The organism is Neisseria sp. P0014.S009 (assembly GCF_051958155.1).
Lineage (GTDB): Bacteria > Pseudomonadota > Gammaproteobacteria > Burkholderiales > Neisseriaceae > Neisseria > Neisseria flavescens_C.
Genome location: NZ_JBQCVS010000008.1, coordinates 50289 through 107959 on the forward strand (window position 1 = coordinate 50289; position 57671 = coordinate 107959).

General features: G+C 49.4%; 51 protein-coding genes (1 of these 51 only partly in view). 29 read left to right on the forward strand and 22 right to left on the reverse strand.

Annotated features, from left to right (window positions below):
* From ACTHS4_RS07495 to ftsZ, 10 genes are all read left to right on the forward strand, one after another.
* On the forward strand, positions 1–449 hold a 449-nt coding region (locus ACTHS4_RS07495), incomplete at its 5' end, for a tetratricopeptide repeat protein (RefSeq protein WP_440365663.1).
* Between the two features lie 85 nt (positions 450–534).
* Positions 535–1872 (forward strand): UDP-N-acetylmuramoyl-L-alanine--D-glutamate ligase, encoded by a 1338-nt coding sequence (gene murD, locus ACTHS4_RS07500; RefSeq protein WP_440365664.1) that lies wholly within the window; start codon positions 535–537, stop codon positions 1870–1872.
* 13 nt (positions 1873–1885) lie between these two features.
* The gene (locus ACTHS4_RS07505) at positions 1886–2446 is read left to right on the forward strand and encodes a L,D-transpeptidase family protein (protein WP_440365665.1); all 561 of its coding nucleotides are present in this window, start codon (positions 1886–1888) and stop codon (positions 2444–2446) included.
* A gap of 291 nt (positions 2447–2737) precedes the next feature.
* Positions 2738–4000, forward strand: coding sequence for an FtsW/RodA/SpoVE family cell cycle protein (locus ACTHS4_RS07510; RefSeq protein WP_440365666.1), 1263 nt, complete (start codon positions 2738–2740; stop codon positions 3998–4000).
* 4 nt (positions 4001–4004) lie between these two features.
* Positions 4005–5072: an undecaprenyldiphospho-muramoylpentapeptide beta-N-acetylglucosaminyltransferase gene (gene murG, locus ACTHS4_RS07515; RefSeq protein WP_063076124.1), complete on the forward strand. Its 1068-nt coding sequence runs from the start codon at positions 4005–4007 to the stop codon at positions 5070–5072.
* Positions 5073–5238: 166 nt separating this feature from the next.
* Positions 5239–6648 (forward strand): UDP-N-acetylmuramate--L-alanine ligase, encoded by a 1410-nt coding sequence (gene murC / locus ACTHS4_RS07520; protein WP_070826291.1) that lies wholly within the window; start codon positions 5239–5241, stop codon positions 6646–6648.
* An 88-nt stretch (positions 6649–6736) separates the two neighbouring features.
* Positions 6737–7651, forward strand: a complete 915-nt coding sequence (locus ACTHS4_RS07525) for a D-alanine--D-alanine ligase (protein ID WP_314574385.1) — start codon at positions 6737–6739, stop codon at positions 7649–7651.
* Positions 7641–8360, forward strand: a complete 720-nt coding sequence (locus ACTHS4_RS07530; RefSeq protein ID WP_070826290.1) for a cell division protein FtsQ/DivIB — start codon at positions 7641–7643, stop codon at positions 8358–8360. The genes ACTHS4_RS07525 and ACTHS4_RS07530 overlap by 11 nt, the downstream gene beginning before the upstream one ends.
* Before the next feature lie 74 nt (positions 8361–8434).
* Complete coding sequence (gene ftsA, locus ACTHS4_RS07535; RefSeq protein ID WP_003682483.1) at positions 8435–9688, forward strand: cell division protein FtsA; 1254 nt, start codon at positions 8435–8437, stop codon at positions 9686–9688.
* A 252-nt stretch (positions 9689–9940) separates the two neighbouring features.
* Positions 9941–11140, forward strand: a complete 1200-nt coding sequence (ftsZ, locus tag ACTHS4_RS07540) for a cell division protein FtsZ (RefSeq protein WP_003682480.1) — start codon at positions 9941–9943, stop codon at positions 11138–11140.
* 121 nt (positions 11141–11261) lie between these two features.
* Here ftsZ and ispH read toward each other — a convergent pair whose 3' ends face one another.
* From ispH to ACTHS4_RS07600, 12 genes are all read right to left on the reverse strand, one after another.
* A complete protein-coding gene (ispH, locus tag ACTHS4_RS07545; RefSeq protein WP_070825614.1) occupies positions 11262–12230 on the reverse strand; it encodes a 4-hydroxy-3-methylbut-2-enyl diphosphate reductase in 969 nt (322 codons plus the stop codon).
* Positions 12231–12243: 13 nt separating this feature from the next.
* Positions 12244–12750 (reverse strand): signal peptidase II, encoded by a 507-nt coding sequence (gene lspA / locus ACTHS4_RS07550; protein WP_063069310.1) that lies wholly within the window; start codon positions 12748–12750, stop codon positions 12244–12246.
* Between the two features lie 147 nt (positions 12751–12897).
* Positions 12898–13797, reverse strand: a complete 900-nt coding sequence (gene glyQ, locus ACTHS4_RS07555; protein WP_003685919.1) for a glycine--tRNA ligase subunit alpha — start codon at positions 13795–13797, stop codon at positions 12898–12900.
* An 81-nt stretch (positions 13798–13878) separates the two neighbouring features.
* Positions 13879–14061, reverse strand: coding sequence for a DNA gyrase inhibitor YacG (yacG, locus tag ACTHS4_RS07560; RefSeq protein WP_003682475.1), 183 nt, complete (start codon positions 14059–14061; stop codon positions 13879–13881).
* Positions 14058–14678: a dephospho-CoA kinase gene (coaE, locus tag ACTHS4_RS07565; RefSeq protein ID WP_440365667.1), complete on the reverse strand. Its 621-nt coding sequence runs from the start codon at positions 14676–14678 to the stop codon at positions 14058–14060. Before coaE ends, yacG begins: the two co-directional genes overlap by 4 nt.
* Complete coding sequence (locus ACTHS4_RS07570; protein WP_070825612.1) at positions 14678–15565, reverse strand: prepilin peptidase; 888 nt, start codon at positions 15563–15565, stop codon at positions 14678–14680. The genes coaE and ACTHS4_RS07570 overlap by 1 nt, the downstream gene beginning before the upstream one ends.
* 1 nt (position 15566) lies before the next feature.
* Positions 15567–16808 carry a type II secretion system F family protein gene (locus tag ACTHS4_RS07575; protein ID WP_070825611.1) on the reverse strand — a complete coding sequence of 414 codons (1242 nt, stop codon included), beginning with the start codon at positions 16806–16808 and terminating at the stop codon, positions 15567–15569.
* A 78-nt stretch (positions 16809–16886) separates the two neighbouring features.
* Positions 16887–18566: a type IV-A pilus assembly ATPase PilB gene (gene pilB, locus ACTHS4_RS07580; protein WP_440365668.1), complete on the reverse strand. Its 1680-nt coding sequence runs from the start codon at positions 18564–18566 to the stop codon at positions 16887–16889.
* A gap of 392 nt (positions 18567–18958) precedes the next feature.
* A complete protein-coding gene (locus ACTHS4_RS07585; RefSeq protein WP_070825609.1) occupies positions 18959–20020 on the reverse strand; it encodes a DNA polymerase beta superfamily protein in 1062 nt (353 codons plus the stop codon).
* A 14-nt stretch (positions 20021–20034) separates the two neighbouring features.
* Positions 20035–20793 (reverse strand): nucleotidyltransferase domain-containing protein, encoded by a 759-nt coding sequence (locus tag ACTHS4_RS07590; RefSeq protein WP_070825608.1) that lies wholly within the window; start codon positions 20791–20793, stop codon positions 20035–20037.
* A gap of 89 nt (positions 20794–20882) precedes the next feature.
* The gene (gene carB, locus ACTHS4_RS07595; protein ID WP_440365669.1) at positions 20883–24098 is read right to left on the reverse strand and encodes a carbamoyl-phosphate synthase large subunit; all 3216 of its coding nucleotides are present in this window, start codon (positions 24096–24098) and stop codon (positions 20883–20885) included.
* 29 nt (positions 24099–24127) lie between these two features.
* Positions 24128–24757, reverse strand: coding sequence for a DUF6037 family protein (locus tag ACTHS4_RS07600; protein ID WP_070825606.1), 630 nt, complete (start codon positions 24755–24757; stop codon positions 24128–24130).
* A gap of 55 nt (positions 24758–24812) precedes the next feature.
* Between ACTHS4_RS07600 and ACTHS4_RS07605 the strand changes: the two genes are divergently transcribed.
* Positions 24813–24962, forward strand: coding sequence for a hypothetical protein (locus ACTHS4_RS07605; RefSeq protein ID WP_168167204.1), 150 nt, complete (start codon positions 24813–24815; stop codon positions 24960–24962).
* A gap of 365 nt (positions 24963–25327) precedes the next feature.
* Here the strand turns inward: ACTHS4_RS07605 and ACTHS4_RS07610 are convergent, their stop codons facing one another.
* From ACTHS4_RS07610 to carA, 3 genes are all read right to left on the reverse strand, one after another.
* On the reverse strand, positions 25328–25717 hold the full coding sequence (locus tag ACTHS4_RS07610) for an endonuclease domain-containing protein (protein WP_070825605.1): 390 nt from the start codon (positions 25715–25717) through the stop codon (positions 25328–25330).
* 171 nt (positions 25718–25888) lie between these two features.
* On the reverse strand, positions 25889–26146 hold the full coding sequence (locus ACTHS4_RS07615) for a SemiSWEET family transporter (RefSeq protein WP_049331825.1): 258 nt from the start codon (positions 26144–26146) through the stop codon (positions 25889–25891).
* A gap of 136 nt (positions 26147–26282) precedes the next feature.
* On the reverse strand, positions 26283–27413 hold the full coding sequence (gene carA, locus ACTHS4_RS07620) for a glutamine-hydrolyzing carbamoyl-phosphate synthase small subunit (protein ID WP_070825604.1): 1131 nt from the start codon (positions 27411–27413) through the stop codon (positions 26283–26285).
* Positions 27414–27893: 480 nt separating this feature from the next.
* Between carA and pilC the strand changes: the two genes are divergently transcribed.
* Positions 27894–31388, forward strand: a complete 3495-nt coding sequence (gene pilC, locus ACTHS4_RS07625; RefSeq protein WP_070825603.1) for a PilC family type IV pilus tip adhesin — start codon at positions 27894–27896, stop codon at positions 31386–31388.
* Between the two features lie 276 nt (positions 31389–31664).
* On the opposite strand, the gene ACTHS4_RS07630 is transcribed toward pilC, so the two are convergent.
* The 3 genes from ACTHS4_RS07630 to tal all read right to left on the reverse strand — a co-directional run bounded on the left by ACTHS4_RS07630 (position 31665) and on the right by tal (position 34734).
* Positions 31665–32399, reverse strand: coding sequence for a LytR/AlgR family response regulator transcription factor (locus tag ACTHS4_RS07630; protein ID WP_036493381.1), 735 nt, complete (start codon positions 32397–32399; stop codon positions 31665–31667).
* A 239-nt stretch (positions 32400–32638) separates the two neighbouring features.
* The gene (gene gluQRS, locus ACTHS4_RS07635) at positions 32639–33526 is read right to left on the reverse strand and encodes a tRNA glutamyl-Q(34) synthetase GluQRS (protein ID WP_070825602.1); all 888 of its coding nucleotides are present in this window, start codon (positions 33524–33526) and stop codon (positions 32639–32641) included.
* Between the two features lie 152 nt (positions 33527–33678).
* Entirely contained in the window at positions 33679–34734 is a 1056-nt protein-coding gene (gene tal, locus ACTHS4_RS07640; RefSeq protein ID WP_070825601.1) for a transaldolase, read from the reverse strand.
* Positions 34735–34869: 135 nt separating this feature from the next.
* Here tal and ACTHS4_RS07645 point away from each other — a divergent pair, with 135 nt between their 5' ends.
* The 7 genes from ACTHS4_RS07645 (at position 34870) to hpf (ending at position 40226) form a co-directional block, all read left to right on the forward strand.
* The gene (locus ACTHS4_RS07645; protein ID WP_070825600.1) at positions 34870–35844 is read left to right on the forward strand and encodes a KpsF/GutQ family sugar-phosphate isomerase; all 975 of its coding nucleotides are present in this window, start codon (positions 34870–34872) and stop codon (positions 35842–35844) included.
* Positions 35845–35910: 66 nt separating this feature from the next.
* Complete coding sequence (locus ACTHS4_RS07650; RefSeq protein WP_070825599.1) at positions 35911–36447, forward strand: KdsC family phosphatase; 537 nt, start codon at positions 35911–35913, stop codon at positions 36445–36447.
* Positions 36444–37025: an LPS export ABC transporter periplasmic protein LptC gene (gene lptC / locus ACTHS4_RS07655; RefSeq protein ID WP_003686789.1), complete on the forward strand. Its 582-nt coding sequence runs from the start codon at positions 36444–36446 to the stop codon at positions 37023–37025. The genes ACTHS4_RS07650 and lptC overlap by 4 nt, the downstream gene beginning before the upstream one ends.
* On the forward strand, positions 37006–37536 hold the full coding sequence (gene lptA / locus ACTHS4_RS07660) for a lipopolysaccharide transport periplasmic protein LptA (RefSeq protein WP_049328829.1): 531 nt from the start codon (positions 37006–37008) through the stop codon (positions 37534–37536). Before lptC ends, lptA begins: the two co-directional genes overlap by 20 nt.
* Positions 37537–37606: 70 nt before the next feature.
* Positions 37607–38341 (forward strand): LPS export ABC transporter ATP-binding protein, encoded by a 735-nt coding sequence (lptB, locus tag ACTHS4_RS07665; RefSeq protein ID WP_063069323.1) that lies wholly within the window; start codon positions 37607–37609, stop codon positions 38339–38341.
* A gap of 165 nt (positions 38342–38506) precedes the next feature.
* Positions 38507–39862, forward strand: a complete 1356-nt coding sequence (gene rpoN / locus ACTHS4_RS07670) for an RNA polymerase factor sigma-54 (protein WP_070825598.1) — start codon at positions 38507–38509, stop codon at positions 39860–39862.
* Between the two features lie 49 nt (positions 39863–39911).
* Positions 39912–40226, forward strand: a complete 315-nt coding sequence (gene hpf, locus ACTHS4_RS07675; protein ID WP_003748344.1) for a ribosome hibernation-promoting factor, HPF/YfiA family — start codon at positions 39912–39914, stop codon at positions 40224–40226.
* A gap of 73 nt (positions 40227–40299) precedes the next feature.
* Here the strand turns inward: hpf and ACTHS4_RS07680 are convergent, their stop codons facing one another.
* Both ACTHS4_RS07680 and ACTHS4_RS07685 read right to left on the reverse strand, forming a co-directional pair.
* Positions 40300–41550 carry an AmpG family muropeptide MFS transporter gene (locus tag ACTHS4_RS07680; RefSeq protein ID WP_440365676.1) on the reverse strand — a complete coding sequence of 417 codons (1251 nt, stop codon included), beginning with the start codon at positions 41548–41550 and terminating at the stop codon, positions 40300–40302.
* A gap of 284 nt (positions 41551–41834) precedes the next feature.
* Positions 41835–42008 (reverse strand): hypothetical protein, encoded by a 174-nt coding sequence (locus ACTHS4_RS07685; RefSeq protein WP_224783520.1) that lies wholly within the window; start codon positions 42006–42008, stop codon positions 41835–41837.
* Positions 42009–42918: 910 nt separating this feature from the next.
* Here ACTHS4_RS07685 and ftnA (ACTHS4_RS07690) point away from each other — a divergent pair.
* Positions 42919–43404, forward strand: a complete 486-nt coding sequence (gene ftnA, locus ACTHS4_RS07690; protein ID WP_003686837.1) for a non-heme ferritin — start codon at positions 42919–42921, stop codon at positions 43402–43404.
* 16 nt (positions 43405–43420) lie between these two features.
* The gene (ftnA, locus tag ACTHS4_RS07695; RefSeq protein ID WP_371460331.1) at positions 43421–43918 is read left to right on the forward strand and encodes a non-heme ferritin; all 498 of its coding nucleotides are present in this window, start codon (positions 43421–43423) and stop codon (positions 43916–43918) included.
* Between the two features lie 172 nt (positions 43919–44090).
* Here ftnA (ACTHS4_RS07695) and pgi read toward each other — a convergent pair whose 3' ends face one another.
* Positions 44091–45731 carry a glucose-6-phosphate isomerase gene (gene pgi, locus ACTHS4_RS07700; RefSeq protein WP_440365670.1) on the reverse strand — a complete coding sequence of 547 codons (1641 nt, stop codon included), beginning with the start codon at positions 45729–45731 and terminating at the stop codon, positions 44091–44093.
* A 257-nt stretch (positions 45732–45988) separates the two neighbouring features.
* Here pgi and ACTHS4_RS07705 point away from each other — a divergent pair, with 257 nt between their 5' ends.
* From ACTHS4_RS07705 to ACTHS4_RS07735, 7 genes are all read left to right on the forward strand, one after another.
* Positions 45989–47032: a LacI family DNA-binding transcriptional regulator gene (locus ACTHS4_RS07705; RefSeq protein ID WP_314598084.1), complete on the forward strand. Its 1044-nt coding sequence runs from the start codon at positions 45989–45991 to the stop codon at positions 47030–47032.
* A 197-nt stretch (positions 47033–47229) separates the two neighbouring features.
* Entirely contained in the window at positions 47230–48552 is a 1323-nt protein-coding gene (locus ACTHS4_RS07710; RefSeq protein WP_049344509.1) for an MFS transporter, read from the forward strand.
* A gap of 208 nt (positions 48553–48760) precedes the next feature.
* On the forward strand, positions 48761–51064 hold the full coding sequence (parC, locus tag ACTHS4_RS07715; RefSeq protein ID WP_004518843.1) for a DNA topoisomerase IV subunit A: 2304 nt from the start codon (positions 48761–48763) through the stop codon (positions 51062–51064).
* A gap of 69 nt (positions 51065–51133) precedes the next feature.
* A complete protein-coding gene (locus tag ACTHS4_RS07720) occupies positions 51134–52720 on the forward strand; it encodes a two-component system sensor histidine kinase NtrB (protein ID WP_004518842.1) in 1587 nt (528 codons plus the stop codon).
* The gene (locus ACTHS4_RS07725) at positions 52713–54341 is read left to right on the forward strand and encodes a sigma-54-dependent transcriptional regulator (RefSeq protein WP_371460336.1); all 1629 of its coding nucleotides are present in this window, start codon (positions 52713–52715) and stop codon (positions 54339–54341) included. The genes ACTHS4_RS07720 and ACTHS4_RS07725 overlap by 8 nt, the downstream gene beginning before the upstream one ends.
* A 48-nt stretch (positions 54342–54389) precedes the next feature.
* The gene (locus ACTHS4_RS07730; RefSeq protein WP_371460337.1) at positions 54390–55142 is read left to right on the forward strand and encodes a class I SAM-dependent methyltransferase; all 753 of its coding nucleotides are present in this window, start codon (positions 54390–54392) and stop codon (positions 55140–55142) included.
* A 102-nt stretch (positions 55143–55244) separates the two neighbouring features.
* Entirely contained in the window at positions 55245–55928 is a 684-nt protein-coding gene (locus ACTHS4_RS07735) for a 2,3-diphosphoglycerate-dependent phosphoglycerate mutase (RefSeq protein WP_003679823.1), read from the forward strand.
* A 136-nt stretch (positions 55929–56064) separates the two neighbouring features.
* Here ACTHS4_RS07735 and ACTHS4_RS07740 read toward each other — a convergent pair whose 3' ends face one another.
* Positions 56065–56856, reverse strand: a complete 792-nt coding sequence (locus tag ACTHS4_RS07740; protein ID WP_371460338.1) for a DsbC family protein — start codon at positions 56854–56856, stop codon at positions 56065–56067.
* Positions 56857–56990: 134 nt separating this feature from the next.
* On the opposite strand from ACTHS4_RS07740, the gene ACTHS4_RS07745 reads away from it, so the two are divergent.
* Positions 56991–57671: the 5' end (the start) of a primosomal protein N' gene (locus ACTHS4_RS07745; protein WP_440365671.1), read on the forward strand. 1509 nt of this gene lie beyond the right edge of the window; only the first 681 of its 2190 coding nucleotides appear in the window; it begins with the start codon at positions 56991–56993; its stop codon lies off the right edge, out of view.

Sequence of the window (57671 nt, forward strand, 5' to 3'; positions counted from 1 at the left end):
TGTATGAACAAGGGCAAGGCGTCCGTCAAGACTATGCACAGGCAGTGCAGTGGTATCGTAGGGCTGCAGAACAAGGGTATGCTGGTGCCCAAGTTAATTTGGGCCTGATGTATGAACAAGGGCAAGGCGTCCGTCAAGACTATGCACAGGCAGTGCAGTGGTATCGTAGGGCTGCAGAACAAGGGAATGCCGATGCCCAAGTTAATTTGGGTCTGATGTATGCCAACGGGCAAGGAGTCCGTCAAGACTATACACAGGCGGTGCAGTGGTGTCGTAGGGCTGCAGAACAAGGGCATGCTGGTGCCCAATTCAATTTGGGTGTGATGTATGCCGAAGGACGCGGTGTGCGCCAAGACCTTGCGCTCGCTCAAGAATGGTTTGGTAAGGCTTGTCAAAACGGAGACCAAGACGGCTGCGACATTTACCAACGCCTGAAGGCAGGTTATTGAACAGCCCGCGATGCCGTCTGAAAGCGGCTTGAGCAGGAGCGGACATCTTCCTGCTCAATATGATTTGTTTTAGGACAAAACCAAAATGACTTTTCAAAATAAAAAAATCCTCGTCGCCGGACTTGGCGGCACGGGTATTTCCATGATTGCCTATCTGCGCAAAAACGGTGCGGAGGTGGCTGCGTATGATGCGGATCTGAAAGCCGAGCGCGTGTCGCAAATTGGTAAGATGTTTGATGGGCTGGTGTTTTACACAGGCCGTCTGAAAGATGCGCTGGACAACGGTTTCGATATTCTGGCGCTCAGTCCCGGCATCAGCGAGCGGCAGCCGGATATCGAGGCGTTCAAACAAAACGGCGGGCGCGTGTTGGGTGATATCGAATTGCTGGCGGACATTGTGAACCGCCGCGGCGACAAGGTGATTGCGATTACGGGCAGCAACGGCAAAACCACGGTAACGAGCCTGGTCGGCTATCTCTGCATCAAGTGCGGGCTGGATACCGTTATCGCGGGCAATATCGGCACGCCGGTTTTGGAGGCGGAATTGCAGCGTGAAGGCAAAAAGGCGGACGTGTGGGTGTTGGAGCTTTCTAGCTTCCAACTGGAAAACACTGAAAGCCTGCGCCCGACTGCGGCGACAGTGCTGAACATTTCCGAAGACCATCTCGACCGCTACGACGACTTGCTTGACTATGCGCATACCAAGGATAAGATTTTCCGTGGCGATGGCGTGCAGGTTTTGAATTCAGACGACGTGTTCTGCCGCGCCATGAAGCGTGCCGGGCGCGAGGTGAAATGGTTTTCGTTGGAACACGAAGCCAATTTTTGGTTGGAACGCGAGACAGGCCATTTGAAACAAGGCAATGAAGATTTGATTGCCACGCAAGACATTCCGCTGCAAGGCTTGCATAACGCCGCCAACGTCATGGCTGCCGTGGCTTTGTGTGAGGCCATCGGTTTGCCGCGCGAAGCATTGCTCGAACACGTCAAAACCTTCCAAGGCCTGCCGCACCGCGTGGAAAAAATCGGCGAGAAAAACGGCGTGGTGTTTATCGACGACAGCAAAGGCACGAATGTCGGCGCAACTGCCGCCGCGATTGCTGGTTTGCAAAATCCGCTCTTCGTGATTTTGGGCGGCATGGGCAAAGGACAGAACTTCACGCCCCTGCGCGACGCACTTGTCGGCAAGGCAAAAGGTGTGTTCTTGATTGGTGTCGATGCGCCGCAAATCCGCCGCGATTTGGACGGCTGCGGTTTGAATATGACCGACTGCGCCACTTTGGAAGAAGCGGTTCAGACGGCATACGCCCAAGCCGGAGCGGGCGATATTGTGTTGCTCAGCCCTGCTTGTGCGAGCTTTGATATGTTCAAAGGCTATGCGCACCGTTCGGAAGTGTTTGTCGAGGCGTTCAAAGCTTTGTAAGGCCGTCTGAAAGATGAAAAGAGGGTTGAAAATCGGCTCGGCGGCAGTCTTGCTTCTGGCTGTCGCCGCTTCGGTGTTTTGGTTTGTCGCACCGATTCGTTCCACGACAACCGGTACTATGCCAAGCGAAGCGCCGTTGCCTGAAGATGCGGTTATCGACAGATTGGTAGTGCATAAAAGTAAGCGCACCATGTCGGCCTACTCGCAAGGCAGGCTGCTGAAAATCTATCCCATTTCGTTGGGCAAGCAACCGGTCGGGCATAAACAGTTTGAAGGCGACGGCAAAACGCCCGAAGGAAAATACCGCATCAATGAGCGCAATCCCAACAGCGGATACCACAAAAACCTCGGCGTTTCCTATCCCAACGAAGCCGATAAAACCTACGCAGCGGCACAAGGCAAAAGCCCGGGCGGGTTGATTAAAATCCACGGCATGAAAAACGGCTGGGGTTTTATCGGCAAAAAACACCTGCAAAAAGACTGGACCAACGGCTGCATTGCGGTAACGGACGAGGAAGTCGACGAACTCTACCGCAGTGTGAAACACAATGCGGAAATTGAGATTCTGCCGTAGGTTTTATGTCTGTTGAAGTGATGGGGCAGGTTGGAACGGGTAGTCGATTGCTTGTCAGGCCGTCTGAAAAGCTCGGTAGGGCAGGGGACTTGATACTGAGATTTTTATCTAAAATAAGCCGCCAATCCTTCCTAAGGATAGGTCAACACGTTTTCTCTTTTCTAACCGTAGATTCTGAATTGTTGGTTTGGAAATAAACCTTTAAAATAACGTTAATTCATTTTTTCAGACGGCCTCTTGCCCATTAGCAGGCCGTCTGAATATTTTATTCAAGCCGTTACGGATGTTTTCATGATTAGTCTTTCCAAAATGCTTGACCGGCCGATTGCGCGCGATGGTCGGAAGTTTGATGTTTCTCTCTTGTGGATGGTCGTCTTAATGACGGTCTTCAGCCTAGTAATGATTTATTCAGCTTCTATTGTGTATGCGGCATCGGAAGGGGACAGCCAGTTTTCTTTTGTGTCTAAGCAGGCAATGTTTATCCTGTTTACGGTGGCCATATGCTTGCCGCTTTTCCTGCTGAAGATGAGCTTCTGGCGGCGGATTGTTCCGTTTTATTTTGCTGTTTCGTGCTTGCTGTTGGCGGTGGTGCTGGTTGTCGGCCGTGAGATTAACGGCGCGACGCGCTGGATTCATATCGGACCGCTCAACCTGCAACCGACTGAATTTTTCAAATTGGCGACGGTCTTGTATTTGTCCAGCCTGTTTACGCGCCGTGAAGAAATGTTGCGTGGCTTGGATTCTTTAGGCTGGTCATCCCTATTTTCGGGTATCGGTGATTTGCTGTCCTGCCCGTTTAAGGCGGAGGCCAGGGTGCGGGTCAAGGAACGCGCCATCAAGTTCAAAACTCTGTTGTGGCCGATTGTGTCGATTGCCATCAGCTTGATTTTAATTATGTTGCAACCGGATTTTGGTTCGTTTGTCGTGATTGTCGTGATTACTATGGGCATGCTGTTTCTGGCAGGCTTCCCGTGGAAATATTTCGCCGTGCTGGTGTTGACGGTATTGAGCGGAATGGGGTTGCTGATTTGGGCTGCACCTTACCGTATGGCGCGTGTGGCGGCATTTTTGAACCCATGGAGCGATCCTTTGGGCAAGGGTTATCAGTTGACGCAGTCTTTGATGGCTATTGTGCGCGGCGGCTGGTTTGGCGAGGGTTTGGGTGCGAGCCTGGGTAAACGCTTTTACCTGCCCGAGCCGCATACGGACTTTATTTTTGCCGTTATCGGTGAAGAATTTGGCTTTTTAGGAATGCTGGTTTTGGTGTTCTGCTACGGCTGGCTGGTATGGCGCGCGTTTTCCATCGGCAAGCAGGCGCGTGATTCGGGCTTGATGTTCAGCGCGTACATCGCCAACGGCATCGGCATTTGGATTGGTATTCAAAGTTTCTTCAATATCGGTGTAAACATCGGTATCCTGCCCACTAAAGGCCTGACTTTGCCGTTTATGTCTTACGGCGGTTCGGCTGTCTTTATCATGCTGGTGTGCATTACTTTGTTATTGCGCATTGATTATGAAAACCGCCAAAAAATGCGCGGTTATTCGGTGGAGTAAAACCATGAGCGGTAAAACTTTTATGCTGATGGCCGGCGGTACGGGCGGTCATATTTTCCCTGCATTGGCGGTTGCCGAGTCGCTGCAAAAGCGCGGCCATCATGTGATTTGGCTGGGCAGTCAGGATTCGATGGAAGAGCGCATTGTGCCGCAATACGGCATACGCTTGGAAACGCTGGCGATTAAAGGCATCCGCGGCAACGGCATCAAGCGCAAGCTGATGTTGCCGTTTACACTGTATAAAACCGTCCGTGCGGCTCAGCAGATTATTAAGAAACACCGTGTCGAGTGTGTTATCGGTTTTGGCGGTTTCGTTACTTTCCCCGGCGGCTTAGCGGCAAAAATTTCCGGTGTGCCGATTGTGATTCACGAGCAAAACGCCGTAGCCGGTTTGTCCAACCGCCAATTGTCGCGTTGGGCAAAACGTGTCTTGTACGCTTTCCCCAAAGCCTTTCAACATGAAGGCGGCTTGGTGGGTAATCCTGTCCGTGCCGATATTGCGGCATTGCCTGTTCCCGAAGAACGCTTTGAAAACCGTCAAGGCCGTCTGAAAGTTTTGGTGGTGGGCGGCAGTTTGGGTGCGGATGTGTTGAACAAAACCGTTCCGCAAGCTTTGGCATTGTTGCCTGAAGCGGCTCGTCCGCAAATGTATCATCAATCCGGCCGCAATAAATTGGGCAACCTGCAGGCGGATTACGATGCGTTGGGTGTGCAAGCCGAGTGCGTCGAATTTATTACCGATATGGTATCCGCTTACCGTGATGCCGATTTGGTGATTTGCCGTGCCGGTGCGCTGACGATTGCCGAGCTGACGGCTGCCGGTTTGGGTGCATTGCTGGTGCCGTATCCGCACGCAGTGGACGACCATCAAACAGCCAATGCGCGCTTTATGGTGCAGGCTGAAGCTGGTTTGCTGCTGCCGCAAACTCAACTGACGGCAGAAAAACTGGCCGAAATCCTCGGCGGATTAAACCGTGAAAAATGCCTGAAATGGGCGAAAAATGCCCGTACCTTGGCGTTGCCGCACAGTGCGGACGATGTGGCGGAAATTGCCATCTCTTGTACCGAATAAGCAGGCAGACTTCGATTCAAGGCCGTCTGAAAAGTTGATTAACGGCGTTTCAGACGGCCTTTATTGCTTTTGTTAAAATTCCTTTACAATAAAAGCATAGCGCAGAAGCGGATAGCCCTTTAAAATAACGCCTTTACGCACTAAAAACCAACCGGAACGCAACGTTATGATGAAAAATCGAGTGACCAACATCCATTTTGTCGGAATCGGCGGCGTCGGCATGAGCGGTATTGCCGAAGTTTTACACAATTTGGGCTTTAAAGTTTCCGGTTCGGATCAGGCGCGTAATGCCGTTACTGAGCATTTGAGCGCTCTCGGCATCCAAGTTTACCCAGGTCATACTGCCGAACACGTCAATGGCGCCGACGTGGTTGTTACCTCTACTGCCGTTAAAAAAGACAATCCTGAAGTTGTTGCCGCGTTGGAACAGCAGATTCCCGTCATTCCGCGCGCGTTGATGTTGGCAGAATTGATGCGCTTCCGCGATGGTATCGCCATTGCCGGTACGCACGGCAAAACCACAACCACCAGCCTGACCGCTTCTATTCTCGGCGCGGCAGGTCTTGACCCGACTTTCGTTATCGGCGGCAAACTCAACGCCGCAGGGACCAACGCCCGTTTGGGTAAAGGCGAATACATCGTCGCAGAAGCCGACGAATCCGATGCTTCTTTTCTGTATCTGACGCCGATTATGTCCGTCGTGACCAATATCGATGAAGACCATATGGACACTTACGGCCACAGCGTTGAGAAGTTGCATCAGGCGTTTGTGGATTTCATCCACCGTATGCCGTTTTACGGCAAAGCCTTTTTGTGTATCGACAGCGAACACGTCCGCGCGATTTTGCCCAAAGTGAGCAAGCCTTACGCCACTTACGGCTTGGATGATACTGCCGATATCTACGCGACCGATATTGAAAACGTTGGCGCGCAAATGAAATTTACCGTTCATGTTCAAATGAAAGGACATGAGCAAGAACCGTTTGAAGTTGTTTTGAATATGCCCGGTCGCCACAACGTCCTCAATGCGTTGGCGGCTATCGGCGTTGCGCTGGAAGTTGGCGCATCGGTTGAAGCCATTCAAAAAGGTTTGCTCGGCTTTGAAGGTGTCGGCCGCCGTTTCCAAAAATATGGCGACATCAAATTGCCAAACGGCGGAACCGCGCTGCTGGTGGACGATTATGGCCACCATCCTGTCGAAATGGCGGCAACTCTGGCCGCCGCACGCGGCGCATATCCTGAAAAACGCTTGGTCTTGGCTTTCCAACCGCACCGCTATACCCGTACACGCGATTTGTTTGAAGACTTTACCAAAGTCCTCAATACCGTTGATGCTTTGGTGTTGACCGAAGTTTATGCAGCAGGCGAAGAGCCGATTGCCGCGGCCGACTCCCGCGCCTTAGCGCGCGCCATACGCGTATTGGGCAAACTTGAGCCGATTTACTGCGAAAACGTTGCCGACCTGCCGCAAATGCTGCTGAACGTTTTGCAAGACGGCGATGTTGTGTTGAATATGGGTGCCGGCAGCATCAACCGCGTTCCGTCTGCATTGGTGGAATTGTCGAAACAATCATAATAAACAGGCATATTTGCCTTTGAGGACACATAGGTCGTCTGAACAATATTTCAGACGGCCTGTATCAGTATTTAAGAAAGTAGAAATTATGCAGAATTTTGGCAAAGTGGCCGTGTTGATGGGTGGCTTCTCCAGCGAGCGTGAAGTTTCGCTGGACAGCGGTGCTGCTATTTTGGCTGCCTTGAAAAGCAAAGGTATCGATGCTCATGCGTTCGATCCCAAAGAAACCCCGTTGTCTGAATTGAAAACCCAAGGGTTCCAGACGGCCTTCAATATTTTGCACGGCACTTTCGGCGAAGACGGCGCGATTCAAGGCGCGTTGGAACTGATGGGTATTCCTTATACCGGCAGCGGGGTGGCAGCTTCAGCGCTGGGTATGGACAAATACCGCTGCAAACTGATTTGGCAGGCTGTGGGCTTGCCTGTTCCTGAGTTTGCCGTATTGCATGACGACAGCGACTTTGATGCCGTTGAAGAAAAATTGGGCCTGCCGATGTTTGTGAAACCCGCCGCGGAAGGCAGCAGCGTCGGTGTGGTAAAAGTCAAAGAAAAAGGCCGTCTGAAAAGCGTTTACGAAGAATTGAAACATTTGCAGGGCGAAATTATTGCCGAACGCTTTATCGGCGGCGGCGAGTATTCTTGCCCGGTATTGAACGGCAAAGGCCTGCCGAGCATTCATATTATTCCGGCTACCGAGTTTTACGATTACGAAGCCAAATACAACCGCGACGATACAGTTTATCAATGCCCGTCGGAAGATTTGAGCGAGGCGGAGGAAAACCTGATGCGCGAACTGGCCGTGCGTGGCGCTCAGGCGATTGGTGCGGACGGCTGTTCGCGCGTGGACTTCCTGAAAGATACGGACGGTAAGCTGTATCTTTTGGAAATCAATACCTTGCCCGGTATGACCAGCCACAGTTTGGTGCCAAAATCTGCAGCCCATACCGGCGTAGATTTTGCTGATTTATGTATTGAGATTTTGAAGACCGCTCATGTGGGATGATGCAGGCGCACTGGGTCGGCTGACCCGCCGGCTATTGTTGCTGATGGCCTTTCTGCTGATAGGTTCTGGCATAGCTTGGCTTTACAATTCCAAATATTTCCCTGTGAAACAGATTGCCATTCAGGGTAAGCTGAAATATGCTTCCGGCAAAGAATTGCAAACCGTTGCACGAGAGCATATCAGGGGTAATATGTTCCGCGCCGATATTGATTCGGCGCAGGCCGCTTTTCAGGAATTGCCTTGGATTGACTCGGCAATGGTACGCCGCCGTTTTCCGGAAACCGTGGAAATTATCCTGACCGAGCGTGTGCCGGTTGCACACTGGCGCGCTGGCGGCTTGGTGGACAGTAAGGGCAATGTGTTTGTCGCAAGCCTGAAACAGGACCTGCCTATATTTGAAGGGCAGCAGGGGACAGGCAAAGACATGGTCAAACATTATGCGGACTTTTCCGGTATTTTGAGTCCGTTGAAACTGACCATCAAAGAATTGATCTACACGCCGCGATCGGCATGGTTGCTTGTATTGAACAACGGCATTAGCGTGCGCTTGGGGCGTGAAAACGAAATCAAACGTTTGCAGCAGTTTGCCCAGATTTGGCCGTCGCTGCTGCGTAAAAAACAAAGTCGTATCGAGTATGTCGATATGCGTTATAAGGATGGTTTTTCAGTCCGTTACAGGCCGTCTGAAAACCCTTCCGACAGTGAATAGCCGATTAGACGTGAAGCAATCTTGTTTCAAAAATAATCAAACCGTCAGTCAGACAACATAGCGAACGAGCAATTATGGAACAACAACAAAATAAATATATCAGTGCCTTAGACATTGGTACGTCCAAGGTCATCGCCTTAATCGGCGAGATTCGGGAAGATAATGAAATCCACATTGTCGGCTTGGGCCAAAGCCCTTCACGCGGCCTGCGTGCAGGTATGGTGACCAATATCGACGCTACCGCGCAAGCCATTCGTCAGGCGGTAGAAGATGCCGAGTTGATGGCAGATACCAAAATTTCCCACGTTGTTACCGGTATTGCCGGTAACCATATCCGCAGCCTGAATTCACAAGGCGTGGTCAAAATTAAAGATGGTGAAGTATCGCAAGCCGATATCGATCGTGCCATCGAAACTGCCAAAGCCATCAATATTCCGCCTGATCACAACATCTTGCATACTGTGGTTCAAGAGTACATCATCGACAACCAACCCGGTGTGAAAGAGCCTATCGGCATGAGCGGCGTGCGTTTGGATACACGTGTACACATCATCACCGGTGCGAACACTGCTTTGCAAAATATCCAAAAATGTATCCAACGTTGCGGTCTGCAAATGGATCAAATCATGCTTCAGCCTTTGGCAAGCGGTCACGCCGTTTTGACTGAAGACGAAAAAGATTTGGGCGTGTGCGTCATCGATATCGGTGGCGGTACAACCGACATCGCGGTTTATACTAATGGTGCAATCCGCCATACTGCGGTTATTCCCGTTGCCGGCGATTTGATTACCAAAGACTTGGCACAAGCTTTGCGTACGCCGCACAGTGCAGCCGAGTACATCAAAATCCATTACGGCGCTGCGATTCCGACTATGGACGGCTTGGATGAAATGATTGAAGTTCCTAGCGTAGGCGACCGTCAATCACGTCAAATTTCGCGCCGTGTATTGGCTGAAATCATCGGCCCGCGTGTAGAAGAAATTTTGGAATTGACGCTGAACGAATTGCGCCGCTCTGGTTTCCCTGAAGAAGTGCTGACTTCAGGTATCGTTTTGACCGGTGGTGCTTCTATGTTGACCGGTATTGTTGAGTTGGCGGAAGAAGTCTTCAACCTGCCGGCGCGTATCGGTGTTCCACAAGAAATGGGCGGCGTATCCGAGCGTATCCGCAATCCACGCTATTCAACAGCGATTGGCCTGCTTCAGACGGCCTATGCTGCCGAAGAGGGTGAGCAAACCAGCCGAACCGGTGCGATTGCCCTGAATGATTCAGGCAAAAAAATGGGTCTGTGGGAAAAAATCCAAAGATTCTTCAGAGATAATTTCTGATAAAAGCGTTCAGGACAGGCGGTGTAAAATCTGTTTGTCCTGAATATTTAAGTGGGATTAAACGGTTTTAAATAATTGCCAAGTGGATAATTTAAAACTTGTATATTTTCTGTTAAAAAATGTAGTAAAAATATAACGCCGACAGCCGAATGGTAAGAAGATTTTTGCCAGTATCTGGATACTTCTTATATAATACGGATAATGAGTTATTTTTGAACCGTCCTTATAAAGCGGGGCGCGGAGGATTATTGAATGGAATTTGTTTACGACGTAGCAGAATCAGCAACGAGCCCTGCTGTTATTAAAGTTATCGGTTTGGGTGGCGGCGGCTGTAATGCCATCAACAACATGGTTGCCAACACTATTCATGGTGTTGAGTTCATCAGTGCCAATACCGATGCGCAATCATTGGCTAAAAACAATGCGGCTAAACGCATTCAATTGGGTACAAACCTGACTCGCGGTTTAGGTGCCGGTGCAAATCCTGAAATTGGCCGCGCCGCCGCTCAGGAAGATCGCGAAGCCATCGAAGATGCCATCCGTGGTGCAAACATGCTGTTCATCACTACCGGCATGGGTGGCGGTACAGGTACCGGCTCTGCTCCTGTTGTGGCTGAAATCGCTAAAGAAATGGGTATCCTGACCGTTGCGGTTGTAACCCGTCCGTTTGCTTACGAAGGCAAACGCGTACACATCGCTCAAGCAGGTTTGGATCAACTCAAAGAGCGCGTCGATTCCCTGATTATTATCCCGAACGACAAATTGATGACTGCCTTGGGCGAAGACGTGACCATGCGTGAAGCCTTCCGCGCGGCCGACAATGTGCTGCGTGATGCGGTTGCCGGTATTTCCGAAGTGGTGACTTGCCCTAGCGACATGATCAACTTGGACTTCGCCGACGTGAAAACCGTGATGAGCAATCGTGGTATCGCCATGATGGGTTCAGGTTTCGCACAAGGTATCGACCGTGCCCGTTTGGCTACCGATCAAGCTATCTCCAGCCCGCTCTTGGATAACGTTACTTTGGATGGCGCACGCGGTGTATTGGTAAACATTACAACTGCTCCTGGTTGCCTGAAAATGTCTGAGTTCAACGAGATTATGCGTATCGTCAACCAAAATGCACACCCTGAAGTGGAATGCAAATTTGGTGCTGCCGAAGATGAGAGCATGAGCGAAGATGCTATCCGTATTACCATCATTGCTACCGGCTTGAAAGAAAACGGTACTGACAACCAACTGCGTGCTGCTGCCCGTACCCAACAATTGGTACGCGGTGCGGAAGAAGCGCCTCAAGCTCAAAGCCAAAGCAGTGCTGAAAGCTTGGTTCGTACCAACCGCAATATCCGTTCTATGAATCTGACTGCGGCTGATTTCAGCAACCAGTCTGTACTGGATGACTTTGAAATTCCTGCTATCTTGCGCCGTCAGCAACATACTTCTGAGAAATAATCAGGATCATGTATGAAAAGACCTGCCTTAAAGGTGGGTCTTTTTTATTAGCAGAATAAACTTAAGGCCGTCTGAAAGTTTTCAGACGGCCTTAAGTTTTCAAATAAAGCAAATAACAAACTTACCCTTTATTTAGGATTTGCTTGTTTTCGCCCTCGCGACGTAACTCTTTGGGCAAGACAAATACAATGCTTTCTTCTGCGCCTTCTCCTTCGCGTATGGTCTCATGTCCCCAATCTTGAATGGTTTGTAAGACTTCTCGAACTAAGACTTCGGGCGCAGATGCACCGGCAGTTACACCGACCTTGGTTTTGTTTTCAAACCATTCTTTTTTCAGATAGGAAGCATTATCGACCATATAAGCATCAACTCCGCGCAATGCGGCTACTTCACGCAAGCGGTTGCTGTTGGAAGAGTTGGGCGAGCCGACAACAATTACGAGATCGCATTCTTCGGCCAATTCTTTAACAGCGGTTTGGCGGTTGGTTGTGGCGTAGCAAATGTCTTCTTTATGCGGATTGCGGATATTGGGGAAGCGTTGATTCAAAGCCGCAATAATGTCTTTGGTTTCGTCTACCGATAAAGTGGTTTGGCTGACGTAGGCAAGTTTGTCAGGATTTTTGACGTTCAGTCTGGCTACATCTTCCACTGTCTCAACCAGAAACATTTTACCTGGAGGCAATTGTCCCATTGTACCTTCTACTTCGACGTGGCCTTTGTGGCCGATCATGACGATTTCGTAATCTTGCTCATCAAGGCGGGCTACTTCTTTATGGACTTTGGTTACCAAAGGGCAGGTGGCATCAAAAACGCGGAAACCACGTTGCACCGCTTCTTCCTGTACGGCTTTGGATACGCCGTGAGCAGAGTAAATCAGTGTGGCACCCTTTGGGACATCCGCCAAGTCATCGACAAAGACGGCACCTTTTGCCCGCAGATTGTCCACGACGAATTTGTTGTGAACGACTTCATGGCGGACGTAAATGGGCGCGCCGAATTCTTCGAGTGCACGTTCAACAATGCTGATGGCGCGGTCAACACCGGCACAGAAGCCGCGGGGATTGGCAAGGATAATGGTTTTTTGAGTCATGTGTGTTCCGTTTTCAGACGGCCTTTGTGTCGTTTGAAGGTGTTTTTTTGTGCAGCAAACCATCTAATACCAAGCAAACTGCGCCAACGCAGATAAAGCTGTCGGCAATGTTAAATGCGGGGTAGAACCAGTTTTGCCAATAGAAAAGCAGAAAATCGACAACATGGCCGTGAATCAGACGGTCAACCACATTGCCAATCGCGCCACCGATAATCATGGCCGCTCCTAATTTGCCCCAGCGGCCAAACTCATCGCGCCAGATGGCACGGGCCAAATACAGGCTGATGACGACGGCCAGACCTAAAAAGAAGAATTTTTGCCAGCCGCCTTGGTCGGCCAAAAAGCTGAATGCCGCGCCTGGATTATAGGCAAGCGTCAGGTCAAAAAAGTCTGGAATGATATTGAGGCGTTCGCCTTCGGTAAAGTGTTTCAAGATTTCCCATTTGCTCAGTTGGTCAAGAATGATGGCAACGAGGGAAAGTAAGAAAAAGGGAATTTTTGCAGTAGAGGATGAACTCATGTTTTCAGACGGGTTATGTAATAAAGGGCTTATTTTACCTGAAAGCAGGCAGGAAGTGTTTGCGATGGCATCGACGTTAGGCCGTCTGAAAATAGAAACGCCGCCACTTGAATGTATCAAAGGGCGGCGTGGTAAGCATGTGCGGGCTTATTGGTTTTTAAGTAACGGGAAGCCCAGTTTCTCGCGGCTTTCAACGAATTTTTGAGCAACGATACGGCTCAGTGCGCGAATACGGCCGATGTAGGTTGCGCGTTCGGTAACAGAAATGGCACCGCGTGCATCCAAGAGGTTGAACGTATGACCGGCTTTGAGTACAAGCTCGTAAGCAGGCAGGGCAAGACTGGTGTCTTCAACTGCAAGCAGGCGTTTGGCTTGTTCTTCATAGTCGTTGAATTGGCGCAAGAGCCAATCGGCATCGCTGTATTCGAAGTTGTAGGTGGATTGTTCGACTTCGTTTTGATGATAAACGTCGCCGTAAGTGACGATGTTGCCATCAAGGGTTTTTGCCCAAACGAGGTCGTACACGTTTTCCACGCCTTGCAGATACATGGCGAGACGCTCGATACCGTAGGTAATTTCACCAAGTACAGGGGAGCAGTCGATACCGCCGACTTGTTGGAAATAGGTGAATTGGGTTACTTCCATGCCGTTGAGCCAAACTTCCCAACCCAAGCCCCAAGCTCCGAGAGTAGGGTTTTCCCAGTCATCTTCGACAAAACGGATGTCGTGTACTTTAGGGTCGATACCCAATTCGCGCAGGGAGTCGAGGTAGAGGTCTTGAATATTGGCCGGTGCAGGTTTGAGCGCAACTTGGAATTGATAGTAGTGTTGCAGGCGGTTAGGGTTGTCGCCATAGCGGCCGTCTTTAGGGCGGCGGCTGGGTTGAACGTAAGCGGCAAACCAAGGCTCCGGGCCTAATGCACGCAGGCAGGTGGCTGGATGCGAAGTACCGGCACCGACTTCCATATCGAAAGGTTGGATCACGGTGCAGCCTTTGTCTGCCCAGTAGTTTTGTAATTTGAAAATAATTTGTTGGAAGGTGAGCATGGTGGATGGAATAGGTTGGAATAAAGAGGGTATTTTACTGTTTTGAGCCTGTTTTGGATAGGCTGAAGAAGGCTGCGCAGTTTATTTGCCGTCCAACAGGTCTGAAAAGGGGTCGTCTTCCGAAGAAACGGTGTATTTTTCTTGTGCCCATTCGCCTAAATCAATGAGTTTGCACCGTTTGCTGCAGAAAGGGCGGTAGGGGCTGTCGGTGTTCCAAACGACTTCTTTGTGGCAGGTTGGGCATTTTACAACAGGAGCGGTCATGCAGTTTCTTTCAGAGTTTGTGCAATGGATTGATAGTATTGATGCAAGTGGACAACCTTGATTTTTGCTTCTTCCATGCTATGGGTATTGTCCAATACATCGTCGGCATGCAGCAGTCTGTCAGATCGGGAAGCTTGGGTGGCCATGATTTGTCGCGTTTGTTCGTCTGAAAAACCATTGCGTTGGTGTACGCGTTCGATTTGGACGGACTCTGGAACATCTACAACCAAAATGTGGTCGGTCTCCGCTTTAAATGCCAGATTCTCAACTAAAAGCGGGACATCGATAATGCCGTAAGTAGAGGAAGCAAGTTGTTGTTTCTGCTGTTGGATTTTGTTTAAGATTAACGGTAGAAGCAGGTTTTCCAGTTGTTTTTTGGATTGAGGCCGTCTGAAAACTTTTTCCCGTAAAGTCATACGATTCAGACGGCCTTCGCTGTCAAAAACCTCATCGCCGAAAAGTTGGTGGATGGCAGGAAGGGCTTCGCCGTTTTCAGCGGTCAGTGAGCGGCTGATGGCATCGGCATCGATAATGGGTACGCCAAGTTCGGCAAACATTTGGGCAATAGATGATTTGCCGCTGCCGATACCGCCGGTCAAGCCTATCCATAATGTCATTATCGGAATCCTGATTGTACGAGCCACCATTGTACCAGTTGGGTAATAGGTGCATTGGCAACTAAAATAATCCATCCTGCCACAGCAAGGCTGGGACCAAAAGCAAAATATTGGCCTTTGCCGACGCGGGCAATGAGTGCGCCCACCAGTCCGACCAAGGCAGCCATGAAGATCAGAACAGGCAAGATACCTACGCCCAGCCATGCACCGAGCGCGGCCAAAAGTTTGAAGTCGCCATTGCCCATGCCGATTTTACCGGTCAGAAGTTTATAGACGGCGCATAAAGTATAAAGGCTCATATAGCCTGCGATTGCGCCTAAAACGGCTGGATGCAGGGGCACGAATGTGTCATTCAGATTAAACAGCAGGCCGATCCAAATTAGGGGCTGAGTCAGGCTGTCGGGCAAATATTGCGTATCGGCATCGATAAAGGTCAGTGCAATCAGTATGGCAGTTAGAATTAATCCGCCAATAGTTGCCCATGACCAGCCGTATTGCCACGCGACAATACCGAATAAGACGCCTGTCAGCAGCTCAATCAGTGGATAGCGTATGCCGATAGCGGTTTTGCAGGAGTGGCATTTCCCACCCAGTAAAACATAGCTGAGGATGGGGATGTTTTGCCAAAGTTTGACTGGGCTTTTACATTTTGGGCAGCGTGAATCTGGTTTGTGCAGATTAAATGGCTGTTTTTCTTCGTCTGTCAGTTCGATACCCAAATGCTCTTTAGAAAATTGTGTCCATTCGCGTTCCATCATTATCGGCGTGCGATAAATGACAACGTTCAGAAAGCTGCCAATCAGCAATCCTAAAATAACGGCTAAAGGAATAGCGAATGGTGCAAGAACGGAGAGGGTGTCAATGGCAGAGTAAATACTATTAAGCATATCAACCTACGACATTACCCAAGTTAAACAACGGCAGATACATGGCAATCAGCAAGATACCGATGAGCGAACCCAATACCACCATGATGATAGGTTCCATCAAGTGAGACAATCGGGAGACGGAGTTGTCTACTTCATCTTCGTAGAATTCGGCTGTTTTGTTCAGCATATCGTCCAAAGAGCCTGACTCTTCGCCGATGGCCACCATTTGGATCACCATATTGGGGAACATATCAGTACTTTGCATACTGGATGTCAGTGACAGACCTTGGGTTACCTTGGCTCGAATGTCTTGAGTGGCTTCTTCATAGAGAATATTGCCAGATGCGCCTGCAACTGAATCTAATACTTCCACTAAAGGAACACCGGCTGCGAAGAGGGTGGAGGTCGTACGCGCCCAACGGGCGATGGTTGCTTTTCGGACGATGGTGCCAAAAACAGGCAGTCTCAAAATCAAAGCATCGATTCGTTTTTGGAAAGTAGGCGATTTTTCATGGAGTTTGTACAGACCGAAGGCGGAAACAATCAAAAGGATGATCATAATCCAGCCATAGTCGACGAATAAATCGGATAAGCTCATGACGAGTTGGGTAAGGCTTGGCAGCTCTGCACCCATATTGGCATAAACTTCTTTAAAGGCAGGCAGTACAAACATCATCATGATGAAGATAAGCGCAATCGCCACCACGATAATGGCAATTGGGTAGGTCAGTGCGGTTTTAACCTTTTTCTTAATGGCCTGGGTTTTTTCTTTATAGACAGCCAGTTTGTCCAATAGGCTTTCCAGTACGCCGCCGGATTCGCCTGCGCTGACCAGATTGCAATAGAAACGGTCGAAATATTTTGGATATTTGGAGAACGATTTGCCTAATGCGCTACCTTGTTCGACATCGGAGCGAACCTGCATCAGCATTTCGGTCATGCTCGGATTGGAGTGGCCACGCGCAACGATTTCAAAAGCCTGCATCAGCGGCAAGCCTGCCTTCATCATCGTTGCCAGTTGGCGGGTGAACACTGTAATGTCTTCTTGGGTAATACGGCGTTTGCGTGCGGTTTTGACCTTACTGATACGCAAAGGACGAATGCCTCTGCGTTGGAGTTTTTTGCGTGCTTCTTCTTCGTCTTTGGCAACTACTTCACCACGGACAAGACGTTCGGTCTCGGTATTTTTTCCTTCAAATGTAAAACGCTTGCCTTTGCTTCTTGAGCCGAACAGACTTCTTTTTTGCTCTGCTTGAGCCATGAGTTATCCCTTGTTAGTAAGAAATAAAGCGGACTGTTTCCCCGTGCCGCTTTATTTTAATTTTGAAAATATGGCAGTTTAGTCATTGGTATGAGCAGTCACTTCTTCCAACGAGGTCAGGCCTTGCATGACTTTCATGAGGCCGGCACGACGCAAGTCTACCATGCCTTCCTGGTAGGCCATGTTCATGATATCAACTTCCGTACCGTTGTTCATAATGACTTTTTGCATTTCGTCGCTGACCGGCATGACTTCATAAATACCGACGCGGCCTTTAAAGCCTTTGCCGCGGCAGCTGTCGCAACCAACCGGGCGGTAGAGTTTCCAATCTTGAGCCAAGTCCGCATCGGTAAAGCCGGCTTTTTTCAATGCCGGAACCGGCGGGCGCTCAACTTCGCGTTTGCAGTTTGGACACAGTCTGCGCAACAGCCTTTGCGCCATAATCAGGCTGACCGAGCTGGCGATATTGAAAGGCGCTACGCCCATATTCAAAAGGCGGGACAGAGTGGCCGGTGCGTTATTGGTATGCAGGGTAGAGAAAACCATGTGGCCGGTTTGGGCGGCTTTAATGGCGATGTCGGCGGTTTCCAAGTCACGAATCTCACCGACCATAATAATATCAGGATCTTGACGCAAGAAGGATCGGAGTGCGGCGGCAAACGTCAGACCTTGTTTTTCATTGACGTTGACTTGGTTGACGCCCGGCAGGTTAATCTCGGCCGGATCTTCTGCCGTCGAAATGTTTACATCTTCCGTATTTAAAATACTCAGACAGGTGTAGAGAGAAACGGTTTTGCCCGAACCTGTCGGGCCGGTAACCAATACCATGCCGTAAGGGCGGTTGATGGACTCAAGCAGCATTTCTTTTTGGAAAGGCTCTAAACCGAGCTGGTCGATATTGAGCGATGTACCATCGGAATTTAGGATACGCATTACCACTTTTTCGCCAAACAATGTCGGCAACGTGCTGACACGGAAGTCAATCGGACGGCCGTGTTTATGGAAGGCAATTTGAATTCTACCGTCTTGCGGAATACGTTTTTCGGAAATATCCAAACGCGCCATCACTTTGATACGCGATGCCAACTGGCCGCGTACGGCAACAGGCGGCTGTACGACTTCACGCAATTGTCCGTCCACACGGAAACGGACGCGCGCCATTTGTTCGTAGAATTCAAAGTGGATGTCCGATGCGCCTGCGTTCAGGGCATCGGATAAGGTTTTGTGGATGAAACGGGGGATGGGGCCGTCTTCAGCCTCTTCGTTATCGATATAAAGCGACTGAGATTGCTGCGTTGCTTCATGTTCGTCGTTGATTTCTTTCAGAATGGTGGTCGAACGTTGGCCCAACCATTCCAGTAATGAGCTGAGCTGGTCGTCTGGAACCACTACCAAGTCGACACTTAAACCTGAAGCAAAAGCGATTTTTTGAAAGTTTTGGATTTGGGTTGGATCGGATACGGCGAAATAAACCTTGCGTCCACGTTTGAAAATTGGAATGCAACGGTTTTGCACCATTTGCTCTTCCGTCAGAATGTCGCTGACTACATTATTGCGCGGGTAGTAGTGCAAATCCAAAAGAGGATAGCTGAATACACGCGCGACTAACTCTCCCAAAGCTTTAGGGGAGATGATGCCGTCTGAAAACAGGTTGGGTAGGATTTCTTTGCCTGATTGTAAAAGGCTGTTGTAATGTTCCGCTTGTTGATTTGAGATGGTCTGGCTTTGAACCAAAACACGCAATAATCCGACACTCATTTTATTTTCCGTTTCTTGTGCAGTTTTCCCTTTAATTTAGAGGAAAGCCGTATTATTTTATCATTATTATGATTAAAGCATATATTCAATTATGCAAATCTGCTTAAGTTGCAAAGACATGCTTCTGCTTTAATTGTATTTTTATTTCAGACGGCCATTATAAAGCAAGGAGAATAGGCGTTAAACTCGATATTTTTGGATTATGATGAAAAAACAACAATTTTGTCGTATGAATCCAATCAATAACGAAATTATATTTCATGTTGCTATTGCTTGTTTGGAGATGGCAGAAAAGGTTGTTTTGATGGATAGACGGTTGGAATTTGAAATATGAAAAGGCCGTCTGAAAAGCGGAAACACATAATTTCAGACGGCCTCTGTTTTTGATTCTCTTATCCGTAAATCTTGGTTCGGATTTCGACAAGGGCATTGATTGCCAAAGTGCTGTTTACAGCTTCCGGCAGATCGGACTGGGCGAACAAATTTTCTACTTCGTTAATCAATGTTTCTGCACGCACCAACAGTTCATCGTAAGGAAAAGAGCCGCGCTTGATGGCCAGCAATTCGTCACGATTGGGACGGCGTGGACGGATTTCGCCATGAAGGGCAATATCGTGTGCGGTCTCAAGCAGGCGGAAGGTGTGCATCATATTTTTTGCATCGTAACCTTGGCCGTGCGCCTGCGTGCCTTGATAGCGTGTTTCGTTGCGTTCTGTCAGCCATTGTTGATAAGAGGCATATTCGTGGCAGTAGCTGCTGTATCCGTCTTGGTTGAAGGATAGATGGGCAAGCGGTGTTTCGCCTTCTGGAATAGTGCTGAGTGACAGCGTTGTGGCTTCGGGTTTGGGTGCAATACCGTGGTAGCCAAGTGTGCCGTCGGCATCGTAAAACAGGGCATAAAGTTCTCGGGCGTGGGCTATTTTGATTAAGCCTACACGCCTTTGTTCCATTCCGCGTTGTGTAAGCCAGTACGGTAACGGTACAGTTTGCCTGCCTTCTATGATGTGGCAGAAATCAAGGATGCTTTTCTTTTCAGACGGCATCGGATTGCTGATTTTTTTATTCAATCCCCGTGCTTTTTTGATTTGTCCGTAGGCATAGCCTGCAAAACTTTGCTGGCAGGTTTTGGAGATAAACCATTCGGTTTTGAACGCATCCATCAATGGTGAACGGTATCGCACGCAGTCGGAAGGGGAAGCCAGCAGCTCCAGCGTGTTTGGATTACTTTGCAACAGCAATTCGATAAACCGTCCCAGTTCGTAATATACAATATCGTTAGTTTCATTGCTGATTTGTGGGATGTATTCCATGCCGTAAAACATGGATTTGGGCAGGTAAAACACGCCTTTGATGTCGGTATCGGACTCGGGCGTTGCCAAACCGTAGGCGCGGCTGCCGGACACGGCTTCAAGCAGAATCAGGTTTTGCGTGTGCAAGTCTTCGAGGGTCAGCATATTCAGACGGCCTTTTACGGATAAATGGTTGCCAAGGTGGAGCGGAACAATTCGTTCAAAGGCCTGCTACCGGCAGGTTCGGTAGCAGGGGCAGACAAGGCAGAAACTTCGTTATATAGATCAACAGTCAGCTTTTGCAGCTCTGGAGATAATGTGTGCAGATAACTTTCGTTCTGCCCTGCTTTTAATGCGACCAGATCAGTAATTTGGGTAGCACAATCTGTCTGCCACTCATTCATCAACTCAACCAAAGTCATTGGCGGAATACCGCCTTGTTTCACTGCCCAGCGAGCCGCCAATAAAGGGCGCAAGACGTAAAACCATTTCTTCAATTTAATCGGCTGCGCCAAATCCATGGCTTTCAAAGCATTGCCGGCGATACCGCGATAATGGTGCAACAACGCGGCGGCTTGGACGTATTGAGGCGCAAGTTCGTTCAGACGGCCTATGAATGCCTCATCTTGTGTATAAACAATCGGCGAACGCAGCCATTCCAGCAATACAGCATTGCTTTTTCTCAATAGGCGCAAAGCCTTGCGGATGTCCCAGCCGCCTACGTCAAACCATTGGTTTTCAATAAATTCAAACGTATCTTTTGCTTCATCGATTTGCAGATAATGTTCTTGCGGACGGATATAAACAGCGCGAACGTCATAATCGCTGTCGGGCGAAGCAAAGCCCCATGCGCGGCTTCCGCTCTCCGCCGCCAGCAGAAAGTGCAGCGGTTCGGTAAGTGAAATTTGAGTCAGTTTTTCTTGAATGGTTTGTTTCATTACGTTTTCCTTATTTTTGCAGAAAGGCCGTCTGAAACTGAGCAAGCAGGTTTCAGACGGCCTTTTAGCTTTAAATCCGCTAGGATTGATTAGGCTTTGTTTTTCAGACGGCCATGCAATTCCTGTACGCTGTACACGCCCAAGTGTTCGCGGCTTTTTGCGCCTTCGCTCATGGCTTCGCCGCCGGCGATGGTGGTGTATTGCGGTACGCGTTGGGTGAGGGAGGTGCGGCGGATGCTGTGGCTGTCGGTGACAGATTGCACTGTGCTGCCGACGGTGTTGACCACCAGTGCGATTTCGCCGTTTTTAATTGCGTCCACGATGTGTGGGCGGCCTTCCTGCACTTTGTTAACCGCTTGCACGATGATACCGTGTTCTTTCAAGTATTCGGCGGTACCGCGTGTGGCGCAGACACCGTAGCCGAGTGCTTGGAAGTTTTGTGCGGTTTTGACGATGAGCGGTTTGTCTTCGTCGCGTACGGCGAGGAACACTTTGCCGGTTGTGCTCAAGCGTTCGCCTGCACCGAGTTGGGCTTTGAAGTAGGCTTCGCCAAAGCTTGCGCCTACGCCCATGACTTCGCCGGTAGAGCGCATTTCAGGGCCGAGAATGGTGTCCACACCCGGGAATTTGATGAATGGGAACACGGCTTCTTTAACGGCGTAGAAGTCCGGGATGACTTCTTTTTCTACACCTTGCTCTTTCAGCAAAATGCCTGCCATCACGCGTGCGCCGACTTTGGCAAGCGGTACGCCGGTGGCTTTGGATACGAACGGTACGGTACGGCTGGCACGTGGGTTTACTTCCAGTACGAAGACCACGCCGTCTTGTACGGCAAACTGTACGTTCATCAAGCCGACCACGCCCAGTGCGTATGCCATGGCTTTGGTTTGACGGCGGATTTCGTCTTGAATTTCTTCGTCCAATGAGTATGGAGGCAATGAGCAGCCGGAGTCGCCGGAGTGGATACCTGCTTGTTCGACGTGTTGCATGATGCCGCCGATCACGACGTCTTGGCCGTCTGAAACGCAGTCTACGTCCACTTCGATGGCGTTGTTCAAGAAGAAGTCGAGCAATACGGGGCTGTCTTCGGAAACTTGTACGGCTTCACGCATGTATTTTTGCAACTCTTCTGCAGAGTGAACAATCTGCATGGCGCGGCCGCCGAGTACGTAAGAAGGACGGACAACCAACGGATAACCGATTTCTTCGGCTTTCACGAGTGCTTCTTCTTCGTTGTGGGCGATGCGGTTAGGAGGTTGACGCAGGCCTAAGTCGTTCAATACTTTTTGGAAGCGTTCGCGGTCTTCGGCAGCGTCGATGCTGTCGGCAGATGTGCCGATGATGTTTACGCCGTTTGCCACCAAGGCATTGGCCAGTTTGAGCGGAGTTTGGCCGCCGTAATGAACAATCACGCCCCATGGGTTTTCGGTGCGAACGATTTCCAATACGTCTTCCAATGTCAGCGGCTCGAAGTACAGGCGGTCGCTGGTGTCGAAGTCGGTGGACACGGTTTCGGGGTTGCAGTTGACCATGATGGTTTCAAAACCGGATTCGCGCAGGGCGAGTGCGGCATGAACGCAGCAGTAGTCAAATTCAATACCTTGGCCGATACGGTTTGGACCGCCGCCGAGAATCATCACTTTTTTACGGTCGGAAGGACGGGATTCGCATTCTTCTTCGTAAGTGGAGTAGAGGTAGGCGGTTTCGGTGGCGAACTCGGCGGCGCAGGTATCGACGCGTTTATAGACGGGATGCAGCTTCAGCGTGTAGCGGTGTTCGCGCACTGCTTTTTCTTTTACGCCCAAAAGCTGGGCGATACGTTTGTCGGAGAAGCCTTTGCGTTTCAGACGACGTAAGGCGGCGAAATCCAAATCTTGCAGGCAGCCTGCACTTACCTGCTGCTCTTCTTTCACCAAGTCTTCGATTTGAGCCAAGAACCAAGGGTCGATGGCGCAGATTTCGTGGATTTCTTCCAGCGTGAAGCCCGTGCGGAACGCGTCTGCCACAAACCGCATACGCTCAGGGCCTGGGTTCGCCAGTTCGCGGCGGATTTCCGCTTTGTCTTCGCTGCGCGGATTGAAGCCGCACAAGCCTGTTTCCAAGCCGCGCAGGGCTTTTTGGAAGCTTTCCTGAATGGTACGGCCCATCGCCATTACTTCGCCCACCGATTTCATTTGCGTGGTCAGGCGGTCGTCTGCGGCGGGGAATTTTTCAAACGCGAAACGCGGGATTTTGGTCACGACATAGTCGATGGAAGGCTCGAACGACGCGGGCGTGCGGCCGCCGGTGATGTCGTTGCGCAGCTCGTTCAGCGTAAAGCCGACAGCCAGTTTGGCTGCTACTTTGGCAATCGGGAAGCCGGTTGCTTTAGATGCCAACGCGGAAGAACGGCTCACGCGCGGGTTCATCTCAATGACAATCATCTCGCCGTTTTCAGGGTTCACCGCAAACTGAACGTTTGAGCCGCCGGTATCCACGCCGATTTCGCGCAATACTGCCAACGAAGCATTACGCATGATTTGGTATTCTTTGTCGGTCAATGTTTGTGCAGGCGCAACAGTGATGGAGTCGCCCGTATGCACGCCCATCGGGTCGAAGTTTTCAATCGAACAGATAATGATACAGTTGTCGTTTTTATCGCGGACAACTTCCATCTCGTACTCTTTCCAGCCGAGAACAGACTGTTCAATCAGCAGCTCATGCGTAGGCGACGCATCGAAACCGCGTTCGCAAATCGCCAAAAACTCATCTTTGTTGTAGGCAATGCCGCCGCCCGAACCGCCCATCGTGAAAGAAGGACGAATCAGGGTAGGGAAGCCGACCTGTTCCTGCGCCGCCAAGGCTTCGTTCATCGTGTGGCAGACAAAGGATTTCGGGCAGGAGAGGCCGATTTTCTCCATCGCCTCCTTAAAGCGGCCGCGGTCTTCCGCCTTGTCGATCGCGTCTTCCGTTGCGCCGATTAACTCGACATTGTATTTCGCCAACACGCCGTTGCGCGCCAAATCCAGCGCACAGTTCAGCGCAGTCTGGCCGCCCATCGTGGGCAGAATCGCGTCGGGCCGCTCTTTGGCGATAATCTTCTCCACCGTCTGCCACATAATCGGCTCGATGTAGGTAACATCCGCCATTTCAGGGTCGGTCATAATCGTGGCGGGGTTGGAATTCACCAGAATGACTTTATAGCCTTCTTCACGCAAAGCCTTGCAGGCCTGTGCGCCCGAATAGTCAAATTCGCAGGCTTGACCGATAACGATAGGGCCGGCGCCGATGATAAGGATGGATTTTAGGTCGGTACGTTTGGGCATGGGTGGGTCTTTCTTTTGAATAATTTGGATTATTGACGATTGGTAACTTCTCTAATTATTTCTGCATCTGTTTTTTCATCACTTGGATTATCTGAAAAGAAAAAACTGTAATTACTATCGGCTTTAAATTTTTCGTATAACTCTGGGCGCAAAATTTTTGCTTTTTCACTATTTTCCACGCTCCTGCGATTAGGCTTACCAGCCTTATCTTTCCCGTTTCTACGGACATCATAGCAATAAATAGTGTTAGGAGAGTTAGGTTCTAAACGAGTAGCTACAATCCTTTTATAAATTATGTCTAAATCTTTTTTAGTTTGTGTTGGAATGAAATCTGCAAAAAAATTACTAAAACTCTGAAAAATTTCTCTGATTGTCGCAGTACCAGCTTGAACATTAATTTTAAAAAAATTAATAAAATCATTAGCATTTTTGAAATTAATTTGAGAAAAATTAGCGTATGCAAATATTGAATTACCACTATTCAAATTAAAAAACTCTAATTTTGCTTGTGCAGATTGATGCGGTTTGGATTCATCAGGTTTATATCTGGTCAAAATAACAGCATATTGCCCTTGATTATAATTAAAAGGAAATGCTTCAATCGTTCTGTTTTTACTCTTCATATCATCCAGTAAATCTCTTAAATTGTTGAGCGCCATTTCATATTCCTAAATAAATGTACTTAGTAAGCAAGCCGTAGCCTGAATGTAGGGTGTGTGCGGTACGCACGCACGCACGCGTTTTCCATTTCCCCTGCAACCCCAACCCACCGCGTGCGTGCCTTGCGGCACACACCCTGCCGATGGGTTCAAAGGTCGTCTGAAAAAAACGCTCGCGGCGTTTGTTCCATCTGCCTTGCGATAAAGGCTACCTGAAAAATTCCTGCTGTTGATGTTCCGGGCATTCTTTTTCAGCCGACCTGTAACGCTTAAATTCGCTGTAACCTGCTCCCTCCCCCGTGGGGGAGGGCTGGGGAGAGGGTATTCTCCCAATTGCAGCAATCTTTCCCAACACCCTAACCGCCCAAAATACAAGCCTTGCGGCTTGTTGCCCTCTCTCTAGCTCTCTCCCACGGGGAGAGAGGACGGGGTGGCTGTTGGGGTTAAGGATTCCGCAAGGAAAACGAGTGTGCAGTCTGCTTTTTTTGCTTTTCAGACGGCCTTTTAAACGCCCAATTCAGGCAATCTGTATCCTATTATTTTCAAAATACAATCAAAATCAGTCATCTGCTACCGTGCAGGCTGCTTTTCCAATTCTTGCAACACGCGCAGGATTTCTGCCAGTACATCGTTTGTCTGCTGCAAAATTTCGTGGTTCCAAAAACGCAGCACGGTAAAGCCCAAGCTGTTGAGATATGCCGTCCGCGCGTGGTCGTATGCGGCTTGTTCTGTATGTTGCCCGCCGTCTGCTTCGACAATCAGCTTAGGCGTTACGCACATAAAATCAACAATATAATTTCCCATCGGCTGCTGGCGGCGGAATTTATAGCCGTTCAGACGGCCTGCCCTCAGGTGCTGCCACAATTTTGCTTCCGCCTCGCTCATTTGTTGACGCATGGCTTTGGCGCGTTGGCGCAGGGCGGGGTTGTCGGCGGTCAATAGTTTTTCGGGCGGGTTCATTTTTGTTGTCGGATTGCTGTTTGTGTAAGCCTTGCGGCCTGTTGCACTCTCCTTAGCCCTCTCCTACGGGAGGGGGAGGGTTTGCTGATTGAATTAAATGTTGCGGCAAGACAATCTTTTTTCAGACGACCTTTTGCGTTTTTATGTTGCACAGGCCGTCTGAAAACTTCCTTAAAAACTAGTGACAAACGTAATCAAGCCCAAAATGATGCCCGGGGCGTTTGCCAGCATGACGGGGTAGTCGCGTTTTTCTTTTAAAAAGCCGTAGGCAACCCATAATGTGCAGTTGATGGCGGCGACGAGGGGTTGCAGTGGTGAGCCGGGGTTGCCGGCAAGGTTGTTTTGGATTTGTGGGATGTAGGAAACGTACATACCGACGGCGGTCAGGGTGGCGACGACGGAAAGAATGCGCATTTGTTTTTCTGTCATGGTTCTTCCTTTCTGATTCGAGGGTTGGGTTTCAGACTGTGTAGATGTTGAGAGTGTGCCTGAATTTATATTTTTGAAGTTTGGTTTTCAGACGGCCTGTTGTTGAGTTGAGTGTGGCCGTCTGAAAAAATCAGCTTTATTGTTTTGTTGCTTTGATATTGTCAATGAATTTGTCAAACAGATAACCGACATCTTGCGGACCCGGGCTGGCTTCGGGGTGGCCTTGGAAGCAGAACACGGGTTTGTCTGTCAGTTCGATACCTTGCAAGGTGTTGTCGAACAAGGATTTGTGGGTAATGCGTGCGTTGGTAGGCAAAGTGTCGGCATCGACGGCGAAACCGTGGTTTTGGCTGGTAATGACGACTTTGCCACTATCCAAATCTTGTACAGGGTGGTTGGCACCGTGATGGCTGAAGCGCATTTTCAGGGTTTTCGCGCCGATAGCGAGGCTGATCAGCTGGTGTCCCAAACAAATACCGAAAATCGGTTTGCCGCTTTCCATCAGTTTTTGTACGGCTTTGATGGCGTAGTCGCAAGGCTCGGGGTCGCCGGGGCCGTTGGACAGGAATACGCCGTCAGGATTGAGTGCCAATACTTCTTCCGCGCTGGTTTGTGCGGGAACAACGGTCAGGCGGCAACCGCGCGAGGCGAGCATGCGCAGGATGTTGGTTTTGACGCCGAAATCGTAGGCGACGACGTGGTAAGGCTGTTCGGAAGGGGTAACGAAACCTTTGCCCAATTCCCATTCGCCTTCGGTCCATTCGTAAGTTTCTGTGCAGGAAACTTCTTTTGCCAAGTCTTTGCCGACCATGCTGCCGAATGCGGCAATCAGTTCTTGTGCTTTTTCAACCGTGGCATCTGCACCGGTCAAGATTGCACCGCCTTGTGAACCTTTTTCACGCAACAGGGTGGTCAGGCGGCGGGTATCGATGTCGGCGATGGCGACGGTTTGGTTGCGTACCAAATAGTCGTGCAGGCTTTCGGATGCGCGGAAGTTGCTGTGCAACAGCGGCAGGTCGCGGATAATCAAACCGGCGGCGTAAACGCTGCGGCTTTCTTCATCTTCGGCGTTGGTGCCGGTGTTGCCGATATGTGGATAGGTGAGGGTAACGATTTGTTTGCAGTAGGAAGGGTCGGTCAGGATTTCCTGATAGCCGGTCATGGAAGTGTTGAACACGACTTCGCCGGAAGTCGAACCTTCGTAACCGATTGATGTGCCGTGAAATACGCTGCCGTCAGCGAGAACGAGAAGAGCCGGAGTGGTCATGATGGAATCCTGTTTGCCTGATGATGGTCGGTTCGAAAAAATGGGTCGGGCCGTCTGAAAAATAAAATTGTTTACAAAAAAGACAGCCTTCGGAAATCTCGGCTAAAAAAAAACACGCTCCGCAGCTTTGATTTTGCTGTGTAACGTGCTTTTTCAGACATAGCGGTCTATGCCGTAGAAGCAGTGTATTTTAAGTCAAAATGATAGGGATTTCAAGCATAGAGCAAGGAGTCGATAATTTAAAAATGTTTTACCTTTACGGGACAATCCCTTGCTTTTGGAATGCTTGATGAGTAAGGTTGAACTAAATATCCAGTCGGGCCGTCTGAAAACTGATCAGGCAGATTGTTTCATTTTTGTTGTGTTTGAAATGCAGGCATAGGGAAATTCAGCCGAATCAAACATGGAACAGGCTGTTTATGCTAAAATCGTAGCCTTATAAAAAATAAAAACAATGTCATTTCTAGCTGAGATTATCCGATGAAAAAAGAACACATTATGCAAGACGCTCCATCAGGCCGCCATCGCCTTATTCATGCAAGCGTTGCTTCCGCTTTAGCGCTTATCAGCTTTTCCGTTCAGGCAAATACGCAGCAATTTGCCAAAATTCCGTTTTACCTGCAAAACGAAACCTCCATCAACGGCCAACCCAAAGTCAAACACAATATTATGTTTTTGATTGATGACTCGGGCAGTATGTTGGCTGATGCAAAGGGTGATTATCATGTCCGTGATGAGCAAAAAAAAATCAATATTGCAAAATCGGCATTAAAGCAGGTTTTGGCGCAATATAAAGATCAGTTTAACTGGGGTTTGCAGACTTTGCACAATAATCCTCGGTATTGGAAATGGGATGAGAAAAAAAGGAAAGAGAATAATGCTCTTTACGCATATGCAGAACTGCCTAGCCCCGACGATACCAAAGGCGATATGAAGGATTCTGAAGGCTTTACGGATGGTTCTGCCGGTCGAAACTGGGAATATGTCAGTAAAAAGGTAGATGAGATGTTGGCTTACCAAGCTACGCCGACAACGCGCCGTTATTATGAAGTCGTCAAAAATTTCGTTATCCCCAATATCAAATACCGTTGCCAGAAGTCCTATGTCGTTGTGGTATCTGATGGTGATGCGAACTTAAGTTGTAGTAATCAGGCTTCTGGTGAGGATCCGCGTAAATCTCGTAATACTAGCTTCAACTATGATCGAAATTATTATTATTCAAACTATTACCGTGCTATTGAGCATAGTGCGGATACGTCTGTATATCAATATTTTGGGCCGTCTGAAGTAAAAGCTTATGAAGATAAATATGGGCAAGGTAAGAAATTTTCAGGAAACGGCCTTGAAGGAAATTTTGATCTGCCAAATTATGATCCGCGATTGAATACTCCTGAAGGGGAGAAAAAGTTTCAATGTCAATATACTGATTATGCAAAAGATGCTTCAGGGAATTGGGTTCTTTTAGGTGAAAAAGATGGTAAGAAAGAAGTCCAAGGCCTTGGCGAAATTATTGTTCCTTATTGGGATAGGAACTATAAGGATGAAAAACGCGGTATGCGATTCTTTAGTCAGACTTTGGCAGAAAAAGACATCAAAACAGAAAAAGATGGCAAAGATGATGCAGGTAAGAGCTGGGATGGTGATCCAAACGACCCTAAAGGTTTAGATTATAGTAAGCAATTGGTTCAGACTTTTACCGTGGGCTTTGGTGAGGGAATCTCTAAAGTCGGGAGAGAGTATCTGGAAAAGGGTGCCAGTCGCCCAGACTGGTATTTCAATGCCTCAAAACCTGAAAAGTTGCTCGATGCTTTCAAGACCATTGTCGACAATATTGAAAATGACAGTAAAATAACAAAATTTGAGGGAACATCTTCAACTGCGCCTGCAACGACCAGTACAGGTATTCCCGATATGGCGGCAACGGTTCATTTGAATACCAGCTCTTGGAGTAGTCAATTGCGGTTTTATAAATTGAACCGCGATGGTACGCCTATCAATACGACAAAGTTTGACCAGCCATCATTTAATAACCGCCTTACTTTGGTTAAGGACGGCAGCAAGACCTATTTCATCGATAGAGTTGCAGACAATGAGGCTTCAAATGCCGATTTTGGCATTTCAGACGGCAGTGCGAAAGATAAGTTGGAATGGAAAAATGCATTGCTGAAATGGACTGGTCGAGCAGGTAGTGATGAAATTATCAAAGCGGATGCGGAGACAAAAGGTTATAGCCAGTCTTATCGAATTCGTCCGACAGATTCTGCTGATTCAAGTAAAGATGAACGTAATCTAGGTGATATTTTAGATGGTTCGGTTGCAGCTATTGGCGATAAGCGCGACAACCGTCAAGAGTTTTTGGTCGCCGCTGCCAATGACGGCATGGTACATATTTTCCGTAATGGTACGACTAGCAATCCTTATGACTTGAAACTCAGCTATATTCCGGCAGGCATGGAGCGTGAGGACGATCAAGGTCAAGCGACAACTTTGGGCAAGGTTCTGAAAGATGTCGCTCGCGATGGTTACGGCTCCAGCACGCCGCACCGCTATATGGTTAATGGTGGTTTTGTTCTCCGCCAAACGCCTGATAAGCAAACCTTTATGTTTGGTGCGATGGGTCAAGGTGGACGCGGTGCGTATGCGTTGAATATTGGTGCAGTGGCGAACAGTGATCGTAGTGGTTGGAATAAGACTGTACCTTTGTTTGAAACAGAAAAAGGCTCTGGTAATAAGCTGGGGTATACCATTGGTTCGACACAAATTGGTCGTGTGTCTATCAAGCGCGATACTACCCCGGTTAATCTGGAATCGAATGTGCGTTATTCGGGTTTCTTGGCCAGCGGCTATCGTACTGAGGATGTGAACAGTGCCGACAATGAAACGGCTTTGTATATCTATGATATGACGGGTAAAGAAGCTGGTACGCAAGATACCGGTAAAAATGTTTCCAGTGCCGGCAAGCTCTTGGCTAAAATTCCTGCGCCGAATGGCAAAGGCGGTCTCTCTACTCCTACTTTGGTAGACACCGATTTTGACGGTATTGTCGATATTGCTTATGCCGGCGACCGTTACGGCAATATGTTCCGCTTTGACTTGAGTGGTGAAACTCCGTCCAAATGGTCTGCGCAAATGATTTTCCAAGGATCGGGTAATCAACCGATTACTTCTGCGCCTGCGGTATCACGCCGCAGTAAAGATAAGTATGTCGTTATTTTTGGTACGGGTAGCGAGATTTATCAGAATGAATTGACCAATACCAATGGCCAAATCAATGCCGTTTATGGTATTTACGACGATGTGTCTACTGATGAATCCAAAAAAGCAGTTTTGGCAAACAGCAGTGAGTTGGAACAGCAAACCAGAGAAAGTGACGGCGAACATATTTATGTTAGCGACAATAAGGTAGGCAAAGACAAAAAAGGCTGGAGTCTGACTTTAGATCCGAATGAACGTGTGACTGTCAAACCGACGATGATTTTGCGTACAGCCGTTGTAACCATTCGTAAGTATGAAACCAAAACAATTCATACTGATTCCTCCAGTACCGATGTTTGTTTGCCGGACAGTACATCCACACAAACGACAGCGAAAACGATTATTCTGGGCGTAAATGCCGAAAACGGCGGTCGTTTGGGCTTGCGTGATGCGCGTATCTCCCGCAAGGATCGTACATTTATCTACAAACGTGAAAATAATGGTCAGATTTATTACGCCAACGGTATGACTTTTGATGGCGTTATCAACTTTACTTATATGAATTCCAGCAAAGCTGACGATTCTCCGGTAACTGCCGATGGCGATAGTGGCGGTACAGGTACGGATAAGGAGTTGAACGCTACGCCGAGCGTGCCAAACAATAAATGTTTTGCAACCAAAGGCGATCGCAGTCTCTTGTCTAACCAACTGGTTAGCCTGGAAGTACAAGGCCGTACATGCGGACTCAAACGCATCAGCTGGCGTGAATTGTTCTTTTAATCTGTAAGGCTTAAGTATCGAGGCCGTCTGAATTTTTCAGACGGCCTTTTCTGTTGAGTGGTAGTAATTGAGAGATGCTGGATTAAAAAATGGAAAGCCTTGTTTGTGGATATAACAAGGTTTAATCAAATTGAGAGCTTGGATAAAGCCAAACGACAGACTTGGACTATTCTTTTTTTAAAATTTCTACTATTGAGCTGAGAAGTTAAAAGGCCGTCTGAAAATATCTTTTCAGACGGCCTTTGATTTAAAAAGAGCCAGTCAAGGAGTGCATTGTTAGATGCTGTTTTTAATAATTTTCCGCAGGGTGGACAGTTGCCGGCGGCTGACGGGCAATGGGGTCGGAATATCGAGAATTTTTGCGCCCCATGTGGATGCGGATTCGTCGTTTTCGTCATCGTCCAGTCGAATCAGGCTGTCGAGGGTGTGGCGGAAGACGAGGGCGTTGCGGTGGATGCGGATGACTTTGTCGCCCAGCAATTCTTCCCAGTAAACCAAGGTCTTCGGTAATTCGTAGCTGTGGCCGTCGCCGGTAAACAGATAGACGGTTTTGTGTTCCGCCATCAGGTAACGCGCCTGTTGCCATGGGATTTCAACCATGCGTTCGCGGTTGTACACTTTGAAATGGGTGAAACTGTCTGCTTTTTCGCGGTTTTTCTCGATGATGCGGTCAAGCGCGGTTTGCAGGCGGGTCATTTTGATCGGTTTGAGCAGATAGTCTGCGGCGGCCAGCTCAAACGCGCGCAGGGCGTGTTCTTCGTAGGCTGTGGTGAATACAATTTCCGGCTGGCGTTTGGCGGTACGCTTAATGCGTTCGACAAACTCGAGACCGTCGATTTCCGGCATGCCGATGTCGGCAAATACGATGTCGACTTCGTGGACACTCAGCCACTCCAATGCTGGCATGGCATGGTGAAAGACGTTGAGCAGTACGACATTGCACTCTTCCAATAATACACGTAAGCGTTCTGCTGCTAATACTTCGTCTTCTACAATAATGGCACTTGGCATAGCGGTATTCTTTTTGTTGTATCGTGGGAGATCTGCCGCGCTTTGTCATCCTCAAATAACGCGTCAGCCGTATGTTGTTACAACCTTGAAATTATCAGTTTGTGACAATTTTAGGAAATTTTTGAAATATACATGATTTTTCGCTTCTTGGGCGTGGTTTGGGATGAATCGGAAGATTACTTACATAATTTTATGAAATATTGTAATACCTAGAGTAATTTTGTTGTAATTGCGCTAATTCAGTCCGTGATAATGGACAATTTTGGGATTTTGTCCATTTGCCAGTGCGTCACCGCCCAATCGAGCAATTCTTGCGGACGGTTCATGGTAGGTGCATCGGGTAGGTTGAGGTAGGTTAGGACTTGGTGGAGAAGTTGTTCTTTTTGATTCAAATCCAAAGCCGGGGCAAGGGTTTGTTTCGACCATTTTTGCCCTTGGTTGTTGGTCAATAGGGGAAGGTGGGCGTAGGCCGGTGTGGGCACGCCGAGGCATTGTTGCAGATAGATTTGGCGTGGCGTGGAAACGAGCAAGTCCTGACCGCGGACAATATGCGTTATGCCTTGATCGGCATCGTCGGCAACCACGGCAAGCTGATATGCCCAATAGCCGTCGGCACGAAGCAGGACAAAATCGCCGATGTCGTGTGCCAGATTTTGTGCGTAATGTCCGACAATGCCGTCTGAAAAACCGATCACGCGATCGGGAGCTTGAATGCGCCATGCCGGCGTTTTGTTTTGCGTGTCGGGTCTTTGCTGAGGATTGCGGCAACGGCCGTTATATACAAATCCGTCTGCGCCATGTGTTGCCGCCGCCTGCCAGTCTTTGCGGCTGCAATAGCAAGGATACACCAGTCCGGCTGCTTTGAGGCGGTCGAGGGTGTCTTGATACAGGTCGTAACGGCGGCTTTGATAGGCGACTTCGCCATCCCACTCAAAGCCGAAAGCCTCAAGCGTGCGCAAAATGTCGGCAGCGGCGCCGGGCATTTCGCGTGGAGGATCAAGGTCTTCAATGCGGACCAGCCATTTGCCCTGATGAGCGCGTGCGTCGGCATAGGAGGCGACGGCGGTCAGTAGGGAACCGATATGAAGCAGGCCGGTAGGGCTGGGGGCGAAACGTCCTATATACATGGCAGGGTGGTTTTGTAGGGCAGGGATAGTATGCCTGCACGGTATTCAAATCGTGATAGAAAAGGGCGTGCCATACACGCCCGAATTTGGGTTTCAGACGGCCTGAGACTTTTCAAAATAATTTAAGTTTCTCAGCCGTCCGTTCAATCCGCTTAAGCCAAGGGAGCAAGCAGTTTGGCGAAAGCGTCTTCAAATTGTTTCAAACCGTCTTCCTGCAAACGAATTGCCAAAGTTTCGACATCAATGCCGAGTTTCGCGGTTTCGGCAAGTTGCGCTTGGGCTTCGTCCACACCTTCGGTCAAAGTGGCTTTGGCGGTGCCGTGGTCGATAAAGGCTTTGAGTGTGGCATCGGGAACGGTGTTGACGGTATGGGCGCCAATCAGGCTGTCAACATACAAAGTGTCAGGATAGGCAGGGTTTTTCACGCCGGTAGATGCCCATAAAAGTTGTACGCGGTTGGCACCTTTTTCGGCAAGTGCGGCAAATTCGCTGCTGCCGAAGTATTGCGCCCAATCTTGATAGGCGGCTTTGGCCAGCGCAATGGCGACTTTACCTTTGAGGTGTTCGGGCAGAGTGGTGTCCAATGCGGCATCGACACGGGAAATAAAGAAGCTGGCGACAACTTGGATATGGGAAACGTCGTGTCCTGCTTCCAAACGTTTGGCAATGCCGCGCGTGTAGGCCGCATAGGCTTTGAGGGTTTGGGTGCGGGAGAAGAGCAGGGTCAGGTTGACGCTGATGCCGTCTGAAACGAGGGTTTCAAGCGCTTCGATGCCTTCGTCGGTTGCCGGTACTTTAATCATGACATTTTTACGGCCGATGGCGGCGTGCAGGCGGCGCGCTTCTTCAACCGTGCCTTGTGCGTCTTTGGACAATTCAGGCGAAACTTCGAGGCTGACGAAGCCTGTTTTGCCACCGGTGGATTCGTGTTCGGCAAGGCACACGTCGCAAGCGGCTTGCACATCGGCAACCGCCATGGTTTCGTAGCGTTGTTTTGGCGTCAGGTCTTGTTGTTTGAGCGCGGCTACTTCATCGGCGTACAGGGAGTCTCCGGCAAAGGCTTTTTGGAAAATGGCAGGATTGGAAGTTACGCCACACACACCTTGTTTCAGCATTTCTGCCAATTCGCCGCTTTGTACCAGCGAACGGGAGAGGTTGTCCAACCAGATTTGTTGTCCTAATGCTTTAACGTCCGATAAAATAGTCATCTCTGATTCCTTTTACATAATAGGTTTGTTTGTTGAAGTGGCGGTAATGCTACGCCGATTCGATGAATTTGAACAGTTTACAGCCGATTAATTTGGGCAAAACAAACCTAAATTCAAGCACGAAAGGTGGCTTTGATGGCGGAAAACACACTTTATCTCGACTGGGCGCGCGATGTATTGAATACGGAAGCCGAAGGTTTGCGTGAAATTGCGGCGGCTTTGGATCATGATTTTGTCCGTGCGGCGGAAGCGTTGTTGCACTGCAAGGGCAGGGTCGTCATTACCGGCATGGGCAAGTCCGGACACATCGGCCGCAAAATGGCGGCAACCATGGCTTCCACCGGCACGCCTGCGTTTTTCGTCCATCCTGCCGAAGCAGCGCACGGCGATTTGGGCATGATTGTGGACCACGATGTCGTGGTTGCCATTTCCAATTCCGGCGAAAGCGATGAAATTGCAGCGATTATTCCGGCGTTGAAACGTAAAAACATCACGCTTATTTGTATCACTGCCCATCCGACTTCGACCATGGCGCGTCATGCCGATATCCATATTACCGCGGCGGTTTCCAAAGAGGCGTGCCCGCTCGGCCTTGCGCCGACTTCCAGTACGACTGCCGTAATGGCCTTGGGCGATGCGTTGGCGGTTGTCCTGCTGCGCGCACGCGCGTTTACGCCCGACGATTTTGCTTTAAGCCATCCGGCCGGTAGCCTGGGCAAACGCCTGCTTCTGCGCGTGGCGGATATTATGCACAAAGACGAAGCTCTGCCTGCCGTTTTGTTGGGTACGCCGTTGAAAGAAGCCATTGTCCGCATGAGTGAAAAAGGCTTGGGCATGTTGGCGGTAACCGATGCCGAAGGCCGTTTGAAAGGCGTATTTACCGATGGCGACTTGCGCCGTCTGTTTCAAGAACGCGACAGCTTTGCCGGTTTGAAAGTGGACGACATCATGCACGCTTCGCCGAAAACCATTTCCGCCGACCGCCTTGCCACCGAAGCTTTGAAAGCCATGCAAAGCGGCCATGTGAACGGTTTGCTGGTGGTCGAAGAAAACGGCGTGCTGATTGGTGCGCTGAATATGCACGATTTATTGATGGCACGAATTGTCTGAATCGACGGCAAAAACGTTTTCAGACGGCCTTATGCTAGAATAGGCCGTCTGAAATAAGGAAACCTTATGCAAAACCTCTCTTCCGACCTGCAACAACGCGCTTTAGGTATCAAACTGCTGATACTGGATGTGGACGGCGTTTTGACCGACGGCCGCATTTTTATCCGCGACAACGGCGAAGAAATCAAATCGTTCCACACTTTGGACGGACACGGTTTGAAAATGCTTCAGGCCGGCGGCGTGCAAACTGCGATTATTACCGGCCGCGATGCGCCTTCCGTCGGTATCCGCGTGAAGCAGCTCGGTATCAACTATTACTTCAAAGGCATTCACGACAAACGTGCCGCCTACGCCCAATTACGCGAACATGCCGGTGTGGAGGAGCATGAGTGCGCCTTTGTCGGCGACGATGTTGTCGATTTGCCCGTGATGGTGCGTTGCGGATTGGCGGTCGCCGTTCCTGAGGCGCATTGGTTCACTTTGCAATACGCCCATTATGTAACCCGACGATCCGGCGGCGCAGGTGCGGTGCGTGAAGTGTGCGATTTGATTATGCAGGCGCAAGGTACGCTTGAACCTGCTTTGAAAGAGTATGTACGATGAAAATCAGATGGCGTTACGGAATCGCCTTTCCGCTGGTGTTGGCCGTTTCACTCGGCGCACTGGCGGCGTGGCTCGGCCGCATCAGCGAAGTGCAGGTTGAAGAAGTCGTCCTCAATCCGAATGAGCCGCAATATTCGATGAAAGGCATCAACGGCAAACGTTTTGACCAAGAAGGCCGTCTGAAAGAAAACCTGAGCGCGGTCGATGCCGTCCAATATCCGAATAGCGCAGACGTGCATTTGGACAAACCACATCTTTCGTTTTACCGCGACGGCAGCCTGCTGTATGAAGTCGGCAGCGATAAGGCAGCGTACAATATTCAAAACAAAAAAGTCGTTTTTGAACAGAATGTTGTCTTAAATAAAGCGGCAGATGCCAAGCGTTTGGCCGGCATCGTCAAAACCGAACGTTTGAATGTTGATACCGAAGCGCAATACGCCCATACCGACAGCCCCGTTACTTTCCAATACGGACAGTCCGGCGGTCAGGCAAACGGCATGACTTATGACCACAAAACCGGTTTGCTGAATTTCCCTTCCAAAGTGAAAGCCACAATTTATGATACAAAAAATTTGTAAAACCTTAGCCCTTGTTGCCGTTTTTGCCGCCAGCCCGGCCTTTGCTCTGCAAAGCGACAGCAAGCAGCCGATTCAAATCGAAGCCGACCAAGGCTCGCTTGACCAAAACAACCAAAGCACCACCTTTTCCGGCAACGTCATCATCAAACAAGGCACGCTCAATATCCGTGCCGGCAGCGTGACCGTTTCGCGCAACGACAAAAGCGAGCAGTTGATGAAAGCCACCGGTTCGCCCGTCAAATTCAGCCAAGAGTTGGACGGCGGCAAAGGCGTGGTCAACGGCCAAGCCAATACTGTAACGTATTCTTCTGCAGCCAGTCTGGTTACCCTGACCGGTAATGCCAAAGTACAGCGCGGCGGCGATGTGGCCGAAGGTGCGGTCATCACTTACAACACCAAAACCGAGGTTTACACCATCAACGGCAGCGCCAAATCCGGTGTGAAATCCGCCGCCAAATCCGGCCGCGTCAGCGTGGTCATCCAGCCGTCCAGCACGCAGAAAAACAAATAAGAAAACACATAAAAAGGCCGTCTGAAAAAGGTTCAGACGGCCTGAGGTCAATATCGAAAGTCAACAGAATATGAGCGCAAACAACAGCCGTCTTGTGGTTCAAAACCTGCAAAAAAGTTTCAAAAAACGCCAAGTCGTCAAAAGCTTCTCCCTTGAAATCGAAAGCGGCGAAGTCATCGGCCTGCTCGGCCCCAACGGCGCGGGTAAGACCACCAGCTTTTACATGATTGTTGGCCTGATTGCCGCCGATGCAGGCAGCGTGATGCTGGACGGCCAAGAGTTGCGTCACCTGCCCATTCACGAACGCGCCCGCCTCGGCGTCGGCTATCTGCCGCAGGAAGCCTCGATTTTCCGCAAAATGACCGTGGAACAAAATATCCGCGCCATTTTGGAAATCAGCATAAAGGACAAAAGCCGCATCGATGCCGAACTGGAAAAACTGTTGGCAGATTTGAATATCGAGCGCCTGCGCAACAACCCTGCGCCGTCCTTGTCCGGTGGCGAACGCCGCCGTGTCGAAATCGCACGCGTGCTGGCCATGCAGCCGCGTTTCATTTTGTTGGACGAACCTTTTGCCGGCGTTGACCCGATTGCCGTCATCGATATTCAGAAAATCATCGAGTTCCTCAAATCACGCGGTATTGGCGTATTGATTACCGACCACAACGTGCGCGAAACCCTCAGCATCTGCGACCGTGCCTACATCATCAGCGACGGTACGGTATTGGCTTCAGGCAAGCCGGATGATTTGGTCAACAATGAACAAGTCCGTTCGGTTTACTTGGGTGAAAATTTCAAATATTGAATGCATATTTGACGGTATATGAGACCCTTATTTCAATTGAGGGCGGCTATAAATATTGGAATAATCACTAAAAATACAAATATAATACCTATAACCTAGTTTTTCAGACGGCCCTCCGTACAAAGGCCGTCTGAAAAACTATCCATACACTTCGAAAAAAACACTATGTCTTCACTCGTCCTTAAACTCAAACAGACCCAGCAGCTCAACCAGCGGCTGCAGCAGTCTTTGCGCATCTTACAGATGTCGGGTCTTGAGCTTGAGCGCGAAGTGGAAGACTGGTTATTAGACAATCCTCTGCTTGAGCGTCCGGAAAGCGATGAGTTTGCCGATAGCGGGCTCAATCGTGCCGTCACCATGCCGCGCGCAGGTCAGCAGTTGAGCGGCGACGATGCCGAAGATATTTGGAGCAACATCGCCGAAGAAGAGGATTTCAAACACTATCTGCATGCCCAAGTGTGCGAGCATCCGCTCTCGCAAGTGGAAGCGGCCTATGTTCATGTCTTGATTGATTTTTTGGATGAACAAGGCTACCTCACCGACAGCCTCGAAGAAATCATCGACCACACGCCGTTGGAATGGATGCTGGACGAAGAAGCCCTGCAAAATGCGCTGGATGTGTTGCAAACTTTTGATCCTCCCGGCGTGGCGGCGGCGGATTTGACCGAGTCGCTCATGTTGCAACTGATGCGTTTGCCGGCTTCTCCGGCCAGACAAATGGCCGCGCATTTGGTGCAAAGTTCGCTTCAAGACTTAGGCAAAAACCGCAAACAAAACGTTCTGCGTTTCCGTAAACTTTATCCCGATACCGACAGCAAAACCATAGAAGCCGCGCTCGATATGATTGCCGGGCTCAATCCCTATCCGGCCTACGGCTTCGCCTCTGCCACGCCTACGCCTTATATTCAGCCTGACGTTTGGGTCAAAGAGGGCAAGGACGGCTGGGAAGTCATCAGCAACGAAGCGGCTTGGCCGAAGCTGCAGCTTAATCAGGAATATTGCGACCTGATGAAATCAGAGGAAGAGGGCGCACCGGAGTGGAAGGAAAAAATCAACGAAGCCAAGCAGCGCATTGATTCTTTGGAGCTGCGTAAAAGCACGGTCCTCCGCCTTGCCGAGTATATCGTCAAAAATCAGGAAGATTTTTTCATCTTCGGAGAAATCGGCCTGTCGCCCATGCTGATGAAAGATGCCGCCGCCGAATTGGGTTTGGCGGAAAGTACCATCTCGCGTGCCGCTAATCAGAAATATTTGTCTTGCCCGCGCGGCCTGTTTGCGTTACGCTATTTCTTCACACAGGCAGTCAATGCCGACGATGACGGCGAAGGGTTCAGCCAAGGTGCAATCAAAGCCGTATTGAGCCAGCTGATTGAAAGCGAAGACAGCAGCAAACCCTATTCGGATGAGACCCTCGTCAAATTATTAAAACAACGCGGCATTGAAATCGCCAGACGTACAGTTGCTAAATATAGAGAATCATTAGACATCCCACCGGCACACAAACGAAAATTTACCGAGTAGATATATTCCGATCCGTTTTGACGGACTAACCAACCGAAGGAGCTGTATCATGAATCTGAAAATCACCGGTCTGAATTTTGATGTTACCGAAGCCATCAAAAACTACGTTTCCGACAAGTTGGCACGAATCAGCCGCCACGCCGACAACATCATCTCCGTGACCATCACGCTCTCGGTGGAAAAAGTCAGCCAGAAAGCCGAAGCTGATGTACATTTGGCAGGCAAAGATTTGCACGTTGAAGCGATTGAACAGGATATGTACGCCGCAATTGATGTTTTGATGGACAAGCTCGACCGCGCTGTTTTGAAACATAAAGAAAAAAGCGGTGATGTCCGCAGTACTGTCAAACCTGAAGCAGAATAAAATTTTTGTATGATAAAGGCCGTCTGAACATTCAGACGGCCTTTTGTTTTACTAGAAGTTTTAGACTGGCAATCTAGTTACTCACTTTTTCGCCATTCCATGGTGCCACTTTAAACAGCAGCAACATGCCCGGTATGCCCAAAGCAAAACACAGCCAGTAAAAATTAAAGTAACCCATCGCTTCAATCAGATAACCTGCCGAAGCATTGATAAATGTACGCGGTACAGCGGAAAGGCTGGTGAAGAGGGCTAATTGAGTGGCCGTAAATACTGGATTGGTTTCACGAGCCATATAGGCAACAAATGCTGCTGTACCTAAACCAACACCAGCTGCTTCTGCACCAATCACGGCCGCAAGCATCATTTGCTCTGTCAGTGTGATGGTTTCAAACTTGCCAAAATTTGCCAGCCAAGCAAAGCCTAGAATAGTAACCCATTGCGCCACGCCGAAAATCCACAAAGCTCTATTGATGCCGAGCTTTATCATCCAAATACCGCCTACAATACCGGCAATGACAGCAGGCCATAAACCGGCATTTTTGGCAATGAGGCCGATGTCGGTTTTGCTGAAGCCCATGTCCAGATAAAACGGCGTTGCCAGAGACGTTGCCATACTGTCGCCCAGTTTGTAGAGAAAGATAAACAGCAATACCAATATGGCCTGTTTGATTCCTTTGCGGGAGAAGAACTCACTGAAAGGGTCTGAAACCGTTTGGGCAAATGTACGCGACACAGATGGTGGAATGTCAGGTTCTTTAGCTAAAAACAGGGTCATCAGCAGACCGGGCAGCATAAACAGTGCAGTAATGATGAATACGTTGTGCCAAGGCATTAAGTCGGCCAGAATCAAGCTGAGCGAGCCGGGTACCAAAGCGGCGATACGGTAGGCATTGACGTGGATGGAGTTGCCCAAGCCTAATTCTTCATCTGACAAAATTTCGCGGCGAAATGCATCCAATACAATATCTTGGCTGGCAGAGAAAAAGGCGACCACCAACGATAAGCCCATAATTACATATAAATGCTGAGCAGGATTTAGGAAGGCGTAAATGAGCAAGGTCAGCAGCAAACCAATTTGCGTAACCAGCATCCAACCGCGTCGCCGTCCTAAAAAAGGTAATCTGACCAAATCAATGACGGGAGACCAGATAAATTTCCAAGTGAAAGGCAGCCCGATAAGTGCCATCAGGCCGATGGTTTTCAAATCGACATGTTCGCTGCGCAACCATGCCGGAATCAGGTTGATCAGAAAATAAAGCGGCAGCCCCGAAGTGAAGCCTGTAAAGATACAAATCAGCATACTGCGCGAGAAAATTCGCTGCATAGTGCTGGGTTGGGGTGCGGTTGTCATAGTGGAATCAATAAAAAAGAAAAGGGATATTGTAGCAAAGATGGGGGATATGGCGAATGAGCTTCTGCTATCTTTATTGAATAAAGGCCGTCTGAAACTTTGACAAATTAAGTTTCAGACGGCCTTTTGTTGGAACAACTGGTTTGGCGGGCAACGGAGACTTCAGGACGGAAGAAGGGTTGCTTGGGTGTATTTATAAAATTGAAGTTAAGAAAGTTTCAGACGACCCCTAGAGATCGTTTGAACGATGAGAAATATCAGTGGTAATTTGTGCCGTCAGTGTAGCCGTTTCCTGATTTGTCCACAGCAAAAGCAGAAATCGGACCGACCGTTACTGTCCCTTTAGGCTGAGTTTCTTGATAATACTCATATGCTGCAACACCCATACCAGTTGCAGCACCAACAGCAGCACCAATTGTGCCGCCGACCATAATAGCTGGTCCGGCAGGAATACTGCCAAAAGCTATACCGACACCCAGACCAATACCTGCACCAATTGATCCTCCTATTTATGCACCATTTGCTCCTCCTTGAAGGATTCTCTCTCCTAAGCCTCCTCCATAAATTAGTTCCAGATCCTCAATGGATAGTTCAATCATGTTATTTTTCCTTTTCAAAAAAATTAGATGTAGAATATTGAGTCAATACACCCAATATGGAAAAAATAATAAAAGCATGAATATAAATCATAAAATCAACATTATCTCCTTGGTAGCTTTCATAAATAAAAACGATTGGTATTGATATACAAATTAAAATATACAGGTACTTTGAAATTACCAGTAACTTATACACAAATTTTGATTTCATAGCCTAGTCTTTCATTTGAATAAAATCTACCCTAATCAACTTTCCAACCAACTTCCTAACTTCTTCATGCTTTCCCTGATTGAAGTTAACCAGTAGATTTTTCAACAATATGTATATTATGTCAAATAATAAATGGTAATTGTCACATTCAAATATTAAGGATAACCTACTTTGAAACTATATCGCTTTGATGCGTAATTCTATAAAAAACATTGAATTTTCATGTTTTCTATTTATCCAGTATTTTGGAGTTGATAAGTGAGAGCAAAAAACTTTGGAAATCTACGATTCTCCTTCCAACACCTCATCATTTCTCTAGAGAATTTAGGCAAAGGCGATATTGATAACTCATTTCATTAAATGGAACCAAATGAGAATGATTTATTTTTAAAATCCTTTTAAATTAATGGGTTGCATAAAAATTGATAAAATAAAATTGATTATTCTCAATAAAATGAGTAAAATTCATCCGCAAATACAAATTTTGTATTGTGATACATCTATTAACCGCATTGAGAAAAGGAGTTAGTTATGCTAAGTAAGTCAATTACAGCAAAATTAAACGAACAAATCAATCTCGAGTTGTATTCATCAAATGTCTATTTGCAAATGAGTGCATGGTGCCATAAACATGGTTATGAAGGCGCTGCAGCATTTTTACTTCGTCATGCCGATGAAGAATTGGAACATATGCAAAAGTTGTTTACTTATGTGAGCGAAACCAGTGGAATGCCTTTGTTAGGTAAAATTGACGCCCCTAAACACGATTACGCTTCATTAAAAGAAGTTTTTGAAACAACACTTGAACACGAAAAACTAGTGACATCTAAAATTAATGAGTTAGTTGAGAGTACTTTTGCAGAAAAGGATTACTCTACTTTTAACTTCTTACAATGGTATGTAGCTGAACAGCATGAAGAAGAAAAATTATTTAACAGTATTGTTGATAAATTCAAACTTCTTGGTGAAAGTGGTACAGCGCTCTACTACATTGATCGTGAATTAAAAACTTTATAAGAATAGGAGAAATAAAATGTTATCAAATAGCGTGATTAAACTATTAAATGATCAAATGAATTTAGAGTTTTATTCTTCTAACTTATATTTACAAATGAGCGCCTGGTGCGAACAACAAGGTTTCGAAGGAGCTGCAAAATTTTTATCAGAGCATGCGGCTGAGGAAATGCAGCATATGCGTAAACTCTTCACTTATTTAAATGAGACCGGCGCATTGGCTATCATCACACAAATTGATGAACCACCTCATCAATTTTCATCATTGAAACAAGTACTTGAATTAACTTATGAACATGAAAAGTTAATTACCTCTAAAATCAATGAATTAGTTGATAGAACTTTTGAAGAGAAAGACTACTCTGCCTTTAACTTCTTACAATGGTATGTGGCTGAACAACATGAAGAAGAAAAATTATTCAGTGGAATTTTGGATAAATTAAATCTTCTTGGTGAAGATGGTAAAGGTTTGTTCTTAGTTGATAAAGATTTAGGCGCATTAACAACAAACAACTAATCAAGTCTGATGAAAAAGGCTAAGTCATTATAGATTTAGCCTTTTTTTATATCAAAATCTGGCTACTTTTGTCTAAAAGTGCGGTGCTTTAACGGTTCATTCTTACCGCCGATTAGGTTTTTGAAATGTCCGTAAGACAGGCAGATATGCTTGTCTTACGGATATTTTATTTTCAGACGGCCTTCGATACTGCGTTGCAGTTGCGGTAGAAGGCAATCAGACCGTTGGTGGAGCTGTCGTGTGCCGGTGTGCCGCGTTCGAGTTCGGGTTCGATGGTTTTGGCCAGTTCTTTACCGTATTCTACGCCCCATTGGTCGAAGGGGTTGATACGCCAAATCACACCCTGTACGAAGGTGCGGTGTTCGTAAGCCGCCATCAGCATGCCGAGGTTGAAAGGTGTCAGGCTGTCGATGAGCAAGCTGTTGCTCGGGCGGTTGCCGGGGAATTCTTTTTGCGGTGCAAGGCGGTCGCGTTCGTCTTGGGGTAGGGCGGCCAATTCGATTTGCACTTCGTCTAAGGTCTTACCTTTCATCAGCGCTTCGGCTTGTGCGAAGGCATTGGCAACGGTAAAGCGGTGTTGGCGGTGGTTGCCGTAGACTGTGGTCATGGGGACGATGAAATCGACGGGAATCAGACGCGTACCTTGGTGTAGAAGCTGGAAGTAGGCATGTTGACAGTTGACGCCTTCATCGCCGAAGACAATGCCACCGGTGGTGCAGGAAACGGGTTGGCCGTCTGAAGTACGCTGTTTGCCGAGGCTTTCCATATCGAGCTGGTTGAGCCACGGGGTAAAGAGGCGCATGTTGTGGCTGTATGGGACAACGGTTTGGCCGTCTGAATGTTGGAAGTTGTTGTACCAAACGTTGATGAGTGCCATCAGGACGGGAATATTGCGGCGGAATGGTGTCTCGAAGAAATGGGTATCCATCGCGTGTGCGCCGGCCAGCATTTTGCGGAATGCTTTTTCGCCGACGGCAACCATCAGCGGCAGGCCGATAGGCGACCAGACGGAATAGCGGCCGCCGACCCAGTCGGACATGGCGAAAACTTTGTCGGGGGAGATGCCGAAGTTTTGGGCTGCGGCCACATCGGCGGAAATGGCGCAGAAGTGGCGGTAGATGCCGGAATCAGGCAAACCTGCATCACGGTACCAAGTACGCGCCGCGTAGGCATTGAGCAGGGTTTCCGGTGTGCGGAATGATTTGCTGGCAATGCTGAATACGGTGGTTTCGGGATTGAGGCCGAGAAGGGTTTGGGTCAGGTCCGCATCATCGGAGTTGCTGACAAAGTGGACGCGGATGTTTTGCCAATAAGGCTGCAGCGCCTGTGTAGCCATGCGCGGGCCCAAATCGGAGCCGCCGATACCGATGTGAACCAAGTCGGTAATCGGTTTGCCGGTAATGCCTGCGTGGGTGCCGTCTAAAAGTTGGCGTGCGAATTCGAGGGTGCGGTTGAGTTCGTGATGAACTTTGGACACGATGTTTTCACCATCGACGTAAACAGGTTTGGCATTGGCAGGCAGCCGCAGGGCGGTGTGGAGAACGGCGCGGTGTTCGCTGGTGTTGATTTTTTCACCGCTGCTCATGGCCTGCATATATTGTGGCAAATCGGCTGCTTCGGCCAGTTGGCACAATAAATCAAGGGTATTTTCATCTAGGCGGTTTTTACTGTAATCAAATAACAAACCATGCAGAATTTCGTGCATATTGTTGAAACGTTCGGCATCTGCGGTGAAGCGTTCGCGCAGGGTAACGTGTTGAGTAGCGGCATGATGGGCTTCCAAGGCTTGCCATGCGTCTGAGTATGCGGACATCTCGTTTCCTTAGTATGTAACGGTAAAATAAGCAGGATAGATAGGTATTTCCTGCTTTTTTGTAGTGGCTTGTAGTTTAACAAATTTGAACAGATTTTGGGAGATGGCGTGGGCGGTTTTGTTTAAGAAATGTATGCAAAATGCAATAGAAACGGTTGATTATCATCAAGTTTCTGTAAAAAAGGGGGTATGACACCGATGTCTGCTGTGTTATCCTATGTAACATTATTGAAATCCTGTCGGGGCGGGTCCGTAAGATGGCTACAATTTATGATGTCGCTGCTTATGCCGGGGTGTCTCCCAAGACGGTCAGCCGGGTAATTAACGGCGATGCGCCGGTCAGCGATAAAACCCGTTCCAAAGTAGAAACAGCGATTGCCGCTTTGGGCTATATCCCGTCTTCTGCGGCGCGGATTATGCGGTCCCACCGTTCTGGCTTGGTCGGCCTGATTACCGGCGCCATTTCGCGGACGGGCGAGAATACGGGCGGACACGGCATTCCGGATATGTTCTTGATTAAGGGCATTCAGCAGCGGATTCGCGCACAAGGCAAGATTTTGATGATTGCCGACATCGACAACAAGCCGGGGCAGCCCGGTCAGATGGAGCCGCTGATTCGTACCTTTATGGAGCATCGTGCCGAGGGGATTTTATATGTGGCAGGTTTCCATCAGGAAGTATTGCTACCGGAAGTGCCCAACCGTTGTCCGATGGTGTTGGTCAACTGTTTTGATTTGGCAGGTACGCCGTCGGTTTTGCCGGATGACGAAGCAGGGCAGTATGGCTTGGTGCGCCGGATTATCCAAAGCGGACACAAACGGATTGCTTATGTGACTTTGCAGCCGGGCGTGGAAGCGACGAGATTGAGATTGGCCGGATACCGCCGTGCTTTGGCTGATGCGGATATTGTCTTCGATCCTGATTTGGTGCAAACTGGCTATCCTGACTTCAGCAACGACAGCGGGTCTTTGATTTCGGCTATTTTGAAGCTGCTGTCTTTGCCGCTTCCGCCGACGGTAATTTGTTGCGGTAATGATGAAATGGCAGTGCGCGTGTACGGGATTTTGAGGACGCGCGGCGTACGGGTTCCCGAGCAAGTCTCCGTTGCCGGCTACGATAATCACAGTGCGATTGCGGAAACGCTGTTTCCGCCGTTGACCAGCACCGAGCTGCCGTATCTGCGCATGGGCGCGATGGCGGCTGATTTGCTGTTCCAATACATCGAACATCCGGCCGGTACGGCTCAGCCCGTCAAGGTCGTTGGGGAAACCATCTGGCGTCAGTCTGTGATCAATAAATAGTTTCAGACGGCCTGAAAATAAGCTTTAAACAACACAAACACACATCAAAATAAGATTCATGTAAACGGCCAAAATAAAGGCCGTCTGAAAACGGAGTTGCCTCAGTAAAAAGGGCAGCCCAAATACAATAAAAGCGTCATACCGCTGAAATTGGAGTTTGTTGTTTCCATAGTTTATTACCCAGGAGTAGCCTTCCTATGAAAATCTCCCCACAAGTGGCGATGACACTTCGCCAGATTATGCTGATGAACTTCGGTTTCTTCGGTATTCAATATAGCTTCGGGTTGCAGCAAACTGCGATTAATCCGATTTTCAGCTTTCTTCATGCCGATCCGAGCCAGTTGCCGATTTTGAATATGGCAGGTCCGATTACCGGTTTGCTGGTGCAGCCGATGATTGGTGCGATGAGTGACCGCACTTGGGTGCCTGGATTGGGTCGCCGCCGCCCGTATTTCTTGATTGGCGCCATCGGTTGCAGCCTCTGTCTCTTTATCTATCCGCACGTTACCGCCTTGTGGGTGGCCGTATTGCTGCTGTGGCTCTTGGACATCAGTAATAATACTGCAATGGAACCTTTCCGTGCCTTCATTGCCGATACCGTTCCTGAACACCAGCAATCCACCGGTTTCTTGATGCAGTCTGTGTTTACCGGCTTGGGCATTACCCTGGCCAACGTTTCCCTCTATATCTTCCAACAAATCGGCTGGTTGCAACAAACTTCCGAAGCAGGCATTCCGTATTGGGTATTCGGTTCGTTTTATATTGGTGCGGTCTGCTCCATCGGTTCGGTTTTGATTACCGTTTTATCAACGGCCGAACGCGAGCCCAGCCCTGAAGAAATGGCGGCCATTAAAGCCCAGCCGAGCGGTCCGGCCCATGCTGTTAAAGATATTGTCGTTGCCGTGCGCGAAATGCCGACTGCCCTGTGGCAACTGGCCTTGGTGTATCTCTTCCAATGGTACGCGCTCTTCATCTACTGGCAATATATTTCCCACAGTATCGTCCAATCCGTCTGGGATTCGACCGTTGAAAATACCGAAGCGTATAGCCAAGCGGTTGCATGGACCGGCCTGGTAAACGGTTTTTACAACGTGATAACCTTTATCTCCGCCTTTGGCCTGATGTGGATGGCGCGCAAATACGCCGCCAAATATGTTCACGCCTTTGCCGTAACCCTTGCCGCACTAGCCTTGCTCACCATTCCGCACATCGGCAACAAATACCTGATGTTTGCGCCGATGATTGGTTTCGGTGTCGGTTGGGCAAGTATGATGGGCGTGCCGTTTATGATTGTGGTCGGTTCTATTCCGAAAGAACGTTACGGCGTGTACATGGGTATTGTGAACATGATGATTGTGATTCCAATGCTGATTGAAACCGTATCTTTCGGCTGGGTGTACAGAACTTTCTTGGGTTCAAACCCTGCCAACGCGATGACTTTTGCCGGTGTTTCCCTGGCCATTGCCGCAGCGGTGACCTTAACCATTAAAACTGCGGCCAAACCGGCTACTGCAGAATAACGAAGTTTTGATTTAAAACCAAAATGAAAAGGCCGTCTGAAACATGAAAGGGTTTCAGACGGCCTTTTTTGTCGAAACGGATTCCATTTGCTGACCTGATTCGGAAAGCCTTATTGTCGCTGCGCTACCGTTCATCACTCAAATTGGCTATGACTACCGATTTTGCTTTACAATATCCTTCTTTAATTTATTTCGTTTTACCATCCTGATGACAGAACACATTTCCGCTCCAAGTCCATCTCCTGTCGGTGAAGACTACCTGCTGTTAGGTCAATACGCCGAACGCGCCTATCTCGAATACGCCATGAGCGTGGTCAAAGGCCGCGCGCTGCCTGAAGTTTCAGACGGCCAAAAGCCTGTACAACGGCGTATTTTGTTTGCCATGCGCGATATGGGTTTGACGGCGGGGGCGAAGCCGGTGAAATCGGCACGCGTGGTCGGCGAGATTTTGGGTAAATACCATCCGCACGGCGACAGTTCTGCCTATGAAGCGATGGTTCGCATGGCGCAGGATTTTACCTTGCGCTATCCCTTAATCGACGGCATCGGCAACTTTGGTTCGCGCGACGGCGACGGGGCGGCGGCGATGCGTTACACCGAAGCGCGGCTGACGCCGATTGCGGAATTGCTGTTGTCCGAAATCAATCAGGGGACGGTGGATTTTGTGCCGAACTACGACGGCGCGTTTGACGAACCTGTACACCTGCCCGCCCGTCTGCCTATGGTGTTGCTCAACGGTGCGTCGGGCATTGCGGTGGGTATGGCGACCGAAATCCCATCGCACAATTTAAACGAAGTCACACAGGCGGCGATTGCGTTGTTGAAGAAACCGACGCTGGAAACCGCCGACCTGATGCAGTATATCCCTGCGCCCGATTTTGCCGGCGGCGGTCAAATCATCACGCCGGCAGACGAATTGCGTCGGATTTACGAAACCGGCAAAGGCAGCGTGCGCGTGCGTGCGCGTTATGAAATCGAGAAGCTGGCGCGCGGACAATGGCGCGTGATTGTGACCGAGCTGCCGCCGAACGCCAATTCCGCCAAAATCCTTGCCGAAATCGAAGAACAAACCAACCCGAAACCGAAAGCGGGAAAAAAGCAGCTCAACCAAGACCAGCTCAACACCAAAAAGCTGATGCTGGATTTAATCGACCGCGTGCGCGACGAGTCAGACGGCGAACATCCTGTGCGTCTTGTATTTGAACCAAAATCCAGCCGCATCGATACGGATACTTTCATCAACACGCTGATGGCGCAGACTTCTCTGGAAGGCAATGTGTCCATGAACTTGGTAATGATGGGTTTGGACAACCGCCCTGCGCAGAAAAACCTGAAAACGATTTTGCAGGAATGGTTGGATTTCCGCGTCGTTACCGTAACACGCCGTCTGAAATTCCGTTTGAGTCAAGTGGAAAAACGGTTGCACATCCTCGAAGGCCGTCTGAAAGTCTTTCTGCACATTGACGAAGTGATTAAAGTCATTCGTGAATCAGATGATCCGAAAGCCGATTTAATGGCGGCGTTCGGGCTGACCGAAATCCAAGCCGAAGACATTTTGGAAATCCGCCTGCGTCAGTTGGCGCGTTTGGAAGGTTTCAAACTCGAAAAAGAATTGAACGAGTTGCGCGAAGAACAAGGTCGTCTGAATATTCTTTTGGGCGACGAAAACGAAAAACGTAAGCTAATTATCAAAGAGATGCAGGCGGACATGAAGCAGTTTGGTGACGCGCGCCGCACGCTGGTGGAAGAGGCCGGACGCGCCGTGCTGACACAAACCACCGCCGACGAACCCATCACGCTGATTCTGTCGGAAAAAGGCTGGATACGCAGCCGTGCCGGACACAACCTTGATTTGAGCCAAACCGCGTTCAAAGAAGGCGACCGCCTCAAGCAAACCATCGAAGGCCGCACGGTTTTACCCGTCGTCATCCTGGATTCATTGGGCAGAACCTATACGCTTGATGCCGCCGAAATCCCCGGCGGACGCGGCGACGGCGTGCCGGTTTCATCCTTAATCGAGCTGCAAAACGGCGCGAAACCCGTCGCCATGCTCACTGGTCAGCCCGAACAGCATTACTTGCTTTCAGGCAGCGGCGGCTACGGCTTTATCACCAAGTTGGCCGATATGATCGGACGCGTGAAAGCGGGTAAAGTGATCATGACCGTGGACAGCGGCGAAACCGTCCTGCCGCCGGTTGCCGTCTATGCTTCTTCGCTGATCAATCCCGACTGCAAAGTCGTACTGGCCAGCAGCGACCACCGTCTCTTGGCGTTTTCCATCGGCGAACTCAAAGTCATGCCTAAAGGCCGCGGTTTGCAGCTGATGTCGTTGGCTGAGGGTGCATCTTTGGAACACATTATGGTGACGACCTCTCCTGAGTTTACCGTTGTATCGGTCGGCCGACGCGGCGCAGAACATCAGGAAAAACTGCGTATTGCCGATATTGACGGCAAACGCGGTAAAAAAGGCAAGGTATTGGAAATATCAGGCCGTCTGAAAAGTTTGTCCTGAAACAAGAACAAATATATCTAAATAAATTAAATTTATACGACATTGCATGATAATAAAAAAGGTTCACTTATGAACAGAGCCAATCTTCAAGAACTGGGTAATCTGAGGGAGCGGATTCCCGGTGTAATCAACATTGCCCGAATAGCCATCGTCTTGCCGCTTTTGGTTTTGCACGCGTTCGGCAGCTACACGGGTGGCAACCTGATTGGCGTTTCGTTGCCGGCCGTTGAGTTTTATATCTGGGTAACGCTGTATTTCTTCCTGATTATGCTCTCCGTGCTCCGCCCGGGCTGGCAGTGGCAGTCTTTGGATTTGCCCAATGCCAGTGCCGTGGTCGACATCACCATGATGATGGTTTTGGTGTATATCTCCGGCGGTACGGCTTCTGGTTTCGGAATTTTGGTTTTGCCGTTTGTCGCCACGTCGTGTCTGCTCAGTTATGGCCACTATCCTATGCTGTATGCAGGCTATACGGCAATGTTGTTTATTTTGAACCTGTTTTTAGACGGCAGTATGCGTTTCGATTCATTTAATTGGGATGCAAAATCAGTGGCGAATTCTTTGATGCTGATCGGCGCCAGCTATCTGGTGGCGATGCTGACCTCGTTTGCCGCCCGTTATCTGGAGCAGGCCACAGAGTCCGCCAGCCGCCATCAACTGGCCTACCGCCGTATCAGCGGCTTGAACCATTTGGTTTTGAACCGCGTACAGGAAGCGGTTGTGGTGATTGATGCGACCCAACGCGTGTGGCTGTTTAACAAACAGGCAAAAATCTATTTCCCCAGCCTGATTATCGATCAGCAGGAAATCGTGTTCGGCGAACTGGTGGCTCGCTGGCAGCGTCAACCCGACAAACCTTTTGAAACCGATATCCATATTTTCCAACACGCCATGCACGTCCGAGCCGTTCCGCTGATTCAGGAGCAAACCGAGCTGCTGATGTTGTACGTCCGCTCATTGCGTGAAGTGGCTGCGGAGGCCATGTCCACCAAGCTGACTTCGCTTGGACAGTTGACTGCCAACCTTGCCCACGAAATCCGTAATCCGATGTCCGCCATCCGTCATGCCAGCGATTTGTTGCAAGAGGGCGATGAGGCAGACCCGCTCAAGGCCAAGCTCTACAACATCATCGACAGCAATATCCAACGCATCGACAAGATGTTGGAAGACGTATCCCTGCTTAACAAACGCGACAACATCAGCCGCCAGCCGATTAATCTGATGAAATTCTGGTTGGAGTTCAAGCAGGAATTCACCTTGAACAATCCCGATGCCATCGGCTGTCTGCGCATGAATATGGACGGCAACAACCTGACCGTATTGGTTGACCCCATGCACTTGCAGCAAGTGATGTGGAACTTATGCAACAATGCTTGGCGACACAGCCGTCAGGACGAAAACGCCATTACCGTCCTTATCCGTTCAAGCGGCAGGATGCATATTTCCATCGTAGTGGCGGACAACGGCAAAGGCGTGCCGCCCGATGTACGAAACCATCTGTTCGAGCCGTTTTACACCACCGAAAAACAAGGTACCGGTTTGGGGCTTTACGTCGCACGCGAGTTGGCACACGCCAATATGGGGCAGCTGCATTATCACCCTGAAATGAACGGGTTTGAACTGATTTTACCGAAGGAGCAAGCGCAGGATGAATAAATTGCAAGAGCCGGTTTTGGTTGTCGATGACGAGGCAGACATCCGCGACCTGATGGAAATGACCCTGATGAAAATGGGTCTGCGCGTCGATACTGCGGCTGGTGTTGAAGAAGCCAAAGACAGGCTAGACAACAACGATTATTCGCTGGTGTTGACCGATATGCGTATGCCCGACGGCTCAGGCCTCGAGGTTGTCCAATACATTGATGAACTGATGCTCGACACGCCCGTCGCCGTGATTACGGCTTTCGGCAATGCTGACCAAGCCGTTGAAGCCTTGAAAGCAGGGGCGTTTGATTATCTGCAAAAACCGATTACGCTGTCGCAGTTGCGTTCGTTGGTTAAATCGGCAGTATCGGTTTCCGACAATACTGCCGAACCCACGCCGTCTGAAAAAGTCAAATCGCAGCCTGCGCCTGTTTCTGCCGCCCTGTATAAACCCGAACCTCAGCCGGTCAAGCCTATCGTTACGCCTCCTAAGAGTGTACAGAGCGAATTTAACCGGCCTTTGACTGTTCCGGAAGGGCTCAATTCCTTAAAAGAGCGTTTTTCGGCCGGCAACATCAATCCTACTTTGCAACAAGATGCACCTATATTGGAAGGCGAGGACGATATGCCGCGCCTGTTGGGTACTTCGCCGCAAATGGTCGAAGTGCGCCACCTGATTCGCAGATTGGCCCACAGCCTTGTTCCTGTTTATATCTCCGGCGAGTCCGGTACGGGTAAAGAGCAGGCGGCGCGCACGATTCACGAGCTGTCCGACCGCGCTGACAAACCGTTTATTGCCGTCAACTGCGGAGCCATTCCTGAAAACCTGATGGAAAGCGAATTTTTCGGCTACAAAAAAGGCAGCTTTACCGGCGCGGATCAAGACCGTTTAGGTTTTTTCCAACACGCTGACGGCGGCACTTTGTTCCTTGACGAAGTTGCCGATTTGCCGCTTGCCATGCAGGTCAAACTCCTGCGCGCCATTCAAGAAAAAGCCGTGCGCCGTATCGGCGATGCGCGGGAAACCTCTGTGGATGTGCGCATTATTTGTGCAACCCATAAAAACCTCGAAGCTTTGGTTGAAAGCGGCGCATTCCGTCAGGACTTGTATTACCGCCTCAACGTAGTCTCCCTGCACATGCCGCCTTTGCGCGAAATGCGCGAAGACTTGGGTGCGCTGATTCTGTATCTGCTGTACAAACACCGTCACGGCAATCAAACCTACAAACTCAGCCCGAAAGCCCAAGAAGCCCTGTTGCATTACAGCTATCCCGGCAACTTCCGCGAATTGGAAAACATCCTCGAACGCGCCGTTGCGCTGACGGTTGGCCAAGTGATACAAGTGGACGACTTGCAGATTCAAAACGCCCCACAAGTTAAGGCTGAACGCAGTGGCTTCTCCTTTGACGATATTGCCGAACCTGACGCGCGTGAAACTACGCTCAATCACAGCCCCATTCCGCCGTTTGATCCGCGTACCATGCAGATACAGGATTACCTCGACCAAGTGGAACGCAGCATCATCGAGCAGGCTTTGCGGCAAACCCGTTACAACCGTACCCAAGCCGCCAAACTTTTGGGCATCAGCTTCCGCTCTATGCGCTACCGCATGGAACGCCTGGACATCAATTAAAACGTTCAGACGGCCTGAGTTTTTAAGGCCGTCTGAAACATAAGCCTTATGTACAAGATTTATTTTGACGAAACCGCATCTGTCGAACTTCGCAGCCTTGCCGCGCCTTTCGGGCTGACCGTTATCGACCGGCAGCCTGAAGAAGGCAGTTTCCTTATCGCTGACGAAAGCGGCATCAGTTTGTGCCGCGCCGGTGAAAAAGGCCGTGTCCGCGTTGATTTTGATGGCGGTGCTGCCCATTATCGGCGCACTAAAGGTGGAGGCGAGTTGATTGCCAAAGCCGTCAACCACACTGTACAACCGACTGTCTGGGACGCTACCGGCGGACTGGGGCGCGACAGTTTTGTGCTTGCTTCGTTGGGCTTGAATGTACAAACTTTTGAACAAAATCCTGCTGTCGCCTGTCTACTTTCAGACGGCCTCAACAGGGCAGGGCAAAGTGAAGAGACACGGGAGATTGCCCAACGCATTACTTTGCACTTCGGCAATGCCGTTGATTTAATGCAGGAATTGTCCACGAAAAACGGCAGGCCTGATGTGGTGTACCTTGACCCGATGTATCCGGAGCGTCGCAAAACCGCCGCCGTGAAAAAAGAAATGGCTTACTTTCACGACTTGGTCGGCTCGGCACAAGACGAAGCCGAGTTGTTGGACGCAGCGTTGAATACCGCCAAAAAACGCATTGTCGTCAAACGCCCGCGCTTGGGCGAATTTCTCGACGGGCGCAAACCTGCTTATCAATACACAGGCAAAAGCACGCGTTTTGACGTTTACCTTCCGACAAGGCCGTCTGAAGACTAAAAGCAAACTTGCAACATATCAAAAGAAACCACCGGCGTGATCAGCGCGGCGGCAAAGTGTGATATAAATATCCTTTCCCAAACTTCATTGGAGCAAACTATCATGGAATTAGTATTCATCCGTCACGGACAAAGCGAATGGAACGCGAAAAACCTTTTCACCGGCTGGCGCGATGTCAAGCTGAGCGAGCAAGGTTTGGCAGAAGCCGCGGCAGCAGGTAAAAAGCTGAAAGAAAAGGGCTACGAGTTTGACATCGCCTTTACCTCCGTTCTGACCCGTGCCATCAAAACCTGTAACATCGTTTTGGAAGAATCTGATCAACTGTTTGTTCCACAAATCAAATCATGGCGTTTGAACGAGCGCCACTACGGCCAGCTGCAAGGTATGGATAAAAAACAAACCGCAGAAAAATACGGCGACGAGCAAGTCCACATCTGGCGCCGCAGCTACGACACCCTGCCTCCGCTGCTGGATCCTAAAGACCCTCACTCCGCCCACAACGACCGCCGCTATGCCAACCTGCCTAGCGATGTCGTACCTGATGGCGAAAACCTCAAAGTTACCCTCGAGCGCGTCCTGCCTTTCTGGGAAGACCAAATCGCTCCGGCCATCCTGAGCGGCAAACGTGTATTGGTGGCGGCACACGGCAACTCCCTGCGCGCTTTGGCCAAACACATCGAAGGCATTTCCGACGAAGACATCATGGGCTTGGAAATCCCGACCGGTCAGCCGCTGGTGTACAAATTGGACGAAAACCTGAAAGTGATTGAAAAATTCTACCTGTAAGGTAAAGGGAAAAAAGGACGTGTTGGACACGTCCTTTTTTGTATTTGTCTGTATCGAGGCCGTCTGAAGGCAGTTGATGGCGGGCGATATGAAAAAAGGACGCGTAAAGCGTCCTTTATGGAGATTAAATCCTGTATTACTGGTTTTTCTCGATGATTTCTTTGAGGTGAGGCATAGGGCTGTAACCGCTTTGGCTGCGTCCGTTAGGGAAGACCACGGTCGGCGTGCCGTTGAAGCCGAATTGTTCGCCCAATGAAGTGGTTTCAGCAACAGGGTTTTCGCAGTTTGCTTTGCCGCTTGGGAGTTTGCCTTTGCGCATCCAGTCGATCCATGCCTGAGTCGGATTAGGCTGACACCACAACAGCTCGGCTTTGCGCGCGGCATCAGGGTGCAGGCTTGGAATCGGCATCATGAAGGTATAAATCGTGATGTCGGTCATTTTTTCAAACTCATGTTCCAAGCGTTTGCAGTACGGGCAGTCCGGATCGGAGAAAACAGCGACTTTTAGTTTGCCGTTGCCGCGTACTTCTTTGATGGCTTTGTCCAAAGGCAGTGAAGCGAAGTCGATTTTGTTTAAATCGGCGGCGCGTTCTTCAGTCAGGCTTTGGCGCGTGTTGACATTGATGAGGTCGCCAACGAGCATATAGTCGCCTTTGGCATCGGTATAGATGATTTGTTTGCCGCTGACGACAACTTCGTAAATGCCTTTAATCGGTGTTTCATTGACGCTCAAAACTTTCAAATCTTGGGCGGCATAGACTTTTTCCAGACGCGCTTTCAAAGAAACGGCAACGGATTTGTCGGCAGGCGCTTCCGCTTTGGCAGCCGGTGCAGGTGCCGCGTTGGCATTGGATACGGCAGGTTGACCGCATGCCAACAAAGGAAGGACGGCAAACGGTGTTAAGATTTTGATTAACTTGGTTTTCATGCGAGAGACTTGCGTGTGTTGAAATAAGGCATTGTATCAAACCTCCGTCATGTCTGCATTGTACTAAGGCTCAAATTATCGTCTGAAAATAGCTTTCGGCTGTTAAAATACGAAAAAATGATTTGATTGTTTGTATGTTCTACCACCGTATTGCCGTAAACGTGCCGCTTTCAGACGGCCTTTTGACTTATTCCCATTCCGAGCCGCTTCCTCCGGGAACGCGGGTGCTTGTGCCTTTCCGCAATAAAACCGTTGTCGGGGTTGTGTGGGAAACGGATATCGCGCCCGATATGGATGCGGCGCGGATTTTGAGCGTTCAGACGGCCTTTATGGAAGAAAAGCCGTTGCCTCAAAGCTGGCGTGATTTGTTGGCATTTACGTCGCGTTATTACCACTATCCGACTGGGCAGGCAGTGTTTGCCGCACTGCCGCAGGGTTTGAAGGAAACGCGCGCGGTGGAAATGCCGCAGCCGCCGCTGTTTTACGCGCTGAACGAAGCGGGCAGGGCGCAAACGCCGCCGCCGACTCGGTTCAACAAAAAAGCGGCTTTATGGGACGCGCTGCTGTCGGGCGGGATGACGATGGCGGCGTTGAAGCAGGTAAACGCACAGGCGGCAAAATTAATCGAAGATTGGGCGGAACAGGGCTGGATTGAAACAACGGAAGCGGCGAAGTCCGTTTTAGAGTCGTGCCATGGGCAGGCTTCGCACTCTGAATTTGTGTTGAATGCCGACCAGCAGAAGGCTTCCGATGAAATTCAGACGGCCTTTGGTAAATTTCAGCCGTTTCTGCTGTACGGCATCACCGGCAGCGGC

What these genes read in the sequence shown, in the direction of transcription:
- murD (WP_440365664.1), top strand. Translation starts at nt 535, where the DNA reads ATGACTTTTCAAAATAAAAAAATCCTCGTCGCCGGACTTGGCGGCACG.
- ACTHS4_RS07505 (WP_440365665.1), top strand. Translation starts at nt 1,886, where the DNA reads ATGAAAAGAGGGTTGAAAATCGGCTCGGCGGCAGTCTTGCTTCTGGCT.
- ACTHS4_RS07510 (WP_440365666.1), top strand. Translation starts at nt 2,738, where the DNA reads ATGATTAGTCTTTCCAAAATGCTTGACCGGCCGATTGCGCGCGATGGT.
- murG (WP_063076124.1), top strand. Translation starts at nt 4,005, where the DNA reads ATGAGCGGTAAAACTTTTATGCTGATGGCCGGCGGTACGGGCGGTCAT.
- murC (WP_070826291.1), top strand. Translation starts at nt 5,239, where the DNA reads ATGATGAAAAATCGAGTGACCAACATCCATTTTGTCGGAATCGGCGGC.
- ACTHS4_RS07525 (WP_314574385.1), top strand. Translation starts at nt 6,737, where the DNA reads ATGCAGAATTTTGGCAAAGTGGCCGTGTTGATGGGTGGCTTCTCCAGC.
- ACTHS4_RS07530 (WP_070826290.1), top strand. Translation starts at nt 7,641, where the DNA reads ATGTGGGATGATGCAGGCGCACTGGGTCGGCTGACCCGCCGGCTATTG.
- ftsA (WP_003682483.1), top strand. Translation starts at nt 8,435, where the DNA reads ATGGAACAACAACAAAATAAATATATCAGTGCCTTAGACATTGGTACG.
- ftsZ (WP_003682480.1), top strand. Translation starts at nt 9,941, where the DNA reads ATGGAATTTGTTTACGACGTAGCAGAATCAGCAACGAGCCCTGCTGTT.
- ispH (WP_070825614.1), bottom strand. Translation starts at nt 12,230, where the DNA reads ATGACTCAAAAAACCATTATCCTTGCCAATCCCCGCGGCTTCTGTGCC.
- lspA (WP_063069310.1), bottom strand. Translation starts at nt 12,750, where the DNA reads ATGAGTTCATCCTCTACTGCAAAAATTCCCTTTTTCTTACTTTCCCTC.
- glyQ (WP_003685919.1), bottom strand. Translation starts at nt 13,797, where the DNA reads ATGCTCACCTTCCAACAAATTATTTTCAAATTACAAAACTACTGGGCA.
- yacG (WP_003682475.1), bottom strand. Translation starts at nt 14,061, where the DNA reads ATGACCGCTCCTGTTGTAAAATGCCCAACCTGCCACAAAGAAGTCGTT.
- coaE (WP_440365667.1), bottom strand. Translation starts at nt 14,678, where the DNA reads ATGACATTATGGATAGGCTTGACCGGCGGTATCGGCAGCGGCAAATCA.
- ACTHS4_RS07570 (WP_070825612.1), bottom strand. Translation starts at nt 15,565, where the DNA reads ATGCTTAATAGTATTTACTCTGCCATTGACACCCTCTCCGTTCTTGCA.
- ACTHS4_RS07575 (WP_070825611.1), bottom strand. Translation starts at nt 16,808, where the DNA reads ATGGCTCAAGCAGAGCAAAAAAGAAGTCTGTTCGGCTCAAGAAGCAAA.
- pilB (WP_440365668.1), bottom strand. Translation starts at nt 18,566, where the DNA reads ATGAGTGTCGGATTATTGCGTGTTTTGGTTCAAAGCCAGACCATCTCA.
- ACTHS4_RS07585 (WP_070825609.1), bottom strand. Translation starts at nt 20,020, where the DNA reads ATGCTGACCCTCGAAGACTTGCACACGCAAAACCTGATTCTGCTTGAA.
- ACTHS4_RS07590 (WP_070825608.1), bottom strand. Translation starts at nt 20,793, where the DNA reads ATGAAACAAACCATTCAAGAAAAACTGACTCAAATTTCACTTACCGAA.
- carB (WP_440365669.1), bottom strand. Translation starts at nt 24,098, where the DNA reads ATGCCCAAACGTACCGACCTAAAATCCATCCTTATCATCGGCGCCGGC.
- ACTHS4_RS07600 (WP_070825606.1), bottom strand. Translation starts at nt 24,757, where the DNA reads ATGGCGCTCAACAATTTAAGAGATTTACTGGATGATATGAAGAGTAAA.
- ACTHS4_RS07610 (WP_070825605.1), bottom strand. Translation starts at nt 25,717, where the DNA reads ATGAACCCGCCCGAAAAACTATTGACCGCCGACAACCCCGCCCTGCGC.
- ACTHS4_RS07615 (WP_049331825.1), bottom strand. Translation starts at nt 26,146, where the DNA reads ATGACAGAAAAACAAATGCGCATTCTTTCCGTCGTCGCCACCCTGACC.
- carA (WP_070825604.1), bottom strand. Translation starts at nt 27,413, where the DNA reads ATGACCACTCCGGCTCTTCTCGTTCTCGCTGACGGCAGCGTATTTCAC.
- pilC (WP_070825603.1), top strand. Translation starts at nt 27,894, where the DNA reads ATGAAAAAAGAACACATTATGCAAGACGCTCCATCAGGCCGCCATCGC.
- ACTHS4_RS07630 (WP_036493381.1), bottom strand. Translation starts at nt 32,399, where the DNA reads ATGCCAAGTGCCATTATTGTAGAAGACGAAGTATTAGCAGCAGAACGC.
- gluQRS (WP_070825602.1), bottom strand. Translation starts at nt 33,526, where the DNA reads ATGTATATAGGACGTTTCGCCCCCAGCCCTACCGGCCTGCTTCATATC.
- tal (WP_070825601.1), bottom strand. Translation starts at nt 34,734, where the DNA reads ATGACTATTTTATCGGACGTTAAAGCATTAGGACAACAAATCTGGTTG.
- ACTHS4_RS07645 (WP_070825600.1), top strand. Translation starts at nt 34,870, where the DNA reads ATGGCGGAAAACACACTTTATCTCGACTGGGCGCGCGATGTATTGAAT.
- ACTHS4_RS07650 (WP_070825599.1), top strand. Translation starts at nt 35,911, where the DNA reads ATGCAAAACCTCTCTTCCGACCTGCAACAACGCGCTTTAGGTATCAAA.
- lptC (WP_003686789.1), top strand. Translation starts at nt 36,444, where the DNA reads ATGAAAATCAGATGGCGTTACGGAATCGCCTTTCCGCTGGTGTTGGCC.
- lptA (WP_049328829.1), top strand. Translation starts at nt 37,006, where the DNA reads ATGATACAAAAAATTTGTAAAACCTTAGCCCTTGTTGCCGTTTTTGCC.
- lptB (WP_063069323.1), top strand. Translation starts at nt 37,607, where the DNA reads ATGAGCGCAAACAACAGCCGTCTTGTGGTTCAAAACCTGCAAAAAAGT.
- rpoN (WP_070825598.1), top strand. Translation starts at nt 38,507, where the DNA reads ATGTCTTCACTCGTCCTTAAACTCAAACAGACCCAGCAGCTCAACCAG.
- hpf (WP_003748344.1), top strand. Translation starts at nt 39,912, where the DNA reads ATGAATCTGAAAATCACCGGTCTGAATTTTGATGTTACCGAAGCCATC.
- ACTHS4_RS07680 (WP_440365676.1), bottom strand. Translation starts at nt 41,550, where the DNA reads ATGCAGCGAATTTTCTCGCGCAGTATGCTGATTTGTATCTTTACAGGC.
- ACTHS4_RS07685 (WP_224783520.1), bottom strand. Translation starts at nt 42,008, where the DNA reads ATGGTCGGCGGCACAATTGGTGCTGCTGTTGGTGCTGCAACTGGTATG.
- ftnA (WP_003686837.1), top strand. Translation starts at nt 42,919, where the DNA reads ATGCTAAGTAAGTCAATTACAGCAAAATTAAACGAACAAATCAATCTC.
- ftnA (WP_371460331.1), top strand. Translation starts at nt 43,421, where the DNA reads ATGTTATCAAATAGCGTGATTAAACTATTAAATGATCAAATGAATTTA.
- pgi (WP_440365670.1), bottom strand. Translation starts at nt 45,731, where the DNA reads ATGTCCGCATACTCAGACGCATGGCAAGCCTTGGAAGCCCATCATGCC.
- ACTHS4_RS07705 (WP_314598084.1), top strand. Translation starts at nt 45,989, where the DNA reads ATGGCTACAATTTATGATGTCGCTGCTTATGCCGGGGTGTCTCCCAAG.
- ACTHS4_RS07710 (WP_049344509.1), top strand. Translation starts at nt 47,230, where the DNA reads ATGAAAATCTCCCCACAAGTGGCGATGACACTTCGCCAGATTATGCTG.
- parC (WP_004518843.1), top strand. Translation starts at nt 48,761, where the DNA reads ATGACAGAACACATTTCCGCTCCAAGTCCATCTCCTGTCGGTGAAGAC.
- ACTHS4_RS07720 (WP_004518842.1), top strand. Translation starts at nt 51,134, where the DNA reads ATGAACAGAGCCAATCTTCAAGAACTGGGTAATCTGAGGGAGCGGATT.
- ACTHS4_RS07725 (WP_371460336.1), top strand. Translation starts at nt 52,713, where the DNA reads ATGAATAAATTGCAAGAGCCGGTTTTGGTTGTCGATGACGAGGCAGAC.
- ACTHS4_RS07730 (WP_371460337.1), top strand. Translation starts at nt 54,390, where the DNA reads ATGTACAAGATTTATTTTGACGAAACCGCATCTGTCGAACTTCGCAGC.
- ACTHS4_RS07735 (WP_003679823.1), top strand. Translation starts at nt 55,245, where the DNA reads ATGGAATTAGTATTCATCCGTCACGGACAAAGCGAATGGAACGCGAAA.
- ACTHS4_RS07740 (WP_371460338.1), bottom strand. Translation starts at nt 56,856, where the DNA reads ATGAAAACCAAGTTAATCAAAATCTTAACACCGTTTGCCGTCCTTCCT.